Below are 55345 nucleotides of genomic sequence, written 5' to 3'. Positions count from 1 at the left end.
GTTGACCGGGTCGGCGATCGCGCCCGCGAGCGCCTCGACGAGGGCGGCGACCAGGGCGGGCGCGGCATCCCGGCGCGTGACGAAGGGGAGGGAGGGGCTGACCGGCGTCGTGGCGACGACGCGCAGGCCGGCCGTCAGCTCCGGCCTATGGTGCGTGGCGAGCGCGAAGGTGACGGCGTCGATCGCGGCGGCGTCGGCCTCGCCGTCGCGCACCGCCGCGAGGCTGGCGAGGTGGCTGCCGGTCTCGATCACTTCGCCGAACATCGGCGCGCCGGCCGCGACATCGGCCAGCGCCCGGCGGAAGAGGTTCATGCCGGTGTTGCTGTCGCGCCCGTTGATGGCCGCTCGTGCGCCGATCAGCGCGGCGAGCCCGTCGGCAGGCGAACCCGTCGCCACCACGACGACGCTGCGATGCGTCGCCCCTTGGCAGCCGGGCCAGCGGTAGATCGGTGCGGCGACGGGGCGAACGACGTCGCGCAGCGTCGTCACCAGCGGGTAGCCGCAGGTCTGGGCGAACAGCAGGTCCGGCGCCTGCCAGATGGCGGCGAGCGGCCGCGTGCGGTCGAGCGCCGCGGGCACGTCGGCGAGGCCGGCTGCCCTCAGCCGCGCGGCGACGGCGGCCCACAGCGCGTCGTTGGCGGGCGCCACGAAGGGGGCGTCGTACATTCCGAGGCTGGCGGTTCCCATCGGCGCCTCACGGGTGGGTCGGCGGGCGAGGGGGCGCCTCGGCGGCAGGGGCTGTCAACGCTCGGGCGCGGCGGGCGCCGCGATCGCGCCGACCGCCGCGCCGTGGATCGCCGCACCGCCGGCACGTGCGCCGGGCGCCGGCCGCATCGCGCCCGCGGCCGAAGCCGTCCCGTCCGGTGCCCGCCCGGTGGGGTGCAGGGGCATGTCGTGCGGCGCGAGGAGATAGCGCCGCACGATCTCGGCATAGCCGCGGTAGACGAGGCCGCCGTTGCGGGAAATCAACATATCGCGATTTTGCGCATACCATGCCGGGAGGCGGTACCACGGCAGCGTCGGCCGGGCGTGATGCGCGGCGTGCAGGTTGTTGTAGAGGAAGAGGAGGCCGAGCACCGGCGCCCGCTCGACGATCGCCGTGCGGTGGTGCACAGCGTCCTCCGCCCGGTGTTCGGCGAACGAGCGCACCAGGAGCAGCGCCGTGCCGGGGTAGACGAAGAGCGCGACGTAGACCCACGGCGCCATCCCGCACACGGCCCACAGCCACGCCAGCACCGCGATGCACCCCACCCCGTGCCGCAGCCAGACCCGTGCCAACGCCCGGTCCCCGGCGCAGATCGCCGAAAAATCCGCTGCGAGGTAGCGCCCGATGCACCACGCCGGGCCGATCGCCATCCGCCCCAGCAGCGTCGCCTGCGCGGCGACCAGAAGGCGGATCGGCGGGGAGAGGGCGGACCAGTCGTCCGGCGTCCAATAGTAGGTTTCGGGGTCGTCCAGCGGGTCGGTGAGGCGCTCGTCGCGGTGATGGGCGAGGTGCATCGCCCGGTAGCGTGCGAACGGGATCCACAGCGACAATGGAACGAACCCCAGCGCCCGGTTCACCGCCCGCCACGCCGTCGGATGCCCATGCACGATCTCGTGCTGCAACGACGAGTGCCACGCCACCACCCACGCCGCCGCCGGTATCGACACGGCAAGCGGCAGGCAGGCGTGCCAGTAGGTCAGCGCGCCCCAGCCGCCGAACACGGCACCGCAGAGCGCCACCGTCGGCCACTCGACGGTGCGGCGGTGCGAAAAGGTCACATGATCGAAAGGGGTTGCCGGCATGCCGGCGAGGATGTCGCAGCCGGGCGGCGCGCCGCAATGCGGGATTGCGAGACATACCGTGGGAGTTGTCGCGCCAATAGCCGAAAGCGTGATATTACGCTCGAACCGAGATTTTACGGAGCGTGCCGGTGACTGCACAGCGCCACGCCGTCGTGACCAGCTTTCGCGAGCGGCTTCAGCTCGTCATCGACCGTTCCCGCCTCAGCCCTTCCGCCTACGCCAAGGCCGTCGGGATCGACCGGTCGACCCTCGCCCAGCTTCTCGCCCCCGCCAACGCGCGCCTTCCCCGCGCCGAAACGCTGGCCGCCGTCGCCACCCTCGCCGGGGTCTCGGTCGATTGGCTCCTCGGCCTGACCAGTCAGGAGCGGCCCGGTGCGGAGGTCATCGAGCCGGTCCGCATCGAAGGCGGCGCCCACTCGCCGATCGACGATCGCTTCCTGCGCTGGTACGCCGAGGCCGAAACCGCTGGCTACCGTATTCGCTCCGTCCCCCGCAGCTTCCCGGACTTCCTCAAGTCGGCCGAGGTGACCGCGTACGAATACGCCCAGTGGCCGGAGGTCGACGAAGCGGCGACCGCGCGCTGGGCGCTGGAGCGCCGCGAGCATCTGCGCCGCTCCGAGCTGTCCCAGGAATCGTGCGTCCCCATCCAGGCCCTTCAGGCCTTCGCCGCCGGCACCGGGCAATGGCACGCGCTCCCCGCCCGCGTGCGCCACGAACAGCTGGTGGAGATGTCGACCATCTGCCGCGAACTCTATCCCAGCCTCACCTTCCACCTCTACGATCTGCGGCAGACCTACTCGGCGCCGTTCACCGTCTTCGGACCGCAGCGGGCGATGATCTACATCGGCGCGCTCTTCTTCATGTTCACCGCCACCGAGCACGTGCGCGCGCTGAACCGCCGGTTCGACGATCTGATCCGCGCCGCCGTGGTCCAGCCGCACGAGGCGTGCGAGCTGATGGCACGGTTGGCGGAGGAAGTGCGGTAGGGCCTGCGAGACGGCGCGGGCGCTCGGCGTTATTGTGCCGCTTGTGCCGTTCGGGCGGTGAAGGCGTCGCACTCGGGCTTGGTCATGCGGCCGGCGGCGAAGCGGGTGGTCTCGGCCGGGTCGCGCTCACCGGCGATCGCTGCTGCCACCGCGTCGCCGATCAGCGGGCCGAGCTTGAAGCCGTGGCCCGAGCAGGCGCTCTGGATCCACGCCTTCGTGCCCCACGGGCGCACCTGGAATTCCTCCGAGGGGTCGCGCGTGACGGTGTAGAAGCAGATCTTCCTCTCGATGATCCGGTAGCGGTGGAAATCGTTGTAGGCGAGCGGGGCGGCGCGCATCAGCCGCGCGAGGTCGTCCACGGTCGCGATCCGGTCGCCCGCCGCGTCGCCCCGCCGGGTGAAGACGTGGTCGCCCACCTTCAGCCGCGTGCCGCGCCGCGGGGGGAGGGTGTAGGTGCCCGATTCGGTGCCGAGGTCGCACAGGATCGGGACCTCGGCCCAGAGCCGCGCGAGGTCCGGCGGCGGCGCGAGGTACATCACCGCCTGGCGCGAGGCGACGACGTCGCCCGCCACCGCGTCGGTGATGCGGTTCACCCAGGCGCCGGCAGCGATGACCACGTGGTCGGCCTTGAACTCGGCCGCGCCGGCGACGACCGTGCCGCCGTCGGGGTCGACCGCGGTGACTTCGGTGTCGGCGACGAGGGTCACGCCGCGCGCCGCGAGCGCGACCACCATGTCGGTCAGGATGCGGATCGGGAACAGCATGCCGCCGCCTTCGGTCTCCACCGCGCGCGTCAGGCCGGCGGTGTTCACCATCGGGAAGCGGTCCGGCACCTCGGCGAGCGGGATGTCGCGGGCGGAGCGGCCCATCTCGGCGAGATTGCGCTTCACCGGCTCGTACCAGCCGCTGTCGCCGCGCTCGAAGTAGACCACCGAGGACGGGGCGAGGTGGTTCGCGCCGATGTCCTGGAACAACCGCTCGTACATCGCGAACGCGGCCGGCATCATGTAGGCGTAGCCTTCCCACGGTCCGTAGGCGTAGCGGGTGATGCGGTGCTCGTCGTAGGACGAGGCGCGCGGGTTGGGGATCGGGCCCTGCTCGATCACCGTGACCTCGAAGCCGCGGCGGTTCAGCGCCCAGGCGGTCGAGAGGCCGGCGATCCCGGCGCCGACGACGATGGCGGAGCGGCTCATTGGGTCTCCATCGCGCTCGGCGCGGGCGTCGGCCTGGTCGGCACCCAGTTCAGCTCCTCGCGCCAGTTCGCCGGCAGGCCCGCGAAGCGCGACAGGGAGAGCTTCGAGAGGTCGCAGAACGAGGGCTTGCCGTCGATCACCAGGTCGCGGATCGCGTGGCCCGATGCCGGCGACAGGCCGAAGCCGACCGCCGACATCGTGGCGACCGTGACGTTGCCGGGTGCCGCGAGGCGCTCCAGCACCGGGCGACCGTCGGGCGTGTTCTCGATGACGCCGGACCACGAACGGATGACGCGGGCGTGCGCCGCCTTCGGCAACAGCGCCGCGACGCGTTTGGCGAGGCCCCGCAGTGCGGTGCCCGACGGGCGCGGCGGCGCGGTGTCGAGCGGCACGTCGTCGTACCACTCGTGCCAGCCGCCGCCGTAGGCGAGGTTGCCGCGCAGCGTCTGCCGGCCGTACATGCCGTTGCCGTCGACCCCCGTCAGCGGCATCAGCGGCAGCGGCTCGGTGACGATCATCTCCGCCCGCGCCGGGGCGAGCGGCAGGTCGATGCCGATGGTGGCGAGGAGCTTGCCCGTCAGCGGGCCGGCGGCGATCACCAGGTGGTCGCAGGCGATGCGGCCCTCCGAGGTCTCCACCGCCACCGCGCGGCCGCCCTCGGTGATCACCTTCAGCACCGCGACGTGCTGGCGGATCGTCGCGCCGTGGTCCTGCGCGGCCCAGGCGTAGGCCTGGCTGGTGCGCTGCGGGTTGGCGTGCCCGCCGAACTTCAGGTGCACCCCGGCGACCACGTTGTCGCCCGCCAGCGGGACGCGCCGGCGTACCTCGTCGGGGCTGAGCTTTTCCATCTCGTAGCCTGCCGGTATGCGCATCTTCAGCCCCTCGGCGAAGTTCGCCTTGGCGGGGTCGATCTGGAAGATGATGCGGGTGCGCCGGTACTCGGTCGGGTAGCCGAGCAGCTCGTCCATTTGCGGCCACAGGCGCTGCTCTTCGTGGAACAGGGGGCTCTGGTAGTGCGTGCAGCCGCCGCCGTTGCGGCCCGACGCCTCGAAGCCGACGATGCCCTTTTCCAGCACCGTGACGTCGACACCCTCGCGCGACAGCCACCACGCCGCCGAGAGGCCCGTCACGCCGCCGCCGACGACGACGACCGAGGCGCCCTTGGCGTCGCCGCCGGTGGCGAGGGGGCGGGCGGGATCGGATGGGGTCATTAGTAGGGCATCCCGGCGTTCATCTGCTCTTTTTCGGCGTCGGTGCCGATGTCCTCGTAGCCGATCCACTGCGTGATGATGCCGAACCACACGTTCCAGTCGCGGCTCGCCTCGGCGGGCTCGTCATGGTCGGCCAGCACCGCCAGCGGAAGCGGGCGGACCGGTGCGCGGTAGCCGGCGAGCGGCACCGTCTCGGGCGGCGCGCCGGTGCCGATCGCCATCGTCAGCGCCACTTGCTCGCGGCAGCGGCGGGCCTGGCAGGGGCCCATGCAGGCCCGCGTCAGCCGCTTGATCTGGTCCTGGTCGACCGGGCCGTCCGCGGCGAGGGTCTTCAGGTCGCGCTGCGCCATCTGGTTGGAGCGCCAGCCCAGATAGCGCGGCGGCTGCACGTCGAGGAGTTCGCCGCGCGTCACCTCTTCGCACAGGCACGCCATCACCTCGCGCCCGCCGGTGTCGAGTAGCGCGCGCGCCCAGTCGAGCTGGTAGGCGAGGGCGTCGGCGCCGGCGGGCTTGAGGGTGGTGGCGGCCGGCTCGGCGGTGCGCGCCAGCGAGGCGAGCGCGGCGCGGGCGGCGGCGACGCCCTCCGCTTCCGGATCGCCGCCGAGGCCCGCACAGTCGCCCGCCGCCCAGACCGAGGGGAGCGAGGTGCCGCCGTGGTCGCCGAGCGCCGGGATGTGCCCGCCGCGCACCGGGTCCATGATCCGCGCCGCGCCCAGGACGTCGAAGAGCTCGATCACCGGCACTGCGCCAACGGCGATGACGATGGTGTCGCAGGCGATCTCCTCGCGCAGCGACGGGTCGGCGATGTCGCACACCGTCAGCCCGGCGACGCCCTCGACCCCGGCGTGGGCGGTGAGGGGGACGTGGCCCACCAGGAGCTGCGCGGCGGTCTCTTCCAGCGCCGGCGACTGGACGGTGGCGCGCGCCTCGACGATGGCGGCGACCGTGATGCCGTGTGCTGCGGCGAGGGCGGCCGTCTGCGCCGCCAGGGCGCCGCTACCGAGGATGACGATGCGCTTACCCTCGAACGCGTCGTAGCGGGCGACGAGGGCGTGGAAGGCCTGCGCGCCCATCACGCCCGGCTGGTCCGAGCCGGCGAAGGTGAAGTTGAGGTCGCGCGCGCCGGTGGCGACGATCAGCCGGCCGAAGCCGACGAGCCAGCTCCTCGTCTCGTCCGCCACGCCGACCACCGGGCCGGGGAAGCCGCAGATGCCGGACCCGTTGGCCCACGCGCCCCAGACGGAGGTGGAGAGCCGCACGTCGACGCCGGCCTCGAACGCTTCGGCGAGCGCGGGCGAGGTGGCGAGGATCTGCTCGACGAGGCGCTCCGGGTTCTGCACGGCGGCTCCGGCGCGGCCGCCGTACTGCAGCGGCACGTCCATGCCGATGAGGCCGGGCGCGACCGGGTTCTCGTCGATCAGCATCACCGAGGCGCCGGCGCGGGCCGCCTCGATCGCCGCGGCGCAGCCGGCCGCGCCGGCGCCGACGACGACGATCTCGGCGCGTTCGGCCGGCGGGGTCAGCTTGCCGGTGACGGACGCGCGGTCGGGGAAGGGGAGCGTCAAGGTCATGCGTCAGGTCCGCGCGAGAGGTCGGATGGCGCCGAGCGCCTGGTCGAGGTCGGCAATGAGGTCGTCCGGATGTTCGAGCCCGATGGAGATGCGCAGCGACGCGTCGTCGACGCCGACGGCGGCCCGCACCTCCGGGGCGACGGAATAGTGGGTGGTGGTCGCCGAGTGGCAGATCAGCGTTTCCGTGCCGCCGAGGCTGACGGCCATCCGGATGACGCGCAGCCGGTCCAGCATCGCGAACGCCTCCCGCTCGCCGCCGTCGATGCGGAACGAGAAGGTCGACCCCGCGCCGCGGCACTGCCGGTCGTAGACGGCGCGCGCGGCCGTCCCCTCGGCGAGGAAGCCGAGATAGCTGACCGCGGTGACCTTGGCGTGATCGTTCAGGAAGGCGGCGACGGCGGCGGCGTTCCTGGCCGCGCGCTCGGCCCGGAGCGGCAGCGTCTCCAGCGAGCGCAGGGTGAGCCAGGCCGAGAACGGGTCGAGGTGCGTGCCGAGCGAGGTGCGCAGCTTGCGCACCGGCAGCAGCGCCGCGGCCGACCCGGTGACGGCCCCGCCCAGGACGTCCGAATGGCCGCCGGCATACTTGGTGAGCGAGGTGATGGCGAGGTCGGCGCCCTCTTCGAGCGGGCGCTGGGCGAAGGGGCCGAGGAAGGTGTTGTCCACCACCACCAGCGGGCGATGGCTGCTGCGCCCGAGCGCCTTGGCGGCGGCGACCACGGCGCGGATATCGGTCAGCCCGGCAGTGGGGTTGGCGGGCGATTCCACCATCACCAGCGCGAGGCGGCCGGCGGCGGTGGCGCGGGCCATCGCCTCGGCGATGGCGGCGGGGGCGAGTGCGTCGGTGATCGCGAACGCGCGCACGCCGAGGTCCGCGAGCAGCCCGTTCAGGAGGCCCAGCGTGCCGCCATAAAGCGGCGCGGTGTGGACGACGGTGTCTCCCGGTCGCACGGTGGCGAGCAGCACGGCCGAGATCGCCGCCATGCCCGAGGCGAACGCGGCGCACGCCTCCGCGCCGTCGAGCGCGGCGAACCGCTCCTGCACCATGCGCAGGTTGGGATGGTCGAGCCGGGCGTAGATGAATTCCGCCTCGTCCGGGTGCGTGCTCTGGAAGAAGGTGCGGTGCGCCTCCTTGGCGGCGGCCGCGGTCGGGTAGGTGAAGGTCGACGTCAGCACGATGGGCGGCTTGACCGCGCCGTAGGCGGCGGCCGCGTCGTAGCCGTGGCCGATGGCGATCGTCTCGGGATGGTGCGGCCCGGCGAGCCGCTCCGGCACGTCGCTCATAGGTGGCCGGCGCCGGAGTAGGTGGAATAGGCGTCGTTGGCCGCGTCCCGCAGCGCCAGCGGGACCAGCTGGTCGAGGTCGTTGCGGACCATGCGTTCGGGCAGCGGCTCGAACCCGGCGCGGGCGGCGACGTAGCGGCACGCGGTATCGAGGTACCACTCGGTGAAGCGCTTCACGTACGCCTCGTCCCGCTCGTTGTAGGGGCCGGGGGTGTAGCCGATCGAGTTGACGCCGCGCTGGTTCATCTCGACGAGGTCGCGGTCCTGCAAGTTGGTGACGGTCCACAGGTGGATCAGCCGGTCGACGTCGTAGTCGACCCCCTCGACCGCGTCCTTGTGGACGAGCCACTTGCAGGTCACCACCGTCTCGTTCGGACCGGTGGGCATCGCCGAGAACATCACCGTCTGATCGGCGGTGGAGTGGCAGAAGACGTGCGGCTCGATCGCCCAGCGCAGGGAGCCGATGTCGGCCGGGGTGTCGACCATCAGCTTCGCCACTGCGAGCGCGCCGTCGATGGTGAGGGACTGGCTGCCCTCCTTCAGCGGAAACCGCTCGATCTGCCACCAGGGACCGAAATAGGGGCCGAGGCCGAGGCCGTAGTCGCCCATCTTCGCCGCGAAGGCGCCGTAGTGCGCGTTGCCGGCGCTCGCCATCGTCTCGCCGAGGTCCTCGATCGGGAAGGTGAGGCACAGTTCCGGATGACCGGTCGCGCAGTGGTAGCACTCGCGCGCGTTCTCCATGACGAGCTTCCAGTTGCCTTTCTCGACCAAGGTCGAGGTATGGGCGACTTTGGCGTTCTCCAGATCGTGCGGCGCCAGCATGGGGGCGAGCTCGGCCTCGAAGCGGGCGAAGGCCGGCGCCTCGGCCGCGAGGCAGACGAAGACCACCCCGGCCACTTCGCGCAAGTGGATGGGGTTGAGGCCGTGCGAGGCGGCGTCGAACCCGGGCTGCATGTTGCGAGCGTGGACGAGCGTTCCGTCGAGGTCGTAGACCCACTGATGATAGGGGCAGGTGAGGCGGGCGCGCCGGCCCGGACCGTCGGCACAGACCTGCGCGCCGCGGTGGCGACAGGCATTGTGGAAGCCGCGCAGCACGCCGTCGGTCCCGCGCGTCAGGACGATCGGCGAGCCGGCCAGGGTCAGCGCCAGATAGTTGCGCGCGGCGGGGATCTCGCAGGAAAAGGCGGCGAGGAGCCAGGTTGAGCCGAACACCGCCTTCCGATCGAATTCGTGGATATCGGGGCTGTTGTAGAGCGCTTGCGGCAATGTGTGACCGGGCTTGCACTCGCCCAAAAGTCCGCCGATCCTCGCGAGGTCGAGCATCGCCCTGTCTCCCTCTGCCCATATCGTGTGCGACGATAGAATTTAAGCAGGGAAGCCGGAGTCGCTCCAATTCTATTTTATCATGGCCCCATCGAATTGAGGCAAGGGATGGCGCGTCGGGCGGGTGAGCGGGACGACGACGAGCGCGGCGGCGGCGGGCCGGCGAACGGCACCGGCGCGCGCATCTGGCTGCCGCTCAACGCGCTGCGCGCGTTCGAGGCGGTGGCCAAGCAGCAATCGTTCACCGCGGCCGCCGCCTCGCTGCACGTGTCGCAAAGCGCGCTCTCGCGGCATGTGGGGCGCCTGGAGGAGCTGATCGGCCGCCGCCTGTTCGACCGCAAGCCCGGCGGCGTGACCCTGACCGCCGAGGGGGCGGCGCTGCTCCCGGTGCTGACCGCCTCGTTCGACCGGATCGAGACGACGCTGCGCGGCCTGCGGCAGGAGAGCGCCGGGCCGCGCCTGTTGCGGGTCCACATGCCGCCGACCTTCCTGACCGTCTTCGGGATGGGTCTGCTGAAGGAGTTCCGCGCCGCCTTCCCGGACGTGCTGATCGACGTGTCGTCCACCAACGGTGTCGGCCTGCCGGCGCAGCGCGCGCTCGACGTGGCGGTGGTGTTCGACAAGCCGCGCGTGGACGACCGTGTGCGCGATCTCCTGTGGACCGTGAGCTGCACGCCGGCCGCGTCGCCGGACATGGTGGCCGAGACGGCCGAGACGGCCGGCGGGTCGCTGGAGCGCGTCCTGGCGCGGGCCGAGCTGCTGCACGTGAAGCTGGAGGACGAGCCGTTCGGCGTCTTCTGGGCCGACTATGTGCGCCAGCGCGGCCTCACCATCGACGAGCGCCGCGGGCTCGCGTTCGACACCGAGGCGCTGGCGGTGCAATGGGCCGTCGGCGGCGGCGGTGTCGTGCTGATCGACGAGCGGACGTGGGGGCCCGAGGTGACCGCCGGCCGCCTGGTGACGCTCGGCCCCCGCGTCGACACCGCCTACGGCTACTACCTCACTCTCCATCCCGACGACCTGCACGACCCGGCGATCGCGCTGTTCCGCTCCTTCCTCATCGGACGGTTCGCACAGCAAGGAGCATAGTCCGGTCAGGCGTCGGCGAGGTCGCGCCGCGGTCGCGGCGGCGCACCGCCGACGCGGCCGAGCGCACTGCGCGGCAGGTGGCAGCGGATGCCATGGCCGGACGTGTCGTCGTCGAGCGGCGGCTCCTCGGTCTCGCAGACGGGGCCGAACTTGCGCGGGCAGCGGGTATTGAAGACGCAGCCGGTCGGCGGATCGAGCGGGCTCGGGATCTCGCCGGTGAGGCGGATGCGCGTCCCCCGTTCGCCGGTGATGGTGGGCGCGGCGGAGAGCAGCGCCTCGGTATAGGGGTGGTGCGGCCCGTCCAGCACTGCCGACGCGGGGCCGATCTCCATGATGCGCCCCAGGTAGAGGACCGCGATCCGGTCCGAGAGGTGGCGCACGACGCCGAGGTCATGGCTGATGAGGATGTAGGAGACGCCCCGCTCGCGCTGCAACTCGGTGAGGAGGTTGAGGATCGCGGACTGCACCGAGACGTCGAGCGCGGAGGTCGGCTCGTCGCACACCACGACGCGCGGCGCCGCGGCGAAGGCGCGGGCGACGGCGACGCGCTGCTTCATGCCCCCGGAGAGCTGGCGCGGGCGCGCGGGGAGCTGGCGCGGGGTGAGGCGCACGGCCTCCACCAGGCGCGTGATCTCGGCCGCGCGCGCCTTGCCGGTGAGGCCGGCGAGCTTCTTCACCGCGCGGCCGATGAGGTGCTTGACCGTATGCGCCCGGTTCAGAGCCGAGTCCGGGTTCTGGAAGACGATCTGCAACGCCTTCACCTGCTCGCGTGTCCGCTTCTGGACCGCCGCCGGCACCGGCGCGCCGTCGATCGCGATGGTGCCGCCGTCGTCGTGCTCCACCAGCCCCAGGAGGAGGTTGGCGAGGGTCGACTTGCCCGAACCGGACTCGCCGACCAGCCCCAAAGTCTCCCCTGCGGCGAGCGTCAGGTTGACGTCGCGCAGGGCGTAGATCGGCTTGCCGCCCAGCGTGTAGGTCTTGGAGAGGTGGGTGAGTTCGACGACCGGCCGCGCGTCGGCGCGGATCTCGGGCGCCGCGGCGACGGTGCCGACGCGGGGCAGGGCGTCCACCTCGTCGTGGCAGTGGCAGCGGCTGCCGTGGCCGGGGGAGACCGGGTAGAGCGGCGGCGTCTCGCTGCGGCACCGCTCGCGGGCGAGGCCGCAGCGGGGCGCGAAGACGCAGCCGACCGGGATGGAGCCCGGCGGCGGTGGAAAGCCGGGGATCGTGTCGAGGTGGCCCTCGCCCTTGCGCAGGCCCGCGCGCGGCAGGCAGCGCAACAGGCCGACGGTATAGGGATGGCGCGGCCGGGCGAAGATCTCGCGCGCGTCGCCCTCCTCGACGAGGCGGCCGGCGTAGAGCACGCCGACGCGGTCGCACAGCCCGGCGATGGCGCCGAGATTGTGGCTGATGAAGAGGATCGACGCGCCGAACTCGCGCCGCAGCGCCTGCACGAGGTCGAGCACCTCCGCCTCGATGGTGGCGTCGAGCCCGGTCGTCGGCTCGTCGAGGACGAGGAGGGCGGGGTCCTTGGCGAGCGCCATGGCGATGACCACGCGCTGCTGCATGCCGCCGGAGAGCTGGTGCGGGTAGCTCGCCATCACCCGCGCGGGGGCTGAGATGCGAACCCGGCCGAGCATCTCCTCACCACGCGCCCACGCCGCGCGCCGGCTCTCGCCGAGGATCTCGAACACCTCGCCGATCTGCCGGCCGATGGTGAGCGACGGGTTCAGTGCCTTGCCCGGATCCTGGAACACCATGGCGACGTCGCGCGCGCGCACCTTGCGCAGCTCGCCCGCGTCCAGCGCCTCGATGTCGTAGCCCCGCACCTTCGCGGTGCCGGACGAGACGCGTCCGTTGGGCGGCAGCACCCGCTGCACCGCCAGCGCCACCGTGGACTTGCCCGACCCCGATTCGCCGACCAGCCCGTAGGCCTCGCCGCGGCGGACGGTGAGGGTGACGTCCTTCAGCACCGGCAGGTCCCGCCCCCTCACCCGGTAGTCGACCGAGAGGCGGTCCAGCTCCAGCGCCGGTGTGCGGTCGGCCGCGATGCTCATTCGGCCAATGCCCTCTGCACCGATTCGGCCACGAGGTTGACGCCCACCACGAGCGAGGCGACGGCGACGGTCGCGGGCACCACGGTCCACCAGAAGCCGCCGACGAGGACGCCGTAGTTCTCGGAGATCGTGAGCCCCCAATCGGGCGAGGGCGGCTGCACGCCGAAGCCGAGGAAGGAGAGCGAGGCGATGGTGAAGATCGCATAGCCGAGCCGGACCGTCGCCTCGACGATGATCGGCGGCCAGATGTTCGGCAGGATCTCCACGAACATGATGTGGAAGGCGGTCTCCGCGCGCACCGACGCGGCGGCGACGTAGTCGAGGTGGCGCTCGGCCAGCACCGCGGCGCGCACCGTGCGCGCGACGATGGGGGTGAAGACGAGGCCCACCACCACGACCACGGTGGGCGTGGACGGACCGAGCGCGACCAGCACCAGGAGCGCCACGATGATGAGGGGCAGTGACAGCATCACCTCGATGATGCGGCCGACGACGGCGTCCACCCAGCCGCCGAAATAACCCATCGAGAGCCCGACCGCGGTGCCGGTGACCGTGCCGATGAGCGTGGCGAGCGGGGCGACGATGAGGATGTCGCGCGCCCCGCAGATGACGCGGGAGAAGACGTCGCGGCCGATCATGTCGGTGCCGAACCAGTGCGCGGCGGACGGCGGGGCGAGCGTGGCGAGAAGGTCGTCCGCGAACGGATCGTAGGGAACCAGGCTGTCGCCGAAGATCGCGCAGCCGACCCAGAAGAGGACGATCGCGGCGCCGACGAGGAAGGTCGGAGTGGTCAGGAGGATCGCGGCGGTCGAGCGGGCGCGGCGCGGCGCCTCGGCGACATCGGTCGCGGGCGCGGCGGCGGCCGGGTCGGCCACGGTCATCGCTTCAGCCCCGCGCGCAGGCGCGGGTTGAGCATCACGACCAGCGTGTCGGCGATCAGCGTCACCAGGATGAAGAAGGCGCCGATGGTGAGGACCCCGGCCTGCAACATGGCGAAGTCCTTGCCCTTGGCGGCGGTCAGCACGAGGTTGCCGATCCCCTGGTAGCGAAACAGCGTCTCCACCACCACGAGCCCGCCCAGCGCGTAACCGGCCTGGGTGGCGATGACGGTGATCGTCGGCAGCAGCGCGTTGCGCAGGACATGGCGGTTGAGGACGGTGCGCCAGGGGAGGCCCTTGAGGATCGCGGTGCGGGTGTAGTCGGCCGAAAGGGCCTCGATGGTGCCCGAGCGTGCCATCCGCGCGATATAGCCGAACAGCACGATGACGAGCGGCAGCGCCGGCAGGACGAGGTGTTGCAGCTGCACCAGCGGTCCGGCGCCGGGCGGCCAGGACGCCGTCAACGGCAGCCAGCGCAGCAGCACCGCGAACACCAGGATGAGCACGATCGAGGAGACGAACTCCGGGATCACGGTGAGCGACAGCGAGGCGATGGAGACGATACGGTCGACCGTCCGCCCCGCATTGAGCGCGGCGACGACGCCGGCGCCGATCGCCAGCGGCACCACCAGCACGAAGATCACCGCCACCAGCTTCAACGAGTTGACGAGCGCGGCGCCGACGAACGGCGCCACCGGCTGGCGATAGGTGTAGGACTGGCCCATGTCGCCGGTCAGCATCGCGCCGATCCAGTCGAGATAGATCCGGACCGGCGGGCGGTTGGCACCGAGCTGTTCGTTCAGTGCCTCGACCGCCCGAATGTCGGCGAGGGGGCCGAGGATCGCGCGGCCGGGGTTGCCGGGGAGCACCTGCGTGCCGACGAAGACGACGATCGACAACAAGAAGAGCGTCAGCAGGCCGAGGGCGAGCCGCCGCCCGACCGCGCGCAGGAGGCCCCGCCCCACGCGCTAGCCCTTGGTGGCCTGGGTCAGGAAGATCTGGCCCATCGCCGTGGTCTCCACCCCCGCCACCGTCGGCCCGGTCGCCGAAAGATAGTCGTAGAAGTAGGGGAAGATGATCGGCGTCTCGTCCAGCAGCAGCGTCTGGATCTTGCCGGCCAGCTCGGTCTGCACCTCGAGGTCGACCGCGGCGATGTAGTCGGCCACCAGCTTGTCGTAGGTGGGATTGTCGAAGTTGGCCGAATTCCAGGTGCCGGTGGACAACAGCGGCGCCGAGAGGAAGACGTTCGGCGTGCCGCGGTGGCCGTAGTCGGTGATGCCGAACTCGCTGTCCAGCCAGTCGGATTTGCCGGGTACGGCGTCCCCGTAGTAGGCGCCGACGTCCTCGATCTTCAGCTCGATCTCGATGCCGATCTCGGCGCCGAAGTTCTTCAGCAGCGTCGCCAGCGTCGGCAGCTCCTGCATCTGCATGGTGGTGAGCGTGGTGTTGAGGGACGTCGCGCCCGCCTCCGCCATCAGCGCCTTGGCCTTGTCGATGTCGCGGGCGCGCTGCGGCACGCTGGTGTCCGTCGAGGGGAAGACCGGGGCGAAGGGCGAATCGTTGCCCAGCGAGGCCATGCCCTGGAAGAGCCCGTCGACGAGCTTTTGCCGGTCGATGGTGAGCGCCATCGCCTGGCGGATGCGCTTGTCGGCGAAGGGGCCCTCCCGGGTCTTCATGTGGACCTGGCGGTGCGTATTGGCCTTCAACTGCAGGATCTTGGCGGCCGGATTGTCCAAGAGCGGGCGCGCGCCCTGGACGTTGACCTGCTGGATGACGTCGATCTGTCCGCCCAGAAGGCCGAGCACCTGCGGTTGCAGGTCGTCGTAGAAGTTCAACTCGATCCGAGCCGGCAGCGGGGGACCGGCCCAGTAGTCCTCGTTGCGCACGTACGTCGCGCCGACCTTGGGCGTGTAGCTCTCGCGCTTGAAGGGCCCGGTGGCGATCATCGTGCCTTCGAACGCGTCCGGGTCGGTGTCGGCTGGGACGATGATGGCGTTATAGTTGTCGGTCGAGACGTAGTAGGGGAAGTTGCCGTTGGGCGCGTCGAGCGTGAACTCGACGGTGAGATCGTCGATCTTCTTGATCCCGCCCGGCGAGAGCACGCCCTTGAAGGCCGATAGCGCGTTGGAGCCGTTGGCCGGGTCCGCGAGACGCTTGATGGAGGCGACCACGTCGTCGGCCGTCATGGTGCCACCGTCGTGGAACTTGACCCCCTCGCGCAGCTTGAAGGTCCAGACGGTGCCTTCCTCGTTGGCGCTCCATTCGGTGGCGAGCATCGGCCGCAGAACGAGGTCCGGCCCGTCCATCACCAGGAAGTCGCCGACGATCTGCAGCGGCAGCAGGCCGCCCTGGTCGGCCACGGTGACGGGGTTGATGGCGCCCGAAGGCGTTATCTGCGCGACGCGGATGGTGGCGCCGGGTGCCCCCTGGGCGCGGGCCGACCGCAACCCGGCGAGGCCGACGGTGCCGAGGGCCGACCCCATCAACGCGGCGGAAAGGCCGAGGCGCGAGCCATGGCGCAGGAAGGCGCGTCGATCGAGGCGGCCGGCAATCAGGTTGTCGATGACATTGTTGTCGAGCTCGGAGCGCTCGCGGCGGAGCTGTTCGAGCCGACGGAAGGCGGTGGTATTGGGAAGCCGAGACATCTGTCACCCCCATTTTGCAATTCTTCTCATCAACGCAATTTACATGCCGCTCGTCCATCGTCCGGAAGGGTGAGACGGCGCTTTTTTCTCGCGCGCCGCGAACAGCCGCAGCCGCGAGACGGCGCGGGCCCCGACCGGCGCGAGCGACGATCGCCGCCGCCCGTCCGGCTCCGGCGTGCGTATCCGGCGCGCACAGCGCCGCGAAATCCTGTGATTGCCAACACGAAGTCTGGCCCCGGACGGCTCTATTTCAGCCGAAAGCAAAACATCGGTGCGGTCAGACAGATGTCACACATGCTCTCGGTTCACGGTTCGTCGGTGTTCGACCGGTTGGCGACGCGCGGTCGCACGGCATGGGGCGCGCTCGCGGTGGCCGTGACGGCGTTCGCGCTGCGGGCGACCGCGCCGATCCGCGAGCCCTACCATCCAGAGCGGCATTATATGCGCGGGCCCGGCCCGGCGACGGCCCGCAAGGCGCAACGCAGCCACGGCCGTTGAAGCCGGGCGCGGTCGACCCCGGCGCCACGTGCCCCTCGGCGCCTCCCCCACGTTCGCCGCGAGACCGATCAGCCGGGTGCCGGGGCGCGTGGGCGGCCGACGCTTCGCACCGCCTCCTCGAAGCACCAGGCGACGTCGTCGAGCGGGTAGAAGGGGCGGGCGACGGTGAACGGCAGGTCGGCCGGGCGGAACGCGGTCAGGCCGGGCGTGTCGACCGTGATGCAACGAGCCGTGCCGGCGAAGGACAGCTTGTAGTGATTGGCCGAGCGCGTCACGACAACGTCCTGCTCGGCGACCGGGATGCCCATCGTCTCGTAGAAGGCGGGGTCGTGGATGTTGGGGGCGCGGCTCGTCACCACCACGCTGAGGCGCCCGTGGGTCAGCACCGCCGCGCGCCCGAAGTCGGCCGCGACGCCGTTCATGTATGGACCGGTGTTGTGGAACCGCGCGTCCCGCACGGCGGCGACGGTCCAGGTGGCGCGCAAGGGAGCGATCTCGGCGTTGACGCCGCCGCCGACCGAAAGGTCCAGCACGGCGCCGACCCCGGCGGCCTGCGCGGCGGCGACGGCGGCGGGGTCGTAGATGCCGCTGGCGACGGCGAGGTCGCCCGCATCGAGCGCCTTGGCGGCGATGAAGGCCGAATCGCCCGGCCCGCCACCGACCACGCGGTCCCCCTGGTCGCCGAGGGCGAGCACGACGTCGCTCCGGCGGGCGAGCGCGAACGCCTCGTCGACGGTGGTGAGCCGCTCGTCGAAGTCGGCGCGATGGGCCCAGAGGCATTCCGCCAGCTCCCGGCAGGCGTCCGGCGCGGCGCCGGTCCCGTCGTCGTAGGCCAGCACGACCTGGCCGATGTCGGGAAGGTCCAGGAAAGGCTGCACGTTGAAGACGGACACGTCGACGATGCCGGGGTGCGCGCGCCAGCGGTCGGCGATCGCCCCCAGTTCCACCAGGGGGCCGCGGTCCGTCTCGTCGTTGCCGCGGGTGATGAAGGGGAGGCGGACGGCCACACCGCGCGGCGGCCCCTCGCGCAGGGCGCGGTCGAGGAGGCGCATGGCGCGCTCGCCGGTCTCGAAGATGTCGCGGTGCGGGTTGGTACGGTAACCGGTGAGGATGGTCGCCGCGTCCAGCATCGCAGGGGTGATGTAGCCGTGGAGGTCGAGCGCGACGGCGATGGGAACCTCCGGGCCGACCGCCTCGCGGATGCGCGCCAGCAGGACGCCCTCGGTATCGCCGGTCCGCGCGGCCACGGTGGCGCCATGCAGGTCGAGGCAGACGGCGTCGAATCCGCCGGCCGCGGCGGCGGCGACGAGGCGGTCGGCGACGTCCTGGAAGACCGCCTCGTCGATCGGGCCGCCGGGGCGGGCACGCGCGATCAGCGTGGGCACCGGCGTCGCGCCGAGCGCGTCGCAGGCGGAGACGATCCCGGCGAGCGCGGTGCGGCTGACGCGCGCCTCGGCGAGGGCGGCCGCGCCGTGGACGACGGCGACGTCCTCGCGAGCGGTGACGAGCGGATTGAACGAGTGACCCTCGTGCCAGAGCTGGCCGACGAGGATGCTGCGCGCGCGGGACATGGGCGGACTTCCGGGTGCGGTGGACGGGCGCGCCGGCCGGGGTCGGCGCCAAGGGGCGTGGGCGAGACGGCGAGCGCGGCGGGGGATGCGGCGCGGGCCGATCCGGTCTCTATAATGCGGCGAGCGGGATGGAACGCCGCACAATGATAAGAGACTGAACCCAATGACCGATCTATTCGACCTCACCGGGCGGAGCGCCCTCGTCACCGGCGGCACCTCCGGCATCGGCCTCGCGATGGCGCAGGGGCTGGCGCGCAAGGGCGCCAGCGTCGCCGTCTCCGGCCGGGACGCGGCCAAGGCCGAGGCGGCGGCCGAATCGCTCCGTGCCCTCGGCGGCGAGGCGCTGGCGCTGACCGCCGACGTCGCCGACGAAGCGGCCTGCGCGGGCCTGGTCACGGACACCGTGGCGGCGTTCGGCCGGATCGACATCCTGGTGAACAACGCCGGCACGAACCTGCGCAAGGCGCCGGAGGCCTACACGGTCGAGGAATGGCGCGCGCTGATGGACACCAACCTGACGAGCGTCTTCGTCGCCTCCAAGGCGGCGTTCGCGCACATGAAGGCGAACGGCGGGCGGATCATCAACACGGGGTCGATGACGTCGATCTTCGGGGCGCCGTTCGCCGCACCCTACAGCGCGTCGAAGGGCGGCATCGTGCAACTCACCAAGGCGCTGGCGGTGGCGTGGGCGCAGTACGGCATCCTCGTCAACGCGGTGCTGCCGGGCTGGATCGCGACGCCGTTGACCGACCAGCTGCGCAAGGACGTGCCGACGATCAACGACGCGATCCTGGCGCGCACGCCGGCGGCGCGCTGGGGCCGTCCGGACGACTTCGAGGGCATCGCGGTCTTCCTCGCCTCGCCCGCGTCGGCGTTCGTGTCCGGCACGGCGATCCCGGTCGACGGGGGCTACGCCGCGGCGGTCTGACGATCGCTCGGCAGAGGGCAGATATTGTCCACAAGGCGCTGAAATCGCTTGGCCTGCGAGGCCAATCGGCGAGAATGGCGGCGTGGCGCCCGTGCCCGCCGCCCACGCGCCGTGCACCACAGCCGCGCGACGCCGCCGACCCGCGCCGGCATCGCCGCAACGGCGGGCCGGAGCGCCGCGCATCCCGACGATGGCCGAACGAGGACGTATGACCGAGACCCCCACGCGCGGCGCGCTCCTGATCCGCGGTTGCGCGCTGCTGGCGGACGCGCACCAGGCGGCGCCGACCGGCCCCGTCGACATCCTGATCGCCGACGGTGCCATCGTCGAGATCGGCGCCGACCTCGCGGCGCCCGGCGCGGCGGTGGTCGAGGCGGCGGGTCTCCTCGCGGTGCCCGGCCTCATCAACGCCCACCTCCATTCGCCGGCCGCGTTCCTGAAGGGCGCGCTGGTCGACGCGCCGCTGGAGATCTTCATGCTGCGCGAGACGCCGCCGACGCTGGGCGGGTCGGAGAGCGCGGCGGTATGCCATGCGCGGGCGCTGCTGTCGGCGATGGAGATGCTGAAGCGCGGCATCACGGCGGTCCACGACGACGCCTTCTTCAACCCCGAGCCGGACATGGACGCGATCGACGCCATCATGGGCGCCTACCGCGACGCGGGGATCCGGGCGACGGTGGCGCTCGATCAGCCGGAGGTGGCGGAGGCGGAAAAGTACCCCTTCCTCGCCGATCTGCTGCCGGCCGACCTTCGGGCCACGCTGTCGACCCGGCCGCGGATGGGCGGGGCGGAGCTGATCGACCTCTACCGCGCCTTCATCGCGCGGTGGCACGGGGCGGAAGGCGGGCGGCTGCGCTGCGCGGTCTCCTGCTCGGCGCCGCAGCGGGTCACGGCGGACTACCTCCAGGCGCTGACGACGCTGTCGGCCGAGCACGACCTGCCGTTCAACGTCCACGTCCTGGAGACGCGCCTGCAGCGGGTGCTGGGCGAGGAGAAATACGGCAAGTCGCTGGTGAGATACCTCGACGATCTCGGCTGTCTCGACGCGCGCAAGCAGGTGATCCACGCGGTGTGGATCGACGGTGCGGACATCGAGGCGCTGGCGCGCTCGGGCTGCGTGGTGGCGCACAATCCGATCTCCAACCTGAAGCTCGGCTCGGGGGTGATGCCGTTCCGCGCGCTGCGGGAGGCGGGCGTGCCGATCTGTCTCGGCACCGACGAGGCGGCGTGCGACGACACGACGAACCTGTGGGGCGTCCTCAAGACGGGCGCGCTGATCCAGAAGATCGCCGACCCGGAGTGGACCCGCTGGCCGACCGCCGAGGAGATGCTGGCGGCCGCGTTCGAGGGTGGGGCGCGTTCACTGCGGCGGGACGACCTCGGCCGTCTGGCGCCGGGGATGCGGGCCGACATCGCGCTCATCGACCTGAGCGCGGTGGGCTATCTGCCGATGAACGACCTGAGGCGCCAGCTCGTCTTCGCGGAGGACGGCTCGTCGGTCCGCCACGTCGTTGTCGAGGGCGAGGTCGTGGTGCGGGACGGCCGGCTGACGCGGATCGACGAGGACGCCGCGCGAGCGGAGATCGAAGCCGCCTTCGAGGAGTTCACCCCGCGCCTGAGGGCGATCGAAGGGCATGCCGCGCGGCTGGAGCCCTACTATCGGCAGATGTACGAGACCGCGCTCGCCAGGGACGTCGGCATGTCCCGCTGGGTGCCGCGGTTCGCGGGGTGAAACCCCTCGCTCGGACTCGCCGCCCGGAGCGTGGTTCGCGGGTCGGTGCGGCGCTACACCCCGTGCCCCGCCGCGGCGACGCGGGCGATCTCTCCGGCCGTGGTCAACCATACGCGTTCGCGCAACTCGGCGAGACGGGTGAGGACGTCGCGGAAGGCGTGCAGGCGGTGGGCTTGCCCGGTGACGTGCGGATGGAGCGAGATGGCGCAGACGAGGGGACCGGTGCGCGCCTGGTGCAGCATCTCCTCGATCTGGGCGAGGCAGAGATCGGCGAAGGCCGGAGCGGACATGCGGCGCACGACGATGGCGTTGGCGTCGTTGGCCTCCTGCGGATAGGGCACCGCGAGGATGGGTCCGGCGCGGGTCGTCATCGCGATGGGCCGGTCGTCGGCGCACCAGTCGAGGAGGTAGCGGTAGCCGGCTTCGGCGAGGAGGTCGGGGGTGTGGCGCGTCTCGGCGATCCAGGGGCCGAGCCAGCCGGCGGGCGGCGCGCCTTCGCGGCGGGTGATCTCGCCGGTCGCCTCGGCGATCAGGGCGCGTTCGTCGGCTTCGGCGAGGCCGGCCTGGGTCTCGCCGTTGGTGCGGCCGTGGGCGGCGATCTCGGCGCCGGCGGCGCGCCAGGCGTCCACCAGCCCCGGCGCGGCATCGTAAAGGTGTGAGTTGACGAGGCAGGTGGCGGGAACGCCGGCGTCCTGCATGGCCTCCATGAGGCGCCAGGCGCCGACGCGGTTGCCGTAGTCGAGCCAGGCGTAGTTGATGACGTCGGGCCGGGCGGGGTTGGCGACCAATTCGTCCAGCACGGCGCCCTCGAACGCGTAGGCCTCGAGGTTGACGGCGACGTAGACGGCGAGACCCTCGCCGTGCGGCCAGCGGTAAGGCACCGGCTCGGTGACGGGCCGGTAGGGGTAGCGTCCGTGACCCGGCAGTGGCTCCGTCACTCGTTCACCTTGTCGAGGCCGATGCTCATCGAGACCGCGACGAGGGCGACGATGGCGAGGAGGATCTGAAAGCCCGACACGGCGGCGACGAGCGGCGAGGACGTGTTCTGCACGAGGGCGAGCAGCTCGATCGGCAGCGGCCGGTCGCGGAAGCCGTGGGTGAAGATCGCGACCGACAGGTTGTCGAACCCTTCCACGAAGGTGAACACGGCCCCGGCGAGGATCGCCGGCAGCAGCAGCGGGAAGGTGATCGTCCGCAGCGCCTGAAAGGACGACGCGCCGAGGTTGGTGGCCGCTTCCTCCAGCGCCGGGTCCAGCCGTTGCAGGCGGCTCGTCACCGTGCGGACCATCACCGCCAGCACGAAGACGGCGATCGAGATCGATTGCAGCCAGATCGACGGCGAGACGCCGACGAGCGCGCCGGCGAAGAGCACCGCGGTGCCGAGCACGATCCCCGGCACCATGTGCGGCGCCATGACGTAGACCGACAGCGCGGTGGTGCCGCGGAAGCGGCCGCGGGCGCAGGCGAGTGCGGTCGGGACGCCGAGGACGATGCAGAGGATCGTCACCATCACGCCGACCTTCAAGCTGTTCCACATGGATTCGACCAGCACGGTCTGGCGGAACAGCTCGCGGTACCAGTCGAACGTGAAGCCTTCGGGCGGGAAGGAGACGTAGCCGCGCGTGTCGAACGAGATGATGACGACGATCACCGACGGCGCCACGAGCAGGACGAGCGCGGCGACGGCGACGGCGACGATGACGGCGATGCCGAAGCGGTCGGCGGCCGGGGAGATGCCGGGTCCCGTCATGCCTCGCGCCCCTTGGTCCAGCGGGAGAAGTGGTTGGTGACGAGGGCGATGGCGAGGAGCACGACGAGGCACGTCACCATCAAGATGAGCGAGGAGACGGACCCCTTGCTCCAGTCGAGCGAGTAGATGACCTGCTCGTAGATCATGGTGGCGGCGTTGAGGTAGTTGCCGCCGCCCAGGAGCTGCGGGACCACGAAGGTGGTGTAGCTCAGGGTGAAGACCAGCGCGCAGCCGGTGCCGATGCCGGGGACGGACAGCGGCAGGATGACGGTGCGCAGGGTGCCGAGCCGCGAGGCGCCGAGGTTGGCGGACGCCTCGTCGAGGCGGCGGTCGTGCCGGCTCATGACGGCGATCAGCGGCAGGATCATCACCGGCAGGTGGATCTGCACCATGCCGATCAGCACCGCGACGGGAGTGTTGATGATGCGCAGCGGCCGGTCGATCAGGCCGAGGTCGGTGAGTGCCATGTTGACGACGCCGCGCCCGCCCAGGATCACCAGCCACGCGTAGGTGCGCACGATGCCGCTGGTGAGGAGCGGTGCGATGGTGAGGATGAGGATCAGCCGCCGCGTCCACGTCCCGCCGACGAGGTAGAGGTAGGCGACCGGATAGCCGAAGAGGAAGCAGAAGAGGGTGGTCGACAGCGCCAGGCTCATCGAGCGCTGAAAGGTGATCCAGTAGAGCCGGTCGTTCAGTGCGTTGGCCAGGTGGTCGAGCGAGAAGGTCTGCGAGACGATGTTGCCGCGCTCGACGACGATGTCGGAGAAGCCGAGCGACAGGAGGATCGCGAACGGGATCACGGCGACGACCATCAGGACCACGATCGCCGGGACCGCGGGCCAGATGCCGCGCCCGGAGATCAGCTTGTCGAGGATCGTCTCGCCGAGACCGGCCCGGCGGGGCGCGGCGGAGAGGGCGCGCTCGCTCATGCCGGCCGGTAGATCGACATGAGGTCGGGGTCGAGCACCCGCACGGTGACGGCGGCGCCGTCGCGGATGATGCCGGCGCGCTCCTGGCGCATGTGGACGACGCGCACCGTGGCACCGCCGGCGAGCGCGACGTGGTACTCGATCAGCGGTCCGATGGAGCGGTGCAGGGTGACGGTGCCGCGCCAGGGCCCCACCTCGCCCTCGCCCGCGCCCCCGGCCGGCTCGAGGCGCAGGTTGTGCGGGCGGGCCATGATCATCACCGGGCCGGCGAGGTCGGTGGCGACGGACTGCCCGTCGGGGAGGGCGACGCGGCCCCCCTCGGCGTGCGCCTCCCAGAAGTTGGACGAACCGATGAAGTCGGCGACGTAGGCGCTGGCGGGGCGGTCGAAGATCTCTTCCGGCGGGGCGACCTGCTCGATCTTGCCGCCGCGCATGACGGCGATCCGGTCGGACATCGTCAGCGCCTCTTCCTGGTCGTGGGTGACGAAGATGGCGGTCATGCCGAGGCGCTTGATGAGCTGGCGCAGCTCGACCTGCATGGTCCCGCGCAGCTTGGCGTCGAGCGCGTTGAACGGCTCGTCGAGCAGGATGACGCGCGGCTCCAGCACCATGACGCGGGCGATGGCGACGCGCTGCTGCTGGCCGCCGGAGAGCTGGGCGGGGTAGCGGTCCTCGAACCCGGTCAGCGACACCGTCTCCAGCGCGGCGGCGACGCGGCGCTTGATCTCGGCGCGCTTGACGCCGCGCATGCGCAGCCCGTAGCCGACGTTGCCGGCGACGGTGAGGTGGGGGAAGAGCGCGTAGCTCTGGAAGACGACGCCGACGGGGCGGCGGTTGACCGGCAGGCGGTCCATCGGCCGCCCGTCGACGAGGATGGTCCCGTCGTCGGAGTCCCAGAAGCCGGCGATGCAACGCAACAAGGTCGTCTTGCCGCAGCCCGAGGGGCCGAGCAGGGTGACGATCTCACCCTCGGCGACGTCCAGCACACAGTGGTCCAGCACGGTCTGCGTGCCGAACCGCTTGGAGACGGCGCCGATCCGCAGGACCGGCGCCGCAAGGTTCGAGACGGGAACCACGGATCGCGACAATCAGCCTGCGAACATGCGGTCGAAGTTCTCGACGGTCTCGCCGCGCAGCGGGGCGATTTCGGGCCACTGCAGGGAGGTCATGGTCTCGCGCTCCTCGGGGGTGGAGGGGACGTAGGGAGCCGCCTCGGCCGGGGTCTCGATGCCTTCGACGACGGTGCCGAAGAAGTAGGGCGCGCCGGCGGCCATCTCCTGGATCTGCTGGGAGAGGATGATGTCGGCGAACTCGTGCACCAGCTCGCCGGTGCCGTCGGCGGTGTTGATGTAGTGGACGATGTTGGTCGGCAGCATCAGCGGGCCGGGACCCTTGATCTTGACGTAGCCGATCGGCACGCCCGCCTGCGCGGCGAGCGCGGCGTTGGTGTGCCACAGCGGCGCGAGGTCGACTTCGCCGCGCTCGATCATCTGCTGCAACAGGTTGGGGCTGCGGCCGACCAGCGGGTCGAGCTCCTTCCACTTCTCCAGCGCGAAGGTGAGGTTGGTCTCCGGCTCGCCGAACGCCTCGCAGGTGGCGGCGAGGACGCCGAGGCCGAGGTTGGACTGCGGCCGGCACATGCCGACGCGGCCATGGAACTCCTCGCCCCACAGCTCTTCCCAGGTGGCCGGCGGGGTCTCGACCGTCTCGGAGTTGTAGGCGATGCCGATGCCCTCGAAGACCACCGGGCAGCCGGTGTCGAGGCCGTAGGGCAGGAAGCTCGGCTCGATGTTCTTCGAGTTGGGGATCTTGGAGAGGTCGAGCGGGACGAGAACGTCCTCGGCGAGCGCGTTGACGATCGCGGGGGTGCCCATGACGGCGAGGTCGTAGGGGGAGTTGCCGCGGGCGGCCTTGATCTGGGCCAGCGCCTCGGCCGAGAGGCCGCCGATGATGCGCAGCGAGACGCCGGGGTGGCGCTTGGCGAGTTCTTCGCCGGCCTTCTGGAACGGCTGGTCCTGCTCGTTGCCGTAGCCGACCATGACGAGTTCGCGGCTTTGGGCGCGGACGATGGCGGGGGCTGCGACCAAGGCGGTCGTCGCGGCGAGGCCGCCGACCACCGTTCTGCGAGTGAGCTTCATCGTCGATCTCCCTGGAGTGCGGCACGAGCCGGCGCGATGTTGCGGTCGACTTTTATTGGATGACCGATCGTAAGTTTTCGCAAGAACGAAATCGTAAGAATGATGCACGAATGAACGGCATGAGGCGCCTGCGAATGAGGCGCCGCGCCGCTTGGGCGTGCAACGCTCAGGCCAGCAGCACCTGGAGGCCGGCCGCCTCGAGCGCCTGCACGTCGGCGGGGGCGGCGTCGCTGTCGGTGATGAGGGCGGACACGGCGTCGGTGGCGGCGATGCGCGCGCCGGCGACGTGGCCGATCTTGGCGTGGTCGCCCAGCACCACGGCGCGGCGGGCGGCGGCCATCATCGCCCGCTTGATCTCCAGCTCCTCGAAGTTGGCGTTGGTGAAGCCGCGCTCGGCGTCGATCCCGGCGCAGCACAGATAGGCGCAGTCGGCGTTGATCTCGGCCAGCAGCAGGCCGCCGAAGGGCGAGATCAGCGAGCGCGCCCGGCGGGACGTGCGGCCGGCCTGCTTCAAGGTGCCGCCGGTGACCATCACCGTCGCCCCCATGTGCCCCTCCAGCGCGATCGCGATGTCGAGGCTGGAGGTGATGACGACCACGTCCTTCAGGTCCGGCGGCAGCGCCAGGGCCATCGCGTGCGTGGTGGAGCCGGCGTCGAGGATGATGGTCTCGCCGTCGCGCACCATGCGGGCGGCGACCGCGCCGATGCGCTCCTTTTCGGCCGCGAAGCTCTGGCTCGGCAGGTCCAGCGGGCGCTCGAACCTCGCCGGCTGGACCGAGACCGCCCCGCCCCGGATGCGCCGCAGCAGGAGCCGCCGCTCCAGCGCATCGAGGTCGGAGCGGATCGTCACCGCCGACACGCCGAGCGCCTCGGACAACTGCACGACCTCCACCATCCGATCCCGCCCGAGGATTTCCATGATCCGCTCGTGCCGGCGGTTGAGGGGAGGTGCGGGTGCGGTTTCGGAGTTTGTCATCAATGATCGTTGGCGGCTTGCGTTTCTGGCTGTAATGACAATTATCGCAAATCGTGAGTCCGCGCCAGGAGCGGCGCGCATGCCCTTGGGAGACAAGTCATTGGACATTGAATTGCGGCTGAAGGAAATCCGGCGCGAATCCTCTTCCGACGCGCCGGGCGATCCGGAGCGTTTCCGCCGCGTCGCGCTGACGAACGACGAGATGATGGCCCAGGGCAAGGCGATCCGCGAGACGCTGGCCGCCAACGCCGCGCCGCTCGCCGCCATCGCCCGCGACCTCAAGGACCGCACCATCCGCCGCGTTGCCATGGTCGGCTGCGGCGATTCGTGGATCTCCGGCTACGGCGTGCGCCAGGCGATGGAGAAGGCCCTCGGCGCCGTCTGCGAGCCGTGCGAGGCGTTCGATTTCGCCACCTACGGCCTCGACGTGGTCGACGCAGAGACGGTCGTCATCGGCCTCTCCTCCAGCGGCAAGACCGAGCCGGTGATCGACGGCCTGAAGGGCGCGGCGGCCAAGGGCGCCTACGCCATCGGCCTCTCCAATACTCTCGGCTCGCCGCTGATGGAGGAGTTCCCCGGCGCGCTCCACATCCGCGCCACCCGCGGCGGCTGGCCCACTCAGTCGAGCACCGCGGCGATGGCGCTGAAGCTCGCCTTCACCGTCGCCGTCGCCGAGGCGAAGGGCAAGGACGTCTCCGCGCTGAAAGCCGCGCTCGAGGCGCTGCCGGACCAGGTCGACGCCGTCGCGGCCGCCTTCTACGAGCCCGCCCGCACGCTCGCCGAGCGCCTCGCCCGGGCCGATCTCGTCATGTCCTGCGGCGCAGGGCCGTTCTACGCGCCGGCCGCCTTCAATACCGCCAAGCTGAAGGAACTGGCGCCGATCCACGCCTACGCCTTCCCGCTGGAGGAGTACCACCACTACCGCACGCAGAAGGAAGGCGACGTGATGTTCATGGTCGCCGGCGACGCCGCCAGCCACGCCCGCGCGCTGGAGACCGCCATCATGAGCCGCGGGTCGGACGGGGTGTGCATCGCGCTCGTGCCCGAGGGGGAGACCGAGATCGCCTCGGTCGCCGACGTCGCCTGGCACCTGCCGGCGGTCCCGGCCGACACCGCGCCCATCGTCTACAGCGTGCCGCTGCACCTCTTCGGCTATCACGTCGCCATGGCGCGCGACGCCATCGGCCTCGGCGCACCGCGGCTCGGCGGCTGACATGCGGCCCGACCTCGTCACCGTCGGCGGCCTGACGCGCGACAACGTGGTGGCGGCCGACGGGACCGTGGCGCTCGCCCAGGCGGGCGGCAACGGGGCCTATTCGGCGGTCGGCGCGCTGGTGTGGCGGCCGCGCGTCGGCCTCGTCAGCCAGGCCGTCGCCACCTACCCGCGCGAGGTGATCGCGCGGCTGGAGGCGGGCGGGGTCGATCTCGCCGGCGTCATCTGGTCGGACGTCGCGCTGTCGTCCTGCAACTGGTTCATCTACGACGCCGGCGGCCACCGCCAGGAGGGGCTGACGAGCCCGCCCGAGGCGCTCGCCGCCGCCGGCTACCCGGCCGACCGGCTGTCTCCGGCCGAGGTGAAGGCCTGGCGCGAGCACCTCGCCGCGCGCGACACCTCCGCCGAGCTGACCTACTCGCAGTTCCGCAACACCCACGGCCTCACCCCCGCGCAGGTCCCGACCGAATGGCACGGCGTGCGCGGCGTCCACCTCGCGCCCAGTCAGCCGGACGTGATGATGGGAATGCTCGACCTCTTCGCGCCCGGCGGGGCCATCGTCACCGCCGACCCCGGATGGCAGCTCGCCGCGCGCACGCTGGACGAGATCACCCCGGTGCTCGCCCGGCTCGACGCCTTCCTCCCCAGCGAGGTGGAGCTGCGGGCGCTGGTGCCCGGCTCCGGCCTCGCCGAGGCGCTCGCCGCCGTCGCCGAGCGTTGCCGCGGCGCCGTCGCGGTCAAGCTCGGACCCGAGGGGGTGATGGTGTGGGACCGCGTCGCCGGGGAAGGGGTCACGGTGCCCGCCTTCCGCGTCGCCACCGTGGATCCGACCGGCGCCGGCGACAGCTTCTCCGGCGGCTTCCTCGCCGGGCTCGTCGAAACGGGCGATCCCGTCCAGGCGGCCCGCTTCGGCGCGCTCTCGGCGAGCCGCGTCGTGCAGCATTTCGGGGCCGATGGCGCCCTGCCGGTCGACCGCGCGAGCGCGCGTGCCGCCCTCAACCTCGAGAGAACTCGATGCCTCTGAACGTCTTCGCGCATCGCCCGCTGGTGATCGCCGCGCTCCACCTGCCGGACTATGCGCTCTCGCGCGGCCGCTCGATGGCCTGGTACGAGGACTACGCCGTCGCCAACGCGCGCGTCTTCGCCGAGGCGGGGGTGCCCTGGCTGAAGCTGCAGGACCAGACCCGGACCGACGGCTCCGCCACCACCGACACGCTGGCGATGACCACCGCCATCGCACGGCTCATCAAGGCCGAGGTGCCGCAGATCGGCCTCGGCATCATCGTCGAGGCGCACGACCCGGCCGCGGCGATCTCCGTCGCCCACGCCGCGCAGGCCGATTTCGTGCGGCTCAAGGTCTTCGTCGGCGGCGCGATGACGGCGCAGGGGCCGCGCTACGGCCTCGGCGCCGCGGCGATCGCCCACCGCGCGGCGATCGGCGCGGAGGGCGTCGCGATCCTCGCCGACGTGCACGACCGCACCGCGGTGCCGCTGTCGGGCGAGAGTCAGCCGTTCGCGGCCGAGTGGGCCGTCAAGACCGGCGCCGACGGGCTCGTCATCACCGGCTCCAGCTTCCCCGACACGCTCGCCCGCATCGCGGCGGTGCGCGAGGCGGGGGTCGGTCGCCCCCTCCTCATCGGCGGCGGGGTGACGGCGGCCAACGTCGGCGAGGCGCTGGGCGCGGGCGACGGCGTCGTCGTCTCCAGCGCGCTGATGCGGCGTGACGCCGGCGAGGACGACGTCGTGCGCTGGGACGGCGACCTGTGTCGCCGCTTCATGGACGCGGCGCGGGGGTGAAAGCGCGCGCGGCCTCGCCAACGCTGCGGTATGACCGGGCGATGAGGATCGCGCTCGTCAACCCCAACACGTCCGCCGCCACCACGGCCGCAATGGTGGCGATCGCGCAGGAGGCGGCGGGCGACGTGCCCGTCCGCGGCCTCACCGCCCCGTTCGGCGCCCCGTTGATCACCGAGCCGGCCGCGTTGGCCGTCGCGGCCGAGGCGGTGGCCTCGCTGGCGCCGGACCTCGCCGCGGCCGACGCGGTCATTGTCGCCGCGTTCGGCGATCCGGGGCTCGATGCGCTGCGGGCCCGGCTCGCATCCCCCGTCACCGGCCTCGCCGAGGCGGGGATGGCCGAGGCCGCCGCCGAGGGCCGCCGCTTCGCCGTGGTGACGACCACGCCCGACCTCGCCGCCGCCATCGCCGCGATCGCCGCTCGCTACGGCCATCGCCGGTTCGCCGGCACGTGGCTGACGCCGGGCGATGCCGCCGCCCGCATGGCCGACCCCGACGCCCTCGTCGTCGCCCTCGGCGAGGCCTGCCGCGCGGCGGTGGAGGAGGGCGGTGCGGAGGCCATCGTCATCGGCGGCGGTCCGCTCGCCCAGGCCGCCCGCGCGCTCGCCGGCACCGTCGGCGTCCCGCTGATCGAGCCCGTACCGGCCGCCGTTCGCCTGTCCCTCACCCGCCTCGCGTCCGTCGACCGGGGCCCGGAGCGCCCGTCATGACCGCAACCCTCGTCGTCGCCGACCATGTTCTCACCGGGTTCGGCCCGGACGGGGCGCCCGAGATCCTGGAAGGAGGCGCGCTGCTGGTCGAGGGCGATACGATCGCCGCCGTCGGCCCCGCCGAGGCGCTGCGCCGCGCCCACCCCGAGGCGCACCAGATCGGCGGCCGCGGCCGCGTCGCGATACCGGGCCTCGTCAACGCGCACCACCACGTGGGGCTGACGCCGTTCCAGCTCGGCGCGCGCGACCAGCCGCTGGAGCTGTGGTTCCCCGAACGGCTCGCCATGCGCGACGTCGACCCTCGGCTCGATACGCTCTATTCGGCGTTCGAGATGCTGGCCTCCGGCGTGACCACGGTGCAGCACCTCCACAGCCGCGCGCCGGGCGATGCCGATGCGGTGGTGGCACGGGCGGACGCGGTCTTGGGCGCCTACACCGAAGTCGGGATGCGCGCCTCCTATTCGTTCGCGCTGCGCGACCAGAACCGGATGATCTACGCCGCCGACGAAGCGTTCGTCGCCTCCCTGCCGGCGGCGCTGCAGGGGCCCACGGCGGCCTATCTCGACGCCTTCGCGCTGCCGCTGGACGAGCAGATCGGCGTCTTCCACACCCTGCGCGCACGCTATGGGGCGGAGCCGTTGGTCGCCATTCAGCTCGCCCCCTCCAATCTCCATTGGCTGTCCGACGCGGCGCTGGAAGGGACCGCCCGTGCCGCCGAGGCGACCGGCGCCCCGGTCCACATGCACCTCCTCGAAACGCCGTACCAGAAGGAATATGCCCAGCGGCGCACCGGCGGCACGGCCCTCGCCTTCGTCGACCGGTTCGGCTTGGTGAACGACAGGCTCACCATCGGGCACGGCGTATGGATGACGCCGGACGACGTCGCGATGCTGGCCGAGCGGGGCGGGTGCCTGTGCCACAACTGCTCGTCCAACCTGCGCCTCAAGAGTGGTACGGCGGACCTCAACGCCTATCTCGCCGCCGGCGTCCCGGTCGCGCTGGGGATCGACGAGGCCGGCATCAACGACGACCGCGACATGCTGCAGGAGATGCGCCTGGCGCTGACGCTGCACCGGCCTGCGGGACACGATGCGCCGTGTCCGACGGCCGCGCAGATCCTGCGCATGGCGACCGAGCACGGCGCGGCGACGACCCCTTTCGCCGGCCGTATCGGCCGCCTCGCCCCCGGCATGCTGGCCGACGTGGTGCTGCTCGACTGGCCGGCGGTGACGTGGCCCTGGCAGGATCCTTCCATGCCGCTGGTCGACGTCCTGGTGCGCCGGGCGAAGGCCGGTGCGGTGGAGACGGTGATGGTGGGCGGGGCGGTCGCCTACCGCCAGGGCGCGTTCGCCAAGGTCGACCGGCAGGCCGTACTGGCCGAGATCGCCGGCACGCTGGCGCAGCCCGGAAGCGCGGCCGAGGCCGAGCGCCGTCGCCTCGCCGGCGCGCTGATGGGCCCGGTGCGCGACTTCTACCGCGGCTGGGTCTGAGGCGCTACGCGGCGCCGATGTCCTCATGCTCGGTGAGGCACTCGGAATGGTCGCGCAGGACCTCCAGCACGCGGCAGTCCTCGGCGCAGCCGCCGCCGTCGCATTCGCGCACCATGCGGTTCAGCTCCGTGCGCAGGGCCTCCAGCCGTTCGATGCGGCGCTCCACCTGCTTCAGCTGGCGCAGCGCGATGGCGTTGGCCTCGTCGCACGGCCGGCTCGGATGATCCGAAAGGTCCAGCAACTCGCGGATCGCGTCCAGCGGGAAGCCGAGCTGCCGGGCGTGGCGGATGAAGGCCAGCCGGTCCAGCTCGGCCTCGCCGTAGCGGCGCTGCCCGCCTTCGGTGCGGCCGGGTTCCGGCATCAGCCCGATCTGCTCGTAGTACCGGATGGTCTGGACCTTGGTTCCGGTCCGGTGGGCGAGCGTGCCGATGGTCAGCATGGGTCCCTCATGAAGCTACAGCAACTATAGGATCTGCCGCGCGCCGTGCAATGCGCGCCCGCGGCACGCCCGCCCGTCGCCGCCGAGGTGCCGCTCGAGGGCGGCGGCTACACGATGAACCACACCTGCGGCGTCTTTCTGTTCAATGCCACGGGCCGCCTCGTCGCGACGATCGACAATCACGAGCCGCGCCGGTTCGCCCCCTCCCCAAGATCCGCCGCGCTGTGTAGCGGGCCGCCCCCGGTGCGGCATGAGGATATCGCGCGCCGCACCCCTTGAAGCTCTAGCGGCTGTAGAGACTACCTTGGGCCCACAACGTTCAGCGAGGCAGGACCGATGTCCGATTGCGCCCACCGCCACCATCATCACGAGCCCCATGCCGCCGCCACGAACGACGGCGCCTGCTGCGGCGCCGCCTCCAGCGCCGTGCCGGCGCCGCCGCCGCCGGGGGCGGGCCGCAGCTTCCGCGTCAGCGGGCTCGACTGTGCGGAGGAGGTGGCGATCCTCAACAAGGCGGTCGGTCCCGCGGTCGGCGGCGCCGATCGGCTGGCGTTCGACGTCCTGAACGGGCGGATGATCGTGCGCGACGGCGCCGAGCCGGTGTCCGACGCGCGCATCGCCAAGCTGGTCGCCGCGACCGGCATGCGCGCCGCGCCGTGGGACGACGCCGATGCCGCCTCCGATCAGGCCGCGCATGCCGCCCGCCAGCGCCGCGTCACGCTGGCGAGCGGTGCGTTCTGGGCGGCCGGTCTCCTCTACCATATCGTCGAGACCGGGCCCGGCGGCGCGCTCACCCTCTTCGCCGGCCACGGCGCGGTGCCGATGCCGCGCGTCGAGATCGCGCTCTTTTCGATCGCGATCATCTGCGGGGTGTGGCTGGTGGCGCCGAAGGCATGGGCCGCGGCGCGGCGCCTGTCGCCGGACATGAACCTCCTCATGGTGGTCGCCATCGCCGGTGCCGTCGGCCTGGGCGAATTCTTCGAGGCGGCGACGGTGGCTTTCCTCTTCTCCCTCTCGCTGGCGCTGGAGAGTTGGAGCGTCGGGCGCGCGCGCAATGCCGTGGCGACGCTACTGGACCTCGCGCCCCCCACCGCGCGCGTCGTCCGCCCCGACGGCCGCGAGGAGACGGTGGCCGCCGGGGCGGTGGCCGTAGGCGACCTCTTCGTGGTCCGTGGGGGCGACCGCATCGCGCTGGACGGCGAGGTGGTGCGCGGCGCCGGCGCGGTCGATCAGGCGCCGATCACCGGCGAGAGCGCGCTCGTGGCCAAGGAGCCGGGGGACGAGGTCTACGCCGGTACCATCAACGGCGAGGGCAGTCTCACCGTACGTGCCACCAAAGCGGCGTCGGACACCGTCCTGGCCAAGATCGTGCGCATGGTGGGCGACGCGCAGGCCCGCCGGGCCGAGGTCGAGCAGTGGGTGGCGAAGTTCGCCCGCATCTATACGCCCGCGGTGATGGCGCTGGCGGTGGTCCTGGCGCTGGCACCGCCGCTCGTCCTGGGCGCGGCGTGGGACAGCGCGATCTACAACGCGCTGGTGCTGCTGGTGATCGCCTGCCCCTGTGCGCTGGTGATCTCGACGCCGGTGTCGATCGTCGCCGCGCTCGCCTCGTCAGCCCGCGCCGGAGTGCTCATCAAGGGCGGGGCCTATGTCGAGGCGCCGGGGCGTACCACTGCGCTGGCGCTGGACAAGACCGGGACCCTCACCATGGGCGAGCCCGAGGTCCATGCGGTCCATCCGTCGCGCGGCGCGCCGGACGATCTGCTGCGCCGCGCCGCCGCGCTGGAGGCGCGTTCCTCCCATCCGCTGGCGCGCGCGATCCTGACGCGTGCCGCCGACGCCGGCCTCCACCCGGCGGCGGCCGAGGACACGCGCACCGTGCCGGGCCGCGGCCTGGAGGGCCGTATCGACGGGGAGGCGGTCTGGCTCGGGTCCGACCGGTTCGCCGCCGAGCGCGGCTTCGCCGAGGCGGTCCCGCCGGAGGTGCGAGCGCGGATCGAGGCGGCCGGCAGCACGCTGGTCGTCGTCGGCGACGGTTCGGGCGTTTTGGGGGTCCTGGAGCTGCGCGACCGGATCCGTCCGGAGGCGAGGGCGATCGTGGCGCGCCTGCGGGCGCAGGGCGTCGGCACCATCGTCATGCTCACCGGCGACAACGCGGCGACCGCGCGTGCGGTCGCCGACGCCGTCGGGATCGACGCCGTGCGCGCCGAGCTGCTGCCGCAGGACAAGGTCCGCGCGGTGGAGGAGCTGGTGGCCACCCACGCGGTGGTGGCGATGGTCGGCGACGGGATCAACGACGCGCCGGCGATGGCGCGGGCGCACTACGGCATCGCGATGGGGGTGGTCGGCTCGGACGCGGCGATCGAGGTGGCCGACATCGCGCTGATGACGGACGACATCGCCAAAGTGCCATGGCTGATCGATCACTCCCGCCGCACCATGCGTGTCATCCACGAGAATATCGGCATCTCGCTGGTGACGAAGGCCGGCTTCGTGGTGCTGACGGCAATGGGGGTGGCGTCGATGTGGGGGGCGATCGCGGCGGACGTGGGCGTATCGCTTGTGGTGGTGGCCAACGCGCTGCGGCTGCTGCGCGGTCGTCGGCCGGAGGCGGTGTCGCGGCTCGGGACCGATGCTCCGGCCGCCGGACGACCGGCGCGGGCCTGATCGGCTCGAGCGCCGCGTCAGGTCGCGGGGCCGTCCTCGCCTGCGATGGCGGCACTGCGCGGCGCCTCGTCCACGGCGGAGAAGACAACGGTGTAGCGGCTGGCCGAGGTGCCGACGATCAGCACCGGCATCGCCAGGGACACCAGCACCAGCGCGCCGATGAGGACGGACAGGGCCGCGGTTCTGAAGTTCTCTATGCCATTCATGTTCGCTCTCCCGATCGGCACGCGGCCCTGGTGCGGGACTTGGTTAACTCCTGTTCACAAATGGGCGATGCCGACGTGCGCCAGTGTGACGCGCGTCACACTTTTACAGCGCCCGTTCATGCGCCGTTTACAGCGCGGCGACGGCCCCGCCGCCGGAACACCGGCCGCGCGGGGAAAGACGATGGAGGCGTGCGGGCGGGGGAGCCGGCTGCTGTCGCGCAGCGTCGGGAGCGGCGTGCACGGGGAGCGGAAGGCCGAGGACGCCGGACGTGCGGCATCGCACCGGATGCGAGCGTGGTCGGGTGTGTTGCGCGTCGGATGTGGGGAGGAGTGCGCCAGCGGGACTCGCAGCGGATGGGCGAGTGGCTCCCCGGGCCGGATTCGAACCAGCGACCAACCGGTTAACAGCCGGTTGCTCTACCGCTGAGCTACCGGGGAATGACGCGCTCGCGTTGGGGGGATATAGCAAGCCGGCATAGGACGCGCAACAGGGAGAAGCGACATCGGCCAGCCTCATTTCATTCTCGTCCTCGGAGGCGCGCGGTCCGGCAAATCCCGCTACGCCGAAACGCTCGCCGAGGGGGCCGGGCGCCCGGTGACCTACGTTGCCACCGCCGGCCCGCCCCGTGACGAGGAGATGGCCGCCCGCATCGCCGCCCACCGCGAGCGCCGCCCGCCCCACTGGACCACCATCGAGGCCACCATCGACCTCGCGCCGACGCTCCAGGGCGAAGGCGTCGTCCTGCTCGACTGCCTGACCTTGTGGCTGACCAACGTGATGCTGGGTGAGCACGACGTCGCCCGGCACAGCCGGGCGCTGTGTGCGGCGCTGGAGGCGCGGGGGCGCGACGTGATCGCCGTGGCCAACGAGGTGGGCGAGGGGATCGTCCCGGCGACGCCGCTCGGCCGCGCCTTTCGCGACGCGCAGGGGACCCTCAACCAGGCGCTGGCCCGGCGCGCGACGGCGGTCGTCAAGCTGGTCGCCGGCTGCCCTTTGCAGGTCAAGCCGGCTCCGGCGCCGGCGATCGGCCTCTAGATCTTCATCACCACGCGGCCGTCGATGCGGCCGGCCTTCATGCGCGCGAAGATGGCGTTGATGTTGTCCAGCGTGTCCCAGCTGAAATGCGAGGCGACCTTGCCGTCGCCGGCGAACTGCAGCGCCTCGACGAGATCCTGCCGGGTGCCGACGATCGACCCGCGCACGGTGATGCGGTTGAGGACGACGTCGAAGATCGGCAGCGCAAAGTCGCCCGGCGGCAGGCCGACGAGCGACATGGTGCCGTGCCGGCGCGTCATCGCCACCGCCTGCGCGAACGCCCCGCGCGACACGGCGGTCACCAGCACGCCGTGGCCGCCCCCATCGGTGATGCGCCGCACCTCGGCGATGGCGTCGTTGCCGCGGGCGTCGACCGTGGCCTCGGCGCCGAGCGACGCGGCGAGCGCCAGCTTGTCCTCGGCGATGTCCACCGCGACGACGCGCATGCCCATCGCCTTGGCGTACTGCACCGCCATGTGGCCGAGGCCGCCGATGCCGGAGACGACCATCCACTCGCCCGGCTTGGTCTCGGCCTCCTTGAGGCCCTTGTAGACGGTGACGCCGGCGCACAGCACCGGCGCAGCGGCGCCGAACTCCAGATTGTCGGGCAGGTGGCCGACGAAATTCGGGTCCGCCAGCACGTACTCGGCAAAGCCGCCGTCGACGGTGTAGCCGGTCATCTGCTGATCGTAGCAGAGCGTCTCCCAGCCGGTGCGGCAGTGCTCGCAGTGGCCGCACGCGGTGTGGAGCCACGGCACGCCGATCCGGTCCCCCTCCTTGACGCCGCTCACCCCCGCGCCGACCGCGGCGACGAAGCCGACGCCCTCATGGCCCGGAATGAACGGGGGGCTCGGCTTGGCCGGCCAATCGCCCGAGGCGGCGTGCAGGTCGGTGTGGCACACGCCGGAGGCTTCCACCTTCATGAGGATCTGTCCCGGGCCGACCTCCGGCACGGGCCTGTCCTCGATGACCAGCGGGGCACCGAATTCGTGCACCACCGCGGCTTTCATCATCTTCGCCATGTTCAAGCGTCCCCGTGGTTGCATGGGCGTCGTGCGCGCGAGCGTCCGGCCGGGCGCGGACGCCGCGCTTGGGTCCGGCACGACGGTCGTCGCACTTCACGGGACGATAGGGGCCGCAGCGTGGCACCACCTTGACGTCGGTCAAGCGAACGGGCGCCGGGGCCCGCGCGGGGTCAGCCGGCGAAGGGGGTCGGGGCGAGGCCGGCGGCCGGCAGTCCGGTCACCACGAACAGGCCCCCGGCGTGGGGCTGCTCGGGACCGACCGGGCCGGCGCCGCTGCCGATCGAGGTGACGTAGAGATCGGTGAGGCCGGGGCCGCCGAACTCGGGCTTGCTCGGCCGTTCGACCGGCATGTCGACGATCATGTCCACCTTGCCCGCCGGGGTGATCCGCAGGATCTGCCAGCCGCCGACCCCGGCCATCCAGTAGCACCCGGCCGCGTCGACGGTCGCCCCGTCCGGACGGCCGGCGACCGAGCGGGTGTCGAAGAAGACGCGGCGCGCGGTGGGGACGCCGTCGTCGATGTCGTAGTCGGCGGCCCAGATGGTGCGCACCAACGGGTTGGAGTCCGAGAAGTACATCGTCCGGCCGTCGGGCGAGAAGGCGAGGCCGTTGGTGGTGTAGATGCCGTCGATCATCGGCGTCACGCGGCGGTCGGCGTCGATCCGGTAGAACGTGCCGACGGGCGTCGGCGGTTGGGCGATGGACATGGTCCCCGCCCACCAGCGGCCCTGCCGGTCGGTCGCGCCGTCGTTGAAGCGGTTGTCGGGGAGGTGCGCCTCGGGCTCGGCGAACATCGTCTTGCCGCCGGTCGCAAGGTCGAGGTCGTAGAGGCCGGACTGGGTGGCGATGACGAGGTCGCCGTCCCGGCGCGGTGCCAGGCAGCCGACGCGCTCGCCCACGGCGATGGGGTCCTTCGGGCCCGAGCGGGGGTCGTACCGATGGACGATGCCCTTGTCGATGTCGCACCAGAAGAGGAGCCCGGAGGCGGGATCCCAGAAGGCGCCCTCGCCGATGGCCGCGCCGGCGTCGTGGACGAGATTGACGCGGCTCATGCGCGGTTGGCCAGCGCGCCGGCGCCCAGCGCCTCGAGTGCGGTGCGCACGATGCCGGCCGCGTCGAGCCCGGCGCGCGCATACATTAAGTCGGGCTTGTCCTGGTCGACGAACGCGTCGGGCATCGTCAGCGGGCGCACCTTGCAGCCGGTGTCGAGCGCGCCCTCGCGGGCGAGCATCGTCAGGACATGGCTGCCGAAGCCGCCGATCGCGCCTTCTTCCACGGTGATCAGCACCTCGTGCTCGCGCGCCAGGTGCAGGATGAGGTCGCGGTCCAGCGGCTTTGCGAAGCGCGCGTCGGCGACGGTGGCCGGCAGGCCCCTGGCGGAAAGCTCCTCCGCCGCCAGCAGCGCCGCCGAGAGCCGCCCCCCCAGCGACAGGATGGCGATGGTGGACCCCTCGCGCAGGATACGGCCCTTGCCGATCTCCAGCGGCGTGCCGCGCTCCGGCATCTCCACGCCGACGCCCTCGCCACGCGGATAGCGGAAGGCGATCGGCCCGTCGTCGTAGGCGGCGGCGGTGGCGACCATGTGCGTCAACTCCGCCTCGTCGCCCGCGGCCATCACGACCATGCCGGGGAGGCACGAGAGGTAGGCGATGTCGAACGCGCCGGCGTGGGTCGAGCCGTCGGCCCCGACGAAGCCGGCACGGTCGATCGCGAAGCGCACCGGCAGGCCCTGGATGGCGACGTCGTGCACGACCTGGTCGTAGCCGCGTTGCAGGAAGGTCGAGTAGATGGCGGCGAAGGGCTTGCAGCCACCCGCCGCCAGCCCGGCCGCGAAGGTGACCGCGTGCTGCTCGGCGATGCCGACGTCGTAGGTCCGCTCCGGGAAGACGCGCTCGAAGAGGTCGATCCCGGTGCCGGACGGCATGGCGGCGGTGATGCCGACGATGCGGTCGTCCCGCTCCGCCTCGGCGATCAGCGCCTGGCCGAAGACCTTGGTGTAGGCGGGCGCGTTCGGCTTGGCCTTGGCCTGCTCGCCGGTGACGACGTCGAACTTGGAGACGCCGTGATACTTGTCGGCCGAGTTCTCCGCCGGCGGGTAACCCTTGCCCTTCTGGGTGACGACGTGGACGAGCACCGGCTTGTTGTCGGCGTCACGCACGTTGGCGAGGACCGGGAGGAGGTGATCGAGGTTGTGACCGTCGATCGGGCCGACATAGTAGAAGCCCAGCTCCTCGAAGAGGGTGCCGCCCATGGCGATGCCCTTGGCGAACTCCTCCGCCCGGGCCGCCCCACGCTCGACGAAGCGCGGCAAGCGGCGCACCAACCCCTTCAGTGCCTCGCGCATGGTGACGTAAGGCTCGCCGCTGGCCAGCCGCGCCAGATAGGCGCTCATGGCGCCGACGGGCGGGGCGATCGACATGTCGTTGTCGTTGAGGATGACGATGAGGCGGGCGTCGTGCGCACCGGCGTTGTTCATCGCCTCGTAGGCCATGCCGGCGGACATCGCCCCGTCGCCGATCACCGCGACGACCTCGTGATCCTCGCCGAGCAGATCGCGCGCGTTGGCGAACCCGAGCCCGGCCGAGATCGAGGTCGACGAGTGGGCCGCGCCGAAGGGGTCGTAGACGCTCTCGTCGCGCTTGGTGAAGCCGGAGAGGCCGCCGCCCTGGCGCAGCGTGCCCATCCGGTCGCGCCGGCCGGTCAGCATCTTGTGCGGGTAGCACTGATGGCCGACGTCCCAGATCAGTTTGTCGCGCGGCGTGTCGAACACGTAATGCAACGCGACGGTCAGCTCGACGACGCCCAGCGCAGAACCGAGATGCCCGCCCGTGGTGGACACGACGTCGATCAGCTCGGCGCGCAGTTCGTCCGCGAACGCCTTCAGGTCGCGTTCCGGCAACGCGCGTAGATCTTTCGGCAGGTTAACCGACTGGAGAAGCGGACGCACCCGAAGCCTCATTCGAACATCTCTAGTCCGACTGTAGGGGCCGGCCCCAGACTTTCAATCATACGCGGTACAGAAGGCGGGTGGGATGGAGCCCGATCCGCCACTAACCGCCTGAAGTGCGGGACCGTGGTGTGTCGCCGCAGCGGCGATCGCGTCGCACGATTAACATGGTGAGGTCAAACCGGCGCTGACCGCCTGGGGCTTGCGGGCTGCGAAAATCCCCGGATCGACGGCCGCCGCGTCAGCGCCAGCGCGTGGCGAGGATCGCCGCCGCCGTCATCGCGCCGTAGACGAGCATGCCGGCCGCGACGCCGACGAAGATGCCGCCGAGGCCGAGCGGGCCGACCAGTGCCAGCGCGCCGCCGAATGCGACGCCCATCCGCACGAAGCTCGCCGCGACGGGCCAGATCATCCGCCCGGCCCCCTGCGAGGCGAAGTAGAGGGCGAGGCCGAGCGCGAAGAAGGCGAGGAAGGGGGCGACGATGCGGAAGTAGAGCCGGCCCGCCTCCAGAACGGCGGTATCGGCGGGAGAGAGGAAGAGGCCGAGCCACAGATCCGGGAAGAGGGCGAGTGTGAGCGAGATGCAGCCCACCGCGCCGCCCGCCGCCAACGCCCCGGTGAAGCCGATCCGCAGCGCGCGCGCCCGCGCCCCGGCGCCGATGTTGGCGCCGACCATCGCCGTCATCGCCGCGCCGATGCCGAAGACGACCGGGATCATCAGGAATTCCAGCCGCGCGCCGAGGCCGTAGCCGGCCATCGCCTCCGGTCCGAAACGGCCCACCAGGGCGACCATGATGACGATCGTGGCGACGCTCTGCAGCGCGTTGAGCGAGGCGATCAGCCCGACGCGCAAGATATCGGCGAAGCGGTCCCGGCGGAGGCGGAAGGCGGCGCGGTCGATGGTGAGGCCGGCGCGGCCGGCGAGGACGTAGAGCACGGCGCCGATCGCGGCGAGCCCGTGGGCGATGACGAGCCCGGCCGCGAGCCCGGCCATGCCGAGCGCCGGAAACGGCCCCCACCCCAGCGAGAGGGCACCCGAGATCGGCACCGTCGCGACCGCCACGGCCAGCAGCGTGCAGGCGGGGGCGAGCATGTTGCCGGTGCCGCGCATGACGCTGAGCGTGCCGTGCAGCAGCCAATAGGTGAGGCAGCCGGGGAAGAAGACGAGCGCGTAGGCGTAGGCCGCCTCCACCGCCGCGCCGTCGCCGCCGAGCCAGCCGAACACCGTGCGGCCAGCGCCGACGACGGCGAGCGCGAAGATCAGGGCCGCGACCAGCCCGATGGCCCAGGCGGTCACGGCGAGGCCGGCCGCCCTCGCCGGATCGCCCGCCCCCAGCGCCCGCGACACCGCCGAGGAGATCGCGCCGCCCATCGCCCCGGCCGACATCATCTGCACCAGCATCACCAGCGGGAAGACGAGCGCCAGCCCCGCCAGCGCCGAAATGCCGAGCTGGCCGGCGAACACCGCCTCGGTGATGACGAGCACCGAGGAGACCAGCATGGCGAGCACATTGGGGGCGGCGAGGCGGGCGAGCGTCGGGCCGATCGGCCCCTCCAGCAGGACCCGCGTGCGGGCCGCGCGTCGCAGCGCGGCGGCCTCCATGCGGGTGGGCGTGGGGGGGACCACCGGCCCCGGCGCATCCGGCGGCACCACCGGGCGAGCGTCGGTTCGGAGGCCGGAGTTCGGGCGAAGGGCCGTGCCGGAGCCCGCGCGGAGGGTCATGCCGGCGCACCGGGGGCGGCGGTGGGCGCGGTGCGGCGGGTCTGCGCCGGCGCTGCGGCGAGGCGGGGACCCGGCCGGGGGACGATCGTCGACGATGGCATGCGCGCCGCCTCAGTTCCTTTTTGGAACTTGAGACTGAGTTCCCTTTCGGAACCTGTCAAGCTCGTCTACTATCGGGGGCATGAAATGGCAGGAATTAGGGGACGAGGCGTGCCCGGTCGCGCGGGCGATGTCGGTGGTCGGCGACCGCTGGACGCTGCTCCTGTTGCGCGACTGCTTTCGCGGGGTGCGCCGCTTCGAGGCCTTCCAGGAGCGGCTCGGGATCACCCGCCACGTCCTGGCGGACCGATTGCGCAAGCTGGTCGAGGCCGGCGTGCTGACGCGCGAGCCGTACCAGGATCGCCCGCCCCGCTACGAATATCGCCTGACCGAGACCGGCCGCGCCTTCCACCCGGTGCTGGTGACGCTGATGGCGTGGGGGGAGGCGGCGGTGCCGGGCGGCTCGGACGCGCCGCTGCGCCTCGTCTCGCGGCAGACCGGCGCGCCGGTGCGCCCGCTCCTGGTGGACGAGGCGACCGGCGAGCCGATCACCCCCGCGAACGTGCGCGCGACGCGTTGAGGCCCGCTCAGAGCCCTTCGAGGGAGGGCAGGCCGTACCGTTCGGCGAGCCGGCCGAAGCCCTCGACCGTCACCGGGTCCAGCGGGATCCCGTCGAGCCGCTCCTCGGCGACAGCCCACTCGCGGTCGCCGGGTGCCATGACGGTGCCGTCGGCGCGCGGCGGAGACGTGCGCAGCGCGTCGAGGTAGCGCCGCATGCCGGCGTCGAACGCGGCGCGGGAGATGAACGCCTCGGGGTTGATCGCCATGACGAAGGCACCGAGGCCGCGCGGGGTGGATTTGTCGTCCCCGCCCATCGGCAGCAGCTCGAAGCTGAGCCCCATACCGCTGAGCACGGCGCTGAAGATCTCGGCGATGCCGGCGAGGCCGGCGCCCTTGAAGCCGAAGGCCGCCCCCAGCGGCGCCAGCATCTCCACCGCGTCGGCGTCCAGCGTGTCGAGCCCGGCCGCGTCCGAGCCGGTGCCCTCCGGCACCTCGACCCCCAGGCTGCGGTAGAGCTGCACGCGATTGAACGGGATCGCGCTGGTGGCCATGTCGAACAGCCAGGGGTGCCCGTCGGCCGGAACGGCGACGGCGAGCGGGTTGGTGCCGTGGAAGCGCCGCGCACCGCCGTGCAGGCGCACGAAGGCGTCCGAGTTGCAGGTGGCGAAGCCGATCATCCCCGCCTCCGCGGCGGCGAGTGCGTAGGCGCCGGCCGGGCCGAAGTGCGACGAGTTGCGGATCGAAACGGCGCCGATGCCGGCGCTACGGGCCAACTCCGTCGCCTTGTCCATCGCGGCGTAAGCGGCGAGAGCGCCGTGGGCGTGGTCGGCGTCGAGAGTGGCGACGGCGGCGCGCTCGGCGACGAAGGCGAGGTTCGGCGTCTTGTTGACGCGCCCGCCTTCCATGACCGTGACGTAGTGCTCCAGCAGCCGCACGCCGTGGCTGTCCACGCCGAGGCGGGACCCGTGCAACATGGCGCGTGCGGCCGCATCGGTCGTCGCGCCGTCGGCACCGGCGGCCGAGAGCGCGGCGCGGACGAACCGCTCCAGCGCCAGGGGCGCCACCACGACGACGGTCACGAGGCGGCTCGCACGGTGGCTCGACCGGTGGATCGCACGGTGGCTCGACCGGTGGCGGTTGGGGCTGGCGTGGGCATCGAGGCTCCCGAAGTTTCTTATTGCTGCCGTCCAATAGGCTAGTCGCCATCGAACGGCCACGGCAACCGCCGCGGCGCGGCAGCGCCGATATCGATGCCGACAGCAATGCCGAAGCCGGCGCGGGCCGGCTCCGGGGGCGTGCGGGGACGCGCCTAGTAGATCGCCGCCGGCCGCACCACGACGCGCGTGTTCATCGGGGTGCGGCTGTAGAGGTCGATGATGTCGTGGTTGAGGAGGCGCACGCAGCCGGAGGAGACGTTGCGGCCGATGGAGTAGGCCTCGGCCGTGCCGTGCAGGCGGTAGAGCGTGTCCTGCCCGCCCTGGAAGAGGTAGAGCGCGCGCGCGCCGAGCGGGTTGCGGGGGCCGGGGGGCATGCCGTCGCGGTACTGCTCCAGGTCGGGGTCGCGGTCGATCATCTCCGGCGGCGGCGTCCAGGTCGGCCACTCGCGCTTCAGGCGGATCACCGCCTCGCCGTCCCAGCCGAATCCGGCGCGGCCGAGGCCCACGCCGTAGCGCATCGCCCGCCCCTTCGGCAGCGTGAGGTAGAGGAACTTGTTGGTCGTATCGACGACGATCGTCCCCGGCCGTTCGCCGGTCGGATTGCTGACTTCGCGGCGCAGAAACTGCGGCTCGAACTTGCTGATGTCGACCGCGGGGAGCGGGAAGCGCTCGTTCGGCAGCGGCCCGTACATGACCCGGTACGATTCCTCGGTCGGCGCCGGAGTGCTGACGGCGACGGTCTCGATGGTCCCGGTCTGGCAGCCCGCGACGGCGACGGCCGTCGATCCGAGGACGAACGCGCGCCTGCTGAGTGACGCTGCCCCCGGCCGATGCGACTGACGGGTACGATACATGCTGAGGCAGGTCCTTTGCAGCGATGAAGGGGGCGGCCGAGCGAGTCGGCCCTGTCATTTTATCGTGGAAAACATGCCGGCGGTGATCGACCACGCGTCCGGAGCGCACGCAGACGCGCGATTCACCGGCGATGTTGCCGGGACGGCACGATAGGCGGCGGAGATTAACCCCGCCTTCATGCAAGCCGGCCCGGGCCCGATGCGAGCCGCGTCACGCGCTGCGGCGGGCGGCGAGGTCGGCCGGGAGGAAACGGGTCGTCTGCTCGCGCACCAGGGTTCGCAGCGTCTCGGCGGTGGGGCCGGGCGGGATCGCGTCGACCGCGGCCTCCATGTGCCGGTGCAGCGCCAGGACCGCCCCGTCGACGCCGTGGCGGGCGACGACGGAGGGGCGCGCGTGGGCGGTGTCCTGGCCGGTGGGCTTGCCTTCGCCGCCGATGCCGAGCGCGTCGTGGATGTCGTCGGCGATCTGATAGGCGGCGCCGAGCCACGCGCCGATCCGCCGCCAGACCGTGACGTCGCCGCCGGCCGCGACCGCCCCGCCCGCGGCAGCCGCCTCGAACAGCGCGCCGGTCTTGGCCGCGTGGTAGGTGTCGAGGTCGGGCGTGTGCTCGCTCTCCAGCGCCTGACCGCCGACGAGGCCGTCCGGGGCTCCGGCGGCCTCCGCCAGCACCTGAAGCAGCTCCGGCAGCCGCTCTCCGGCGAGGGCGGAGACGTCCGAGAGGGTCTGGAACGCCATCACGATGAGGGCGTCGCCGGACAGCACCGCCAGCGCCTCGCCGTGGGCGAGGTGGACGGTGGGCCTGCCGCGGCGGATCGCGGCATCGTCGAAGCAGGGGAGGTCGTCGTGCACCAGCGAGGCGCAGTGCAGGCACTCGATCGCGACGGCGACCGCGTCCGCGAGGGCGGGCCGGTCGTCACCGCAGGCGAGGGCGACGCCGAGCGTGAAGCGGGGCCGCACGCGCGAGCCGCCGGCGAGGATCGCATGCTCGATCGCCGCGCCCAGCCGAGGCGGTGCGCACCGCGCGCCGACGTGACGGCGGATCGCCGCCTCGACGCGTGGGGATAGGTCCGATCCGGCGGCATCGTTCATCACGGATCGGCTTGTCTCAAAACAAACCGTTCGGTCAATTCGCGTTGCTGCGACGCCGGTTGAGGCCCACTTCCGCGGGGCGACGGCGCGCGTCGCGCAATTCGCATGCCGCGAAGGTCAGTAGGCTGCCGGCGATCAACAGGATCTCAAGCAACACGATGAGGTTGGTATCCATGGATCACCCCGTCGCTCACATACTCGTCGCGGCTCGACGCCGCGGGTCATTGAGCCGCAAGATAGTGTAGTTCAGGGTCGAAGCAAAGCCGACCCAACCAAGGTAGGGAACCAGAAGTAGCCCGCTGAGGGGAGAAATTGCGGCAAACATGAGGATCGTCGCCGCGATCACCACCATCATCACGAGAATGTCAACGAGCGCCCATCCCATGCGATGGGCATGGAAGAAGAGGGGCGACCACGCCGCGTTCAGCCCCAACTGGAGGGTGTAGAGAACGAGCGGCACGGTGCGCTCGCCGGGCGCGGCGGCTTCGTAGAAGAGATAGCCCGCGGCGGCGATCGTCGCATAAAGAATGGTCCAGGCGACCGGAAATGCCCAATTCGGCGGCGTCCAGTCCGGCTTTGCCAGGCCGCGGTACCACGCGCCGGGGCGAAAGAACGACCCGGTCGCCGCGGTCGCCAGCGTTGCAAGAATAAAGATCAGCAGGACGGGCCAGTTCACGGCGCAGGGCGCTCCAATCGTCACGGGTCACAACGCCCGTGCGGCGATTTGGATCCGGCTACTCGCGCGAAATCAGGCCGTCGAGGAGGTTCAGCGCCTCGAGGACGCTGGCCTTGCGCACCGCGTCGCGCCCGATGTCGCCGAAGCGCCGCTCGCGGTGGACGGTGGCGCCGGCGCCGGCTGCCGCGAAGTGGACGAGACCGACGGGCTTGTCCGCCGATCCGCCGCCCGGCCCGGCGACGCCCGTCACCGCGACCGAGACGAGGTCGGGGGCGGCGCCGCCCCGCTCGCGCGCCGCCTCCGCCATGGCGCGGGCGACCGGCTCGCTGACCGCACCGTGGGCCGCGAGCAGCGCCTCGGGCACGCCCAGGCGCATCTTGGCGGGGTTGGCGTAGGTGATGAAGCCGCCGTCCACCACATCGGACGAGCCGGGGATCGCCGTGAGGGCGGCACCGATGAGGCCGCCGGTGCACGATTCGCACGTGACGACCGTGACCCCCGCCGTGCGGGCGGCGTTGAGCAGCGCCTCGGCGCGGGCGCGGATTTCGTCGTCGATCATGTCGTCTCCCTCAGCACTGTGGCCGTCGCCTGGGCGGCGATGCCCTCGCCGCGGCCGGTGAAGCCGAGCCGCTCGGTCGTCGTCGCCTTCACCGATACCGCCGCGACCGGGACGGCGACGATCTCGGCGATCCGCGCCCGCATCGCCTCCCGCAAGGGGCCGATCTTGGGCCGCTCGCACATGATCGTCAGGTCGATGTGGGCGATGCGCCCGCCGCGGGCGCGGACCCGCTCGGCGGCGAAGGCGAGGAAACGGTCGGACGCCGCGCCGCGCCAGGTCTCGTCGCTGGGGGGGAAATGGTGGCCGATGTCCCCGTCGGCGATGGCGCCGAACAGCGCGTCGGTGATGGCGTGGAGGGCGACGTCGGCGTCGGAGTGGCCCTTCATGCGGGTGGGACTCTCGATCGTCAGGCCGCCGATGACCATCGGGCCGCCCGGCTCCAGGCGGTGCACGTCGAACCCGTGGCCGACGACGGGGACGGCGGCGAGGCTGGCGCGCGCGGCCGCGAGGTCGTCCTCGGTGGTGATCTTGAAGTTGGTGCGCTCGCCGGGAACGGTGGTCACGCGGCCTCCTTGGGCTTCGATGAGGCCCGCATCGTCGGTGGCGCCGGCCTCTGTGCTGCCGGTCTCGGTGGTGCCGGCAGCCGCGTGCGCGGCGAGGAGTGCGGCGAGGTGGAAACCCTGCGGCGTCTGCACCTGGACGAGGGCACTGCGGTCGACCGTCTCGATCACGCGGCCGCCGTCGACGCGCTTGACGGTGTCGGCGATGGGGACGGCGGGGACGACCGCGGCCGCCTCGGTGAGCGCGGCGGCGACGCGGTCGATCACACCGGCCGAGACGAAGGGGCGCGCGGCGTCGTGGACCATCACCGCGGAGGGTGGGGCGGTTCCGCCGAGCGCGGCGAGCCCGCGGGCGACTGAGGCCTGGCGCGTGGCCCCGCCCGTCACCACCCGGACGGCGCGCGTGCGGTCGGCCAGCGCCTCGTCGACCCGCCGCTCGTCGCCGGCGGCGATGACGACCACCACGCTGCGGATCGCCGGATGACCCAGGAAGGCGTCGACCGCGCGGGCGAGGACGGTGCGCGCGCCCAGCGGCAGATACTGCTTGGGGACGGGGCCGCCCAGGCGGGTGCCGCGTCCGGCTGCAACGATGATGGCGTCGATGGGCATCATGGCCGCGTCATAGCTCGCCGCGCGTCGGGGCGCCATGCGAATGCGCATGGCCGCCGGTCGTATGCTGCGACCCTAGGTCGTGCAACCGGGGGCATTTCACGGTCGATCATTGCGCATGGTTGCAATCTCCTGCAGGAGACGACGCCAAGTTGGGCAAATTGGTGCGAATATGGGCGGTCCCCCGCGGCTCGCGGCGTGGGCGACTGCCATGCGGGCACACTCTGCACAACGCGCTGTATATGAGACTCGAAACAGGTTTTCCCCTCAAGGGTCGAACACGGACTTGCCAACTTTGGTGTCATGGTCAAAAGATGAGCACCGTGAGGCCTCAGAGGTGCCCAACCGAACATGAATGAATGTGCCGTCGGCAACGTCCCCCTTTCGGGTCGCGCGATTCTGGCGCCGATGTCGGGCGTCAGCGACTGGCCGTTCCGCCAGCTCGCCGCCCGCTTCGGCGCCGGCCTCGTCATCAGCGAGATGGTGGCGAGTGACCGTCTCGTGGCACGCGAGGCCGAGGCGCGCCTCAAGCTGGAGGGCGACGGGCTGGCGATCCACTGCGTCCAACTCGCCGGCTGCCGGCCGGAGGACCTCGCCGAGGCGGCGAAGATCGCCGAAGGCGCCGGCGCCCACATCATCGACATCAACATGGGCTGCCCGGCCAAGCGTGTCGTCGGCGGGTGGGCCGGCTCGGCGCTGATGCGCGACCCGGTGCACGCGGCGAGCCTCGTCGCGGCGACGGTGCGGGCGGTGCGTGTCCCCGTGACGGTCAAGATGCGGCTCGGCTACGACCGTGCGACGCTGACCGCGCCCGAGCTCGCCCGCCGCGCGGTCGACGCCGGGGCCGAGGCGATCACCGTCCACGGCCGCACCCGCTGTCAGCGCTATACCGGCGCGGCCGACTGGCGCGCGATCGCCGCCACGCGCGCGGCCGTTTCCGTCCCGCTGGTCGCCAACGGCGACATTCGCGACACCGAGACCGCCCGCGCCGCGCTGGCCCTGAGCGGGGCGGACGCGGTGATGATCGGCCGCGCGGCGCTGGGCGCGCCGTGGCTCCCCGGCGTCGTCGCCGCCGACCTCGCCGGCCGGCCCCGGCCCGCGGTTCCGCGCACACCGGCCGCGATCGGCGCCCTGGCGCGCGAGCACGCCGAGCTGCTCCTCGCCCACGCCGGCCCGGTCCTCGGTCTCCGGCTGATGCGCAAGCACACCGCGGCCTACGCCGAGCACGTCGCTGCCCCGCCCGCCTCACGCAAAGCCGCGCTCACCGCGGAGGATCCGGCCATGGCCCTCAAAGCGCTCGACCACCTGTTCGCCGCCGCCGACGCGCCGACGCTCCAGGTCGCGGCATGACCGCCGCCGCACGCCGCGTCACGCCGGCGGCCATCCTCAACGCGCTGCCGCACGCCATCGTCGTGTTGGGGCCGGACGACGAGATCATCTCCGCCAACGACGCCGCGGAGGCCTTCTTCGGCGCCTCGCTGGCGCACCTGCAGAAGAAGCCGCTGGACCGCTTCGTGCCGTTCGGCAGCCCGCTGCTGTCGCTGCCGGCGAAGGTGCGGCAGGCGGGCGCGGGGCTGGTGGAGTATCGTGTCGACCTCTCCTCGCCGCGCCTCGGCCAGGGGCAGGTCCTCGATATCCACGCCATGCCGCTGCCGGAAGATCCGCAGATGGTGGTGCTCACCCTCGACCGCCCGTCGATGGCCGACAAGATCGACCGCACGCTGACCTCCCGTGCCGCGGCGCGCTCGGTGACGGGCCTCGCGGCGATGCTGGCGCACGAGATCCGCAACCCGCTGTCGGGCATCCGCGGCGCGGCGCAGCTCATCGAGCCGACGCTGGGCGAGGACGACCGCGCGCTCGCCCGCCTGATCATGTCCGAGACCGACCGGGTGGTGAAGCTGGTCGACCGGATGGAGGTCTTCGGCGACGCGCGGCCGGTGCAGCGTGCCCCCGTCAACATTCACACCGTGCTCGACCACGTCGAGCGGCTGGCGACGTCCGGCTTCGCGCGGCACCTCGAGATCCGCAAGGCGTACGACCCCTCGCTGCCCCCGGTCCACGCCAACCATGATCAGCTGATCCAGGTGTTCCTCAACCTCGTCAAGAATGCCTCGGAGGCGCTGGCGGACCAGGAGGGCGGCGTCATCACGCTGACGACGGCGTTCAAGCCGGGCATGCGCGTCGCCGCTCCCGGCTCGCCGCACAAGGTGTCACTGCCGCTGGAATTCTGCGTGAAAGACAACGGGCCGGGCGTCCCGGAGGACCTCGTTCCGCATCTATTCGAACCGTTCGTGACGACGAAGACCAACGGGACGGGCCTCGGCCTCGCCCTGGTGGCGAAGATCGTCGGCGATCACGGCGGCGTCATCGAGATCGATTCGAATGCCGGCACCACGGTCCGCGTCCTGATGCCCGCCTACGAAGGAAGTGAGAGAGTGAGCCAATGAGTGGCACGATCCTGGTCGCAGACGACGATGGCGCGATCCGCACGGTTCTCAATCAGGCGCTGTCCCGCGCCGGCTTCGACGTCCGCTGCACATCCAACGCCGCGACCTTGTGGAACTGGATCGACCAGGGCGAGGGCGATCTCGTCATCACCGACGTCATCATGCCCGACGAGAACGCCTTCGAGCTGTTGCCGCGGGTGAAGAAGCGCCGGCCGGACCTGCCGGTGGTGGTGATCTCGGCGCAGAACACGTTCATGACCGCGATCCGCGCCTCCGAGCGGGGCGCCTACGAATACCTGCCCAAGCCCTTCGATCTGAAGGAGCTGATCAACGTCGTCGGCCGCGCGCTCAGCGAGCCGCGGGGCAAGGCGCCGGAGCGCATCCATCCGAGCGCGGACGGCGAGCCGATGCCGCTGGTGGGCCGCTCGGCCGCCATGCAGGACATCTACCGCGTGCTGGCGCGGCTGATGCAGACGGACCTCACGGTGCTGATCCATGGCGAGTCGGGCACCGGCAAGGAGCTGGTCGCCCGCGCGCTGCACGACTACGGCAAGCGCCGCAAGGGGCCGTTCGTGGCGATCAACATGGCCGCGATCCCCAAGGAGCTGATCGAGGCGGAGCTGTTCGGCTACGAGAAGGGCGCCTTCACCGGCGCCACCTCGCGCCACGCCGGCCGGTTCGAGCAGGCCGAGGGCGGGACGCTCTTCCTGGACGAGATCGGCGACATGCCGATGGAGGCGCAGACGCGGCTCCTGCGCGTCTTGCAGGAGGGCGAATATACCACCGTGGGCGGCCGCGCGCCGATCCGCACCAACGTGCGCATCGTCGCCGCGACCAACCGCGACCTGCGGCAGTGGATCGGTCAGGGCCTCTTCCGCGAGGACCTTTATTTCCGCCTCAACGTGGTGCCGCTGCGCCTGCCGCCGCTGCGCGAGCGCAAGGAGGATATCGCCGACCTCGCGCGCCACTTCTTCCATCAGTGCGAATCTGAAGGGCTGCCGGCCAAGCGCCTCGACAATGACGCGATCGCCGCGCTCCAGGCGCACCGCTGGTCGGGCAACGTGCGCGAGCTGGAGAACCTCGTGCGCCGCCTCGCCGCGCTCTACCCCGAGGACGTGATCAACCGCGCCCACATCGAGCACGAGCTGGACGACCAGTCGACGCCGGCGACCCCGGCGGGGGCGGGCGGTCCGGCGCAGGCCGAGACGCTGCAGGAATCCGTCGAGCGCCACCTCAACGACTATTTCGCCGAGTTCGGCGCCTCGTTACCGCCGCCGGGCCTCTACCACCGCATCATGCGTGACGTGGAATATCCGCTGGTCTCCGCGGCGCTGGCGGCGACGCGCGGCAACCAGATCAAGGCGGCCGAGCTGCTGGGCGTCAACCGCAACACGCTGCGCAAGAAGATCCGCGATCTCGACGTGCGGATGATCCGCCCGGTGCGCTGAGGCACCGTCCGGCAGCCGCCCCGTCCGCCGCCGGGTCAGGGCACGCCCTGACGGAGACGCGGTGCGGCGCGAGGGCGGGCGCGGGGGCGAAAGTTACGCCGTGCGGCGCGCGCGAGGGGTGCAGCGGGTCCTATCAGTCACGCAAAAAGTCACGCGCTTACGGATCTTTTCGGCGTTTGGGTCGTTCTGTTCGCAGGAAGCTACAGGAGACCAATCATGGACGTCGTTCGCGTACTGCTGGCAATTTTGCTGCCGCCGCTGGGTGTCTTTCTGCAGGTCGGTATTGGACTTCAGTTCTGGCTGAACATCCTGCTGACGCTGCTGGGCTACATCCCGGGCATCATCCACGCGGTGTGGGTCATCGCACGCCGGTAAGATCGTGTCGTCGTCGGGGCCTCGAACGGCCCCGACCGGCATCCTTCAGCCGCGGTAGCCGGCCAGGTCCTGCGTATCGCAGCCGATTTGGCCGATGGTGCAACGACCCCCGTCCGCGAACGAGTGCGAATTGCTGACCGCCACGTAGACGGGTCCGACGATCAACATCATCAGGATCGTGAGCGCGGCCATCGCGCCGACTGTCTTACCCATAGCTGGCAACCCCAATCTTCAGATGCGTACCCGCTGAATTCAATCCGAGCGTGTAACGCGTCGTTCACCTCGTCATACGCGGGATGGGGCGGAGGGGCAATGCGTTGGCGTCAATACCAACGCTCGCTTAGGGGATGGGGTGTATTTCCCGTAAAGAGATTGTTGCGGATGTGGGCCCGCCGGGATACCGCGTCGTCATGATCGACATCGCCCTCTACGACACGCGCAGCCGCGCCAAGGCCCCCTTCGTCCCCCGTGACCCCGGGGATGTGCGGATGTATGTCTGCGGGCCGACGGTCTATGACTTTGCCCATATCGGCAACGCGCGGCCGATCATCGTCTTCGACGTGCTGTTCCGTCTGCTGCGGGCCACATACGGCGCGGCGAACGTGACTTACGTGCGCAACGTCACGGACGTGGACGACAAGATCAACGCCCGCGCGGCCGAGCGCGGCATCTCCATCCGCGACCTGACCGAGGCGACCCTCGCCGACTTCCATGCCGACATCGCCGCCATCGGCTGCCTGCCGCCGACGGTGGAGCCGCGCGCGACCGACAACATCGCCGAGATGCGCAGCTTGATCGAGCGGCTGGTCGAGCGTGGCCACGCCTATGTGGCGGACGGGCACGTCCTCTTCGCGGTGGGCTCGTTCGATGGCTACGGCGCGCTGTCGAAGCGCTCGCTGGACGAGATGCTGGCGGGCGCGCGGGTCGAGGTCGCGCCCTACAAACGCGATGCGATGGACTTCGTGTTGTGGAAACCGTCCGCGCCGGGCGAACCGGGGTGGCCGAGCCCCGCCGGGATCGAGGGCGAGGGGCGGCCGGGCTGGCACATCGAGTGCTCGGCGATGGCGCACCGCTACCTCGGCGAAGAGTTCGACATCCACGGCGGCGGTATCGATCTCGCCTTCCCGCACCACGAGAACGAGCGGGCGCAGACGTGCGCCGCGTTCGGCCATCCGGAGATGGCGCGGGTGTGGATGCACAACGGCTTCCTCCAGGTGGAGGGGCGCAAGATGGCCAAGTCCGAGGGCAATTTCATCACCATCCGCGACGCGCTCGCCATGGCGGACGGCGACACGCTGCGCCTCGCGATGCTGATGACGCAGTACCGCCAGCCGATCGACTGGACCGAGCGCCGCCTCGACGAGGCGCGCACGATGACGCGCGCCTGGGCCGCGGCCGAAAGCGCCGACGGGCCGCCGGACGCCGCCGTGCTCGCCGCTCTCGGCGACGACCTCAACACCCCGCTCGCCGTGACGCGGCTCGCCGAGATGGCCCGCGCCAAGGCGCCGGGGCTCGCCGCGAGCGTGGCGCTGCTGGGCATCGACCTCGCCCGCGTGCGCGCCGCGCAGGAGGCCGTCGAGGCGGATCGCGCGGCCGGCTTGACGATCGACGTCGAGGCACTGATCGCCGAGCGGGTCGCCGCCCGCGCCGCGAAGGACTTCGCCCGCGCCGACCGGATCCGCGACGAGCTGGTCGCCGCCGGAATCGTGCTGATGGACGGCAAGGACGCCGAGGGCAAGCTGGTCACCACCTGGACCTTCGGCGCGTCCTGAGCCGGCTCATCGAGGCTTGCGCCACTCCATGACGACGAACCACGGGACGCGCCGGTAGCGCGTCGCGGTGGCGTCGTCGCCGCGGGGCTGCGGCTCGGCGAAGTGGGTGAGGGTGAGGCCGGCGCCGAGGAAGGCGTCCATGGTGGCGCTCATCGGCCGGTGCCAGTTCTTCACATGGATCCCGCGCCAGGAGAACCACGCGGAGCGCGCCTCGAAGTACCGGTCGATGGCGAAGACGGGGGTGCCGTCGGCGCCCACGGTCCAACCGCCGTCGCTGGCGGTGAAATGGGCCGAGAGGTTCGCGGCCAGGATCCGTCCGCCCGGCACCAGGACGCGCGCCATCTCGGCGACCGCGCCGACGTGGTCGTCGATGTCGATCAGGGTGAGGTAGGCGACGACGAGGTCGAAGGCGTCGTCCGCGAAGGGGAGACGCTCGCCATGCCCGGCGAGGTAGAGCCCGCCGGGGTGGCGTGCGCGGGCCGCCTCCACCATCGCCGGCATCGGGTCGAGGCCGACGGTCGCGACGCCGTGGCCGGCGAGGCGGCGGCAGAAGCGGCCCTCGCCACAGCCGACGTCGAGCATCGTCCTGGGCGTGGCTGCGAGCGCGCGAGCGGTCATCGGCTCATCGAGGACGATGCGGCGGCTCCAGTCGCCGGTGTCGCCGTCCATGTCGGCGATCCAGGCATCGGCGGAGGCGGTCCAGCCGTTTTCGTCACGCATGGCAGCGGACCCGTGGTGCAGCGAATAGGGAGGGAGGTCGCGGCGGGGAGAAGGGCCGGCCGGGTCGGCCGGACCGTTCAGGGTGCAGTGCGCGCGGCGGATCACATCCGGCGCAGCGTCGCCTCTTTGGGCGTGCGTTCTTCGGCGAGCGCCTCGTGGCGTTCGGTCAGCATGGGCACGACTTCGGAGATGGTGTCGACCACATCGTAGGAGACGTCCCATCCGGGGCGGATGAAGCCGGCGTCGACCATGTGGTTGATGATGGCGTTGAGCGGGCTCCAGAAGTCCGCCACGTTGGCGAGCACGATGGGCTTCTCGTGCCGGCCGAGCTGGGACCAGGTCATCATTTCGACGACCTCTTCCAGGGTGCCGATCCCACCGGGGAGGGCGACGAAGCCGTCCGCGCGCTCGAACATGAGGCGCTTCCGCTCGTGCATATCCTCGGTGACGATCAGCTCGGTCACGTCGGTCAGCATCACCTCGCGGTCGTGCAGGAAGCGGGGGATCACGCCGACGACGTGGCCGCCCTCCTGCAACACCTTGTGGGCGATGCGGCCCATGAGGCCGAGCGATCCACCGCCGTAGACGAGCGTGATCTCGGCCCGCGCGAGGGCGGTGCCGAGTTCGTCCGCGGCGGCGGCAAAACGCGGGTCGTGACCGGTGGCCGACCCGCAGTAGACACAGACGC

The 55345-nt window shown here is 71.6% G+C and carries 52 protein-coding genes and 1 tRNA gene (2 of these 53 only partly in view); 18 read left to right on the top strand and 35 right to left on the bottom strand.

Going from position 1 to position 55345, the window contains the following annotated elements:
• A protein-coding gene (locus MRB58_RS03350; RefSeq protein ID WP_244780296.1) for a phosphate/phosphite/phosphonate ABC transporter substrate-binding protein crosses the window boundary here: on the bottom strand, positions 1–687 show its 5' portion. 120 nt of this gene lie to the left of the window's left edge; the window shows 687 of its 807 coding nt (coding positions 1–687); its start codon is at positions 685–687; its stop codon lies off the left edge, out of view.
• Between the two features lie 54 nt (positions 688–741).
• Positions 742–1788 carry a fatty acid desaturase gene (locus MRB58_RS03345; protein WP_244780295.1) on the bottom strand — a complete coding sequence of 349 codons (1047 nt, stop codon included), beginning with the start codon at positions 1786–1788 and terminating at the stop codon, positions 742–744.
• 128 nt (positions 1789–1916) lie between these two features.
• Between MRB58_RS03345 and MRB58_RS03340 the strand changes: the two genes are divergently transcribed.
• Entirely contained in the window at positions 1917–2774 is an 858-nt protein-coding gene (locus tag MRB58_RS03340; protein WP_244780294.1) for a helix-turn-helix domain-containing protein, read from the top strand.
• Between the two features lie 29 nt (positions 2775–2803).
• Here MRB58_RS03340 and MRB58_RS03335 read toward each other — a convergent pair whose 3' ends face one another.
• From MRB58_RS03335 to MRB58_RS03315, 5 genes are read right to left on the bottom strand one after another with little or no spacing between them, the layout of a single operon-like run.
• Complete coding sequence (locus tag MRB58_RS03335) at positions 2804–3967, bottom strand: FAD-binding oxidoreductase (protein WP_244780293.1); 1164 nt, start codon at positions 3965–3967, stop codon at positions 2804–2806.
• The gene (locus tag MRB58_RS03330) at positions 3964–5178 is read right to left on the bottom strand and encodes an FAD-binding oxidoreductase (protein ID WP_244780292.1); all 1215 of its coding nucleotides are present in this window, start codon (positions 5176–5178) and stop codon (positions 3964–3966) included. Before MRB58_RS03330 ends, MRB58_RS03335 begins: the two co-directional genes overlap by 4 nt.
• Entirely contained in the window at positions 5178–6749 is a 1572-nt protein-coding gene (locus MRB58_RS03325; RefSeq protein WP_244780291.1) for an FAD-dependent oxidoreductase, read from the bottom strand. The genes MRB58_RS03330 and MRB58_RS03325 overlap by 1 nt, the downstream gene beginning before the upstream one ends.
• A gap of 3 nt (positions 6750–6752) precedes the next feature.
• Positions 6753–8030: a PLP-dependent transferase gene (locus MRB58_RS03320; protein ID WP_244780290.1), complete on the bottom strand. Its 1278-nt coding sequence runs from the start codon at positions 8028–8030 to the stop codon at positions 6753–6755.
• Complete coding sequence (locus MRB58_RS03315) at positions 8027–9352, bottom strand: aromatic ring-hydroxylating dioxygenase subunit alpha (protein WP_244780289.1); 1326 nt, start codon at positions 9350–9352, stop codon at positions 8027–8029. Before MRB58_RS03315 ends, MRB58_RS03320 begins: the two co-directional genes overlap by 4 nt.
• Before the next feature lie 108 nt (positions 9353–9460).
• Here MRB58_RS03315 and MRB58_RS03310 point away from each other — a divergent pair, with 108 nt between their 5' ends.
• Positions 9461–10441, top strand: coding sequence for a LysR family transcriptional regulator (locus MRB58_RS03310; protein ID WP_244780288.1), 981 nt, complete (start codon positions 9461–9463; stop codon positions 10439–10441).
• A 5-nt stretch (positions 10442–10446) separates the two neighbouring features.
• Here the strand turns inward: MRB58_RS03310 and MRB58_RS03305 are convergent, their stop codons facing one another.
• From MRB58_RS03305 to MRB58_RS03290, 4 genes are read right to left on the bottom strand one after another with little or no spacing between them, the layout of a single operon-like run.
• Positions 10447–12495 carry an ABC transporter ATP-binding protein gene (locus tag MRB58_RS03305; protein ID WP_244780287.1) on the bottom strand — a complete coding sequence of 683 codons (2049 nt, stop codon included), beginning with the start codon at positions 12493–12495 and terminating at the stop codon, positions 10447–10449.
• Complete coding sequence (locus MRB58_RS03300) at positions 12492–13376, bottom strand: ABC transporter permease (RefSeq protein ID WP_244780286.1); 885 nt, start codon at positions 13374–13376, stop codon at positions 12492–12494. Before MRB58_RS03300 ends, MRB58_RS03305 begins: the two co-directional genes overlap by 4 nt.
• Positions 13373–14338: an ABC transporter permease gene (locus tag MRB58_RS03295; protein WP_244780285.1), complete on the bottom strand. Its 966-nt coding sequence runs from the start codon at positions 14336–14338 to the stop codon at positions 13373–13375. The genes MRB58_RS03300 and MRB58_RS03295 overlap by 4 nt, the downstream gene beginning before the upstream one ends.
• A gap of 3 nt (positions 14339–14341) precedes the next feature.
• Complete coding sequence (locus tag MRB58_RS03290; RefSeq protein WP_244780284.1) at positions 14342–16018, bottom strand: ABC transporter substrate-binding protein; 1677 nt, start codon at positions 16016–16018, stop codon at positions 14342–14344.
• A 210-nt stretch (positions 16019–16228) separates the two neighbouring features.
• On the opposite strand from MRB58_RS03290, the gene MRB58_RS03285 reads away from it, so the two are divergent.
• A complete protein-coding gene (locus MRB58_RS03285; RefSeq protein WP_244780283.1) occupies positions 16229–16516 on the top strand; it encodes a hypothetical protein in 288 nt (95 codons plus the stop codon).
• Between the two features lie 68 nt (positions 16517–16584).
• Here MRB58_RS03285 and MRB58_RS03280 read toward each other — a convergent pair whose 3' ends face one another.
• Positions 16585–18087: a M81 family metallopeptidase gene (locus MRB58_RS03280; protein ID WP_244780282.1), complete on the bottom strand. Its 1503-nt coding sequence runs from the start codon at positions 18085–18087 to the stop codon at positions 16585–16587.
• 163 nt (positions 18088–18250) lie between these two features.
• Between MRB58_RS03280 and MRB58_RS03275 the strand changes: the two genes are divergently transcribed.
• Together MRB58_RS03275 and MRB58_RS03270 are read left to right on the top strand one after the other, a co-directional pair.
• Positions 18251–19015 (top strand): SDR family NAD(P)-dependent oxidoreductase, encoded by a 765-nt coding sequence (locus tag MRB58_RS03275; RefSeq protein WP_244780281.1) that lies wholly within the window; start codon positions 18251–18253, stop codon positions 19013–19015.
• 208 nt (positions 19016–19223) lie between these two features.
• The gene (locus MRB58_RS03270; RefSeq protein WP_244780280.1) at positions 19224–20747 is read left to right on the top strand and encodes an amidohydrolase family protein; all 1524 of its coding nucleotides are present in this window, start codon (positions 19224–19226) and stop codon (positions 20745–20747) included.
• Between the two features lie 53 nt (positions 20748–20800).
• Here the strand turns inward: MRB58_RS03270 and MRB58_RS03265 are convergent, their stop codons facing one another.
• From MRB58_RS03265 to MRB58_RS03240, 6 genes are all read right to left on the bottom strand, one after another.
• Entirely contained in the window at positions 20801–21685 is an 885-nt protein-coding gene (locus tag MRB58_RS03265; RefSeq protein WP_244780279.1) for a polysaccharide deacetylase family protein, read from the bottom strand.
• Positions 21682–22497, bottom strand: coding sequence for an ABC transporter permease (locus MRB58_RS03260; RefSeq protein WP_244780278.1), 816 nt, complete (start codon positions 22495–22497; stop codon positions 21682–21684). Before MRB58_RS03260 ends, MRB58_RS03265 begins: the two co-directional genes overlap by 4 nt.
• Positions 22494–23426, bottom strand: a complete 933-nt coding sequence (locus MRB58_RS03255; RefSeq protein ID WP_244780277.1) for an ABC transporter permease — start codon at positions 23424–23426, stop codon at positions 22494–22496. Before MRB58_RS03255 ends, MRB58_RS03260 begins: the two co-directional genes overlap by 4 nt.
• The gene (locus tag MRB58_RS03250) at positions 23423–24502 is read right to left on the bottom strand and encodes an ABC transporter ATP-binding protein (RefSeq protein WP_244780276.1); all 1080 of its coding nucleotides are present in this window, start codon (positions 24500–24502) and stop codon (positions 23423–23425) included. Before MRB58_RS03250 ends, MRB58_RS03255 begins: the two co-directional genes overlap by 4 nt.
• A gap of 12 nt (positions 24503–24514) precedes the next feature.
• Positions 24515–25564 (bottom strand): PotD/PotF family extracellular solute-binding protein, encoded by a 1050-nt coding sequence (locus MRB58_RS03245; protein ID WP_244780275.1) that lies wholly within the window; start codon positions 25562–25564, stop codon positions 24515–24517.
• A 166-nt stretch (positions 25565–25730) separates the two neighbouring features.
• Entirely contained in the window at positions 25731–26540 is an 810-nt protein-coding gene (locus tag MRB58_RS03240) for a DeoR/GlpR family DNA-binding transcription regulator (RefSeq protein WP_256461702.1), read from the bottom strand.
• A 100-nt stretch (positions 26541–26640) separates the two neighbouring features.
• Between MRB58_RS03240 and MRB58_RS03235 the strand changes: the two genes are divergently transcribed.
• From MRB58_RS03235 to MRB58_RS03215, 5 genes are read left to right on the top strand one after another with little or no spacing between them, the layout of a single operon-like run.
• Positions 26641–27753 carry an SIS domain-containing protein gene (locus MRB58_RS03235; RefSeq protein WP_244780273.1) on the top strand — a complete coding sequence of 371 codons (1113 nt, stop codon included), beginning with the start codon at positions 26641–26643 and terminating at the stop codon, positions 27751–27753.
• A 1-nt stretch (position 27754) separates the two neighbouring features.
• On the top strand, positions 27755–28777 hold the full coding sequence (locus MRB58_RS03230) for a carbohydrate kinase family protein (RefSeq protein WP_244780272.1): 1023 nt from the start codon (positions 27755–27757) through the stop codon (positions 28775–28777).
• Positions 28768–29550, top strand: coding sequence for a BtpA/SgcQ family protein (locus MRB58_RS03225; protein ID WP_244780271.1), 783 nt, complete (start codon positions 28768–28770; stop codon positions 29548–29550). Before MRB58_RS03230 ends, MRB58_RS03225 begins: the two co-directional genes overlap by 10 nt.
• A 41-nt stretch (positions 29551–29591) precedes the next feature.
• The gene (locus MRB58_RS03220; RefSeq protein WP_244780270.1) at positions 29592–30257 is read left to right on the top strand and encodes an aspartate/glutamate racemase family protein; all 666 of its coding nucleotides are present in this window, start codon (positions 29592–29594) and stop codon (positions 30255–30257) included.
• Positions 30254–31747, top strand: coding sequence for an amidohydrolase family protein (locus MRB58_RS03215; protein ID WP_244780269.1), 1494 nt, complete (start codon positions 30254–30256; stop codon positions 31745–31747). The genes MRB58_RS03220 and MRB58_RS03215 overlap by 4 nt, the downstream gene beginning before the upstream one ends.
• Positions 31748–31751: 4 nt before the next feature.
• Here MRB58_RS03215 and MRB58_RS03210 read toward each other — a convergent pair whose 3' ends face one another.
• Positions 31752–32186, bottom strand: coding sequence for a helix-turn-helix domain-containing protein (locus MRB58_RS03210; protein WP_244780268.1), 435 nt, complete (start codon positions 32184–32186; stop codon positions 31752–31754).
• A 336-nt stretch (positions 32187–32522) separates the two neighbouring features.
• On the opposite strand from MRB58_RS03210, the gene MRB58_RS03205 reads away from it, so the two are divergent.
• Positions 32523–34853, top strand: a complete 2331-nt coding sequence (locus tag MRB58_RS03205) for a cation-translocating P-type ATPase (RefSeq protein WP_244780267.1) — start codon at positions 32523–32525, stop codon at positions 34851–34853.
• A 17-nt stretch (positions 34854–34870) separates the two neighbouring features.
• Here MRB58_RS03205 and MRB58_RS03200 read toward each other — a convergent pair whose 3' ends face one another.
• Positions 34871–35059 (bottom strand): hypothetical protein, encoded by a 189-nt coding sequence (locus MRB58_RS03200; RefSeq protein ID WP_244780266.1) that lies wholly within the window; start codon positions 35057–35059, stop codon positions 34871–34873.
• A gap of 363 nt (positions 35060–35422) precedes the next feature.
• Positions 35423–35497 (bottom strand) — tRNA-Asn (locus MRB58_RS03195).
• Between the two features lie 37 nt (positions 35498–35534).
• Here MRB58_RS03195 and cobU point away from each other — a divergent pair.
• Positions 35535–36095 (top strand): bifunctional adenosylcobinamide kinase/adenosylcobinamide-phosphate guanylyltransferase, encoded by a 561-nt coding sequence (gene cobU / locus MRB58_RS03190; protein ID WP_371747272.1) that lies wholly within the window; start codon positions 35535–35537, stop codon positions 36093–36095.
• On the opposite strand, the gene adhP is transcribed toward cobU, so the two are convergent.
• From adhP to MRB58_RS03170, 4 genes are all read right to left on the bottom strand, one after another.
• Positions 36092–37117, bottom strand: a complete 1026-nt coding sequence (gene adhP / locus MRB58_RS03185; protein WP_244780265.1) for an alcohol dehydrogenase AdhP — start codon at positions 37115–37117, stop codon at positions 36092–36094. The genes cobU and adhP overlap by 4 nt on opposite strands.
• Positions 37118–37290: 173 nt before the next feature.
• Positions 37291–38172, bottom strand: coding sequence for an SMP-30/gluconolactonase/LRE family protein (locus tag MRB58_RS03180; protein WP_244780264.1), 882 nt, complete (start codon positions 38170–38172; stop codon positions 37291–37293).
• Entirely contained in the window at positions 38169–40079 is a 1911-nt protein-coding gene (dxs, locus tag MRB58_RS03175; protein WP_244780263.1) for a 1-deoxy-D-xylulose-5-phosphate synthase, read from the bottom strand. The genes MRB58_RS03180 and dxs overlap by 4 nt, the downstream gene beginning before the upstream one ends.
• Positions 40080–40308: 229 nt before the next feature.
• A complete protein-coding gene (locus MRB58_RS03170) occupies positions 40309–41790 on the bottom strand; it encodes an MATE family efflux transporter (protein ID WP_244780262.1) in 1482 nt (493 codons plus the stop codon).
• A 181-nt stretch (positions 41791–41971) separates the two neighbouring features.
• Here MRB58_RS03170 and MRB58_RS03165 point away from each other — a divergent pair, with 181 nt between their 5' ends.
• The gene (locus MRB58_RS03165) at positions 41972–42409 is read left to right on the top strand and encodes a helix-turn-helix domain-containing protein (RefSeq protein WP_244780261.1); all 438 of its coding nucleotides are present in this window, start codon (positions 41972–41974) and stop codon (positions 42407–42409) included.
• A 7-nt stretch (positions 42410–42416) separates the two neighbouring features.
• Here the strand turns inward: MRB58_RS03165 and MRB58_RS03160 are convergent, their stop codons facing one another.
• The 7 genes from MRB58_RS03160 to MRB58_RS03130 all read right to left on the bottom strand — a co-directional run bounded on the left by MRB58_RS03160 (position 42417) and on the right by MRB58_RS03130 (position 47898).
• A complete protein-coding gene (locus tag MRB58_RS03160; RefSeq protein ID WP_244780260.1) occupies positions 42417–43469 on the bottom strand; it encodes an Ldh family oxidoreductase in 1053 nt (350 codons plus the stop codon).
• Positions 43470–43699: 230 nt separating this feature from the next.
• The gene (locus tag MRB58_RS03155) at positions 43700–44401 is read right to left on the bottom strand and encodes a L,D-transpeptidase (RefSeq protein WP_244780259.1); all 702 of its coding nucleotides are present in this window, start codon (positions 44399–44401) and stop codon (positions 43700–43702) included.
• Positions 44402–44612: 211 nt separating this feature from the next.
• On the bottom strand, positions 44613–45491 hold the full coding sequence (locus MRB58_RS03150; protein ID WP_244781880.1) for a polyprenyl synthetase family protein: 879 nt from the start codon (positions 45489–45491) through the stop codon (positions 44613–44615).
• Between the two features lie 34 nt (positions 45492–45525).
• Positions 45526–45666 carry a hypothetical protein gene (locus MRB58_RS03145; protein ID WP_244780258.1) on the bottom strand — a complete coding sequence of 47 codons (141 nt, stop codon included), beginning with the start codon at positions 45664–45666 and terminating at the stop codon, positions 45526–45528.
• A gap of 15 nt (positions 45667–45681) precedes the next feature.
• Entirely contained in the window at positions 45682–46167 is a 486-nt protein-coding gene (locus MRB58_RS03140) for a TspO/MBR family protein (protein WP_244780257.1), read from the bottom strand.
• A gap of 58 nt (positions 46168–46225) precedes the next feature.
• On the bottom strand, positions 46226–46726 hold the full coding sequence (locus MRB58_RS03135; protein WP_244780256.1) for a CinA family protein: 501 nt from the start codon (positions 46724–46726) through the stop codon (positions 46226–46228).
• The gene (locus MRB58_RS03130; RefSeq protein ID WP_244780255.1) at positions 46723–47898 is read right to left on the bottom strand and encodes a bifunctional 2-C-methyl-D-erythritol 4-phosphate cytidylyltransferase/2-C-methyl-D-erythritol 2,4-cyclodiphosphate synthase; all 1176 of its coding nucleotides are present in this window, start codon (positions 47896–47898) and stop codon (positions 46723–46725) included. The genes MRB58_RS03135 and MRB58_RS03130 overlap by 4 nt, the downstream gene beginning before the upstream one ends.
• A 348-nt stretch (positions 47899–48246) precedes the next feature.
• On the opposite strand from MRB58_RS03130, the gene dusB reads away from it, so the two are divergent.
• The 4 genes from dusB to MRB58_RS03110 all read left to right on the top strand — a co-directional run bounded on the left by dusB (position 48247) and on the right by MRB58_RS03110 (position 52165).
• Positions 48247–49245 carry a tRNA dihydrouridine synthase DusB gene (gene dusB / locus MRB58_RS03125; protein ID WP_244780254.1) on the top strand — a complete coding sequence of 333 codons (999 nt, stop codon included), beginning with the start codon at positions 48247–48249 and terminating at the stop codon, positions 49243–49245.
• Positions 49242–50342, top strand: a complete 1101-nt coding sequence (locus MRB58_RS03120) for a nitrogen regulation protein NR(II) (RefSeq protein WP_244780253.1) — start codon at positions 49242–49244, stop codon at positions 50340–50342. The genes dusB and MRB58_RS03120 overlap by 4 nt, the downstream gene beginning before the upstream one ends.
• On the top strand, positions 50339–51790 hold the full coding sequence (gene ntrC / locus MRB58_RS03115; RefSeq protein WP_244780252.1) for a nitrogen regulation protein NR(I): 1452 nt from the start codon (positions 50339–50341) through the stop codon (positions 51788–51790). Before MRB58_RS03120 ends, ntrC begins: the two co-directional genes overlap by 4 nt.
• A gap of 216 nt (positions 51791–52006) precedes the next feature.
• Complete coding sequence (locus MRB58_RS03110) at positions 52007–52165, top strand: YqaE/Pmp3 family membrane protein (protein ID WP_244780251.1); 159 nt, start codon at positions 52007–52009, stop codon at positions 52163–52165.
• Positions 52166–52210: 45 nt separating this feature from the next.
• Here the strand turns inward: MRB58_RS03110 and MRB58_RS03105 are convergent, their stop codons facing one another.
• A complete protein-coding gene (locus MRB58_RS03105) occupies positions 52211–52378 on the bottom strand; it encodes a hypothetical protein (RefSeq protein WP_244780250.1) in 168 nt (55 codons plus the stop codon).
• A gap of 200 nt (positions 52379–52578) precedes the next feature.
• Between MRB58_RS03105 and cysS the strand changes: the two genes are divergently transcribed.
• A complete protein-coding gene (cysS, locus tag MRB58_RS03100; protein ID WP_244781879.1) occupies positions 52579–53937 on the top strand; it encodes a cysteine--tRNA ligase in 1359 nt (452 codons plus the stop codon).
• A gap of 6 nt (positions 53938–53943) precedes the next feature.
• Here cysS and MRB58_RS03095 read toward each other — a convergent pair whose 3' ends face one another.
• The gene (locus tag MRB58_RS03095) at positions 53944–54657 is read right to left on the bottom strand and encodes a class I SAM-dependent methyltransferase (RefSeq protein ID WP_244780249.1); all 714 of its coding nucleotides are present in this window, start codon (positions 54655–54657) and stop codon (positions 53944–53946) included.
• A gap of 101 nt (positions 54658–54758) precedes the next feature.
• Positions 54759–55345 carry the 3' portion of a TIGR00730 family Rossman fold protein gene (locus tag MRB58_RS03090; RefSeq protein WP_244780248.1) on the bottom strand. The gene runs 16 nt beyond the window's last position, so only the last 587 of its 603 coding nucleotides appear in the window; its start codon lies off the right edge, out of view; it ends in the stop codon at positions 54759–54761.

It is taken from the genome of Acuticoccus sp. I52.16.1, from assembly GCF_022865125.1.
In the GTDB taxonomy this organism is placed as follows: domain Bacteria; phylum Pseudomonadota; class Alphaproteobacteria; order Rhizobiales; family Amorphaceae; genus Acuticoccus.
Note: the sequence above shows the minus strand (reverse complement) of the source record. Positions and strands in the feature narration are given on the sequence as shown.

Bases quoted from the DNA above. Each gene is read 5' to 3' on its own strand.
- MRB58_RS03215 (WP_244780269.1), top strand. From the start codon at position 30,254: ATGACCGCAACCCTCGTCGTCGCCGACCATGTTCTCACCGGGTTCGGC.
- MRB58_RS03315 (WP_244780289.1), bottom strand. From the start codon at position 9,352: ATGCTCGACCTCGCGAGGATCGGCGGACTTTTGGGCGAGTGCAAGCCC.
- MRB58_RS03240 (WP_256461702.1), bottom strand. From the start codon at position 26,540: ATGACAAACTCCGAAACCGCACCCGCACCTCCCCTCAACCGCCGGCAC.
- MRB58_RS03280 (WP_244780282.1), bottom strand. From the start codon at position 18,087: ATGTCCCGCGCGCGCAGCATCCTCGTCGGCCAGCTCTGGCACGAGGGT.
- MRB58_RS03270 (WP_244780280.1), top strand. From the start codon at position 19,224: ATGACCGAGACCCCCACGCGCGGCGCGCTCCTGATCCGCGGTTGCGCG.
- MRB58_RS03330 (WP_244780292.1), bottom strand. From the start codon at position 5,178: ATGACCCCATCCGATCCCGCCCGCCCCCTCGCCACCGGCGGCGACGCC.
- MRB58_RS03130 (WP_244780255.1), bottom strand. From the start codon at position 47,898: ATGATGCCCATCGACGCCATCATCGTTGCAGCCGGACGCGGCACCCGC.
- MRB58_RS03230 (WP_244780272.1), top strand. From the start codon at position 27,755: ATGCGGCCCGACCTCGTCACCGTCGGCGGCCTGACGCGCGACAACGTG.
- MRB58_RS03245 (WP_244780275.1), bottom strand. From the start codon at position 25,564: ATGAAGCTCACTCGCAGAACGGTGGTCGGCGGCCTCGCCGCGACGACC.
- MRB58_RS03200 (WP_244780266.1), bottom strand. From the start codon at position 35,059: ATGAATGGCATAGAGAACTTCAGAACCGCGGCCCTGTCCGTCCTCATC.
- MRB58_RS03145 (WP_244780258.1), bottom strand. From the start codon at position 45,666: ATGGATACCAACCTCATCGTGTTGCTTGAGATCCTGTTGATCGCCGGC.
- MRB58_RS03275 (WP_244780281.1), top strand. From the start codon at position 18,251: ATGACCGATCTATTCGACCTCACCGGGCGGAGCGCCCTCGTCACCGGC.
- MRB58_RS03325 (WP_244780291.1), bottom strand. From the start codon at position 6,749: ATGACCTTGACGCTCCCCTTCCCCGACCGCGCGTCCGTCACCGGCAAG.
- ntrC (WP_244780252.1), top strand. From the start codon at position 50,339: ATGAGTGGCACGATCCTGGTCGCAGACGACGATGGCGCGATCCGCACG.
- MRB58_RS03290 (WP_244780284.1), bottom strand. From the start codon at position 16,018: ATGTCTCGGCTTCCCAATACCACCGCCTTCCGTCGGCTCGAACAGCTC.
- MRB58_RS03155 (WP_244780259.1), bottom strand. From the start codon at position 44,401: ATGTATCGTACCCGTCAGTCGCATCGGCCGGGGGCAGCGTCACTCAGC.
- MRB58_RS03210 (WP_244780268.1), bottom strand. From the start codon at position 32,186: ATGCTGACCATCGGCACGCTCGCCCACCGGACCGGAACCAAGGTCCAG.
- MRB58_RS03260 (WP_244780278.1), bottom strand. From the start codon at position 22,497: ATGACGGGACCCGGCATCTCCCCGGCCGCCGACCGCTTCGGCATCGCC.
- MRB58_RS03170 (WP_244780262.1), bottom strand. From the start codon at position 41,790: ATGACCCTCCGCGCGGGCTCCGGCACGGCCCTTCGCCCGAACTCCGGC.
- MRB58_RS03335 (WP_244780293.1), bottom strand. From the start codon at position 3,967: ATGAGCCGCTCCGCCATCGTCGTCGGCGCCGGGATCGCCGGCCTCTCG.
- MRB58_RS03225 (WP_244780271.1), top strand. From the start codon at position 28,768: ATGCCTCTGAACGTCTTCGCGCATCGCCCGCTGGTGATCGCCGCGCTC.
- MRB58_RS03305 (WP_244780287.1), bottom strand. From the start codon at position 12,495: ATGAGCATCGCGGCCGACCGCACACCGGCGCTGGAGCTGGACCGCCTC.
- MRB58_RS03320 (WP_244780290.1), bottom strand. From the start codon at position 8,030: ATGAGCGACGTGCCGGAGCGGCTCGCCGGGCCGCACCATCCCGAGACG.
- MRB58_RS03105 (WP_244780250.1), bottom strand. From the start codon at position 52,378: ATGGGTAAGACAGTCGGCGCGATGGCCGCGCTCACGATCCTGATGATG.
- MRB58_RS03205 (WP_244780267.1), top strand. From the start codon at position 32,523: ATGTCCGATTGCGCCCACCGCCACCATCATCACGAGCCCCATGCCGCC.
- MRB58_RS03150 (WP_244781880.1), bottom strand. From the start codon at position 45,491: ATGAACGATGCCGCCGGATCGGACCTATCCCCACGCGTCGAGGCGGCG.
- MRB58_RS03120 (WP_244780253.1), top strand. From the start codon at position 49,242: ATGACCGCCGCCGCACGCCGCGTCACGCCGGCGGCCATCCTCAACGCG.
- dxs (WP_244780263.1), bottom strand. From the start codon at position 40,079: ATGAGGCTTCGGGTGCGTCCGCTTCTCCAGTCGGTTAACCTGCCGAAA.
- MRB58_RS03135 (WP_244780256.1), bottom strand. From the start codon at position 46,726: ATGATCGACGACGAAATCCGCGCCCGCGCCGAGGCGCTGCTCAACGCC.
- MRB58_RS03110 (WP_244780251.1), top strand. From the start codon at position 52,007: ATGGACGTCGTTCGCGTACTGCTGGCAATTTTGCTGCCGCCGCTGGGT.
- MRB58_RS03255 (WP_244780277.1), bottom strand. From the start codon at position 23,426: ATGAGCGAGCGCGCCCTCTCCGCCGCGCCCCGCCGGGCCGGTCTCGGC.
- MRB58_RS03165 (WP_244780261.1), top strand. From the start codon at position 41,972: ATGAAATGGCAGGAATTAGGGGACGAGGCGTGCCCGGTCGCGCGGGCG.
- MRB58_RS03345 (WP_244780295.1), bottom strand. From the start codon at position 1,788: ATGCCGGCAACCCCTTTCGATCATGTGACCTTTTCGCACCGCCGCACC.
- MRB58_RS03300 (WP_244780286.1), bottom strand. From the start codon at position 13,376: ATGACCGTGGCCGACCCGGCCGCCGCCGCGCCCGCGACCGATGTCGCC.
- MRB58_RS03095 (WP_244780249.1), bottom strand. From the start codon at position 54,657: ATGCGTGACGAAAACGGCTGGACCGCCTCCGCCGATGCCTGGATCGCC.
- adhP (WP_244780265.1), bottom strand. From the start codon at position 37,117: ATGGCGAAGATGATGAAAGCCGCGGTGGTGCACGAATTCGGTGCCCCG.
- dusB (WP_244780254.1), top strand. From the start codon at position 48,247: ATGAATGAATGTGCCGTCGGCAACGTCCCCCTTTCGGGTCGCGCGATT.
- MRB58_RS03180 (WP_244780264.1), bottom strand. From the start codon at position 38,172: ATGAGCCGCGTCAATCTCGTCCACGACGCCGGCGCGGCCATCGGCGAG.
- MRB58_RS03310 (WP_244780288.1), top strand. From the start codon at position 9,461: ATGGCGCGTCGGGCGGGTGAGCGGGACGACGACGAGCGCGGCGGCGGC.
- MRB58_RS03220 (WP_244780270.1), top strand. From the start codon at position 29,592: ATGAGGATCGCGCTCGTCAACCCCAACACGTCCGCCGCCACCACGGCC.